At 69.9% G+C, this 57,671-nt stretch carries 45 protein-coding genes (2 of these 45 running past the window's edge); 22 read left to right on the plus strand and 23 right to left on the minus strand.

The window, feature by feature from the left end; translation table 11 throughout:
• From ACFYPR_RS19575 to ACFYPR_RS19615, 9 genes are all read right to left on the minus strand, one after another.
• Window positions 1-262: the 5' end (the start) of a TMEM175 family protein gene (locus tag ACFYPR_RS19575; RefSeq protein ID WP_354857739.1), read on the minus strand. The gene continues 371 nt to the left of window position 1, outside the view; 262 of the gene's 633 nt are visible here — the first part of the coding sequence; the start codon lies at window positions 260-262; its stop codon lies off the left edge, out of view.
• Window positions 263-431: 169 nt separating this feature from the next.
• Window positions 432-1,607, minus strand: coding sequence for a zinc-dependent alcohol dehydrogenase (locus ACFYPR_RS19580; protein ID WP_354857737.1), 1,176 nt, complete (start codon window positions 1,605-1,607; stop codon window positions 432-434).
• Window positions 1,604-2,602: an SRPBCC family protein gene (locus ACFYPR_RS19585; protein ID WP_387261353.1), complete on the minus strand. Its 999-nt coding sequence runs from the start codon at window positions 2,600-2,602 to the stop codon at window positions 1,604-1,606. Before ACFYPR_RS19585 ends, ACFYPR_RS19580 begins: the two co-directional genes overlap by 4 nt.
• A gap of 293 nt (window positions 2,603-2,895) precedes the next feature.
• Entirely contained in the window at window positions 2,896-4,017 is a 1,122-nt protein-coding gene (locus ACFYPR_RS19590; protein WP_354857733.1) for a hypothetical protein, read from the minus strand.
• Between the two features lie 148 nt (window positions 4,018-4,165).
• Window positions 4,166-5,323 (minus strand): glutathione-independent formaldehyde dehydrogenase, encoded by a 1,158-nt coding sequence (locus tag ACFYPR_RS19595; protein WP_354857730.1) that lies wholly within the window; start codon window positions 5,321-5,323, stop codon window positions 4,166-4,168.
• A 459-nt stretch (window positions 5,324-5,782) separates the two neighbouring features.
• Window positions 5,783-7,027 (minus strand): PQQ-dependent sugar dehydrogenase, encoded by a 1,245-nt coding sequence (locus tag ACFYPR_RS19600; protein WP_387261356.1) that lies wholly within the window; start codon window positions 7,025-7,027, stop codon window positions 5,783-5,785.
• 119 nt (window positions 7,028-7,146) lie between these two features.
• Window positions 7,147-7,749 (minus strand): lytic polysaccharide monooxygenase, encoded by a 603-nt coding sequence (locus tag ACFYPR_RS19605; RefSeq protein ID WP_354857725.1) that lies wholly within the window; start codon window positions 7,747-7,749, stop codon window positions 7,147-7,149.
• Window positions 7,750-8,004: 255 nt separating this feature from the next.
• The gene (locus ACFYPR_RS19610; RefSeq protein ID WP_354857723.1) at window positions 8,005-8,583 is read right to left on the minus strand and encodes a hypothetical protein; all 579 of its coding nucleotides are present in this window, start codon (window positions 8,581-8,583) and stop codon (window positions 8,005-8,007) included.
• 460 nt (window positions 8,584-9,043) lie between these two features.
• A complete protein-coding gene (locus tag ACFYPR_RS19615) occupies window positions 9,044-9,619 on the minus strand; it encodes an NADAR family protein (protein WP_355138376.1) in 576 nt (191 codons plus the stop codon).
• Window positions 9,620-9,866: 247 nt separating this feature from the next.
• Between ACFYPR_RS19615 and ACFYPR_RS19620 the strand changes: the two genes are divergently transcribed.
• The 4 genes from ACFYPR_RS19620 to ACFYPR_RS19635 all read left to right on the plus strand — a co-directional run bounded on the left by ACFYPR_RS19620 (window position 9,867) and on the right by ACFYPR_RS19635 (window position 15,296).
• Window positions 9,867-11,387 (plus strand): endo-1,4-beta-xylanase, encoded by a 1,521-nt coding sequence (locus ACFYPR_RS19620; protein ID WP_387261359.1) that lies wholly within the window; start codon window positions 9,867-9,869, stop codon window positions 11,385-11,387.
• 385 nt (window positions 11,388-11,772) lie between these two features.
• The gene (locus ACFYPR_RS19625) at window positions 11,773-12,546 is read left to right on the plus strand and encodes a hypothetical protein (protein WP_387261362.1); all 774 of its coding nucleotides are present in this window, start codon (window positions 11,773-11,775) and stop codon (window positions 12,544-12,546) included.
• 246 nt (window positions 12,547-12,792) lie between these two features.
• Window positions 12,793-13,686, plus strand: coding sequence for an ABC transporter ATP-binding protein (locus ACFYPR_RS19630; RefSeq protein ID WP_354857714.1), 894 nt, complete (start codon window positions 12,793-12,795; stop codon window positions 13,684-13,686).
• On the plus strand, window positions 13,683-15,296 hold the full coding sequence (locus tag ACFYPR_RS19635; protein WP_387261365.1) for an ABC transporter permease: 1,614 nt from the start codon (window positions 13,683-13,685) through the stop codon (window positions 15,294-15,296). Before ACFYPR_RS19630 ends, ACFYPR_RS19635 begins: the two co-directional genes overlap by 4 nt.
• Window positions 15,297-15,451: 155 nt before the next feature.
• Here ACFYPR_RS19635 and ACFYPR_RS19640 read toward each other — a convergent pair whose 3' ends face one another.
• On the minus strand, window positions 15,452-16,717 hold the full coding sequence (locus ACFYPR_RS19640; protein ID WP_355066575.1) for a prolyl oligopeptidase family serine peptidase: 1,266 nt from the start codon (window positions 16,715-16,717) through the stop codon (window positions 15,452-15,454).
• Between the two features lie 388 nt (window positions 16,718-17,105).
• Between ACFYPR_RS19640 and ACFYPR_RS19645 the strand changes: the two genes are divergently transcribed.
• The gene (locus tag ACFYPR_RS19645; protein ID WP_387261368.1) at window positions 17,106-20,291 is read left to right on the plus strand and encodes a penicillin acylase family protein; all 3,186 of its coding nucleotides are present in this window, start codon (window positions 17,106-17,108) and stop codon (window positions 20,289-20,291) included.
• Between the two features lie 178 nt (window positions 20,292-20,469).
• Here the strand turns inward: ACFYPR_RS19645 and ACFYPR_RS19650 are convergent, their stop codons facing one another.
• The 4 genes from ACFYPR_RS19650 to ACFYPR_RS19665 form a co-directional block, all read right to left on the minus strand.
• Complete coding sequence (locus ACFYPR_RS19650) at window positions 20,470-22,605, minus strand: ThuA domain-containing protein (protein ID WP_363937935.1); 2,136 nt, start codon at window positions 22,603-22,605, stop codon at window positions 20,470-20,472.
• A gap of 32 nt (window positions 22,606-22,637) precedes the next feature.
• Window positions 22,638-25,505, minus strand: a complete 2,868-nt coding sequence (locus tag ACFYPR_RS19655) for a ricin-type beta-trefoil lectin domain protein (protein WP_387261371.1) — start codon at window positions 25,503-25,505, stop codon at window positions 22,638-22,640.
• A 205-nt stretch (window positions 25,506-25,710) separates the two neighbouring features.
• Window positions 25,711-25,842: a hypothetical protein gene (locus tag ACFYPR_RS19660; RefSeq protein ID WP_387261374.1), complete on the minus strand. Its 132-nt coding sequence runs from the start codon at window positions 25,840-25,842 to the stop codon at window positions 25,711-25,713.
• A gap of 308 nt (window positions 25,843-26,150) precedes the next feature.
• Window positions 26,151-27,044 carry an IclR family transcriptional regulator gene (locus ACFYPR_RS19665; protein ID WP_363937930.1) on the minus strand — a complete coding sequence of 298 codons (894 nt, stop codon included), beginning with the start codon at window positions 27,042-27,044 and terminating at the stop codon, window positions 26,151-26,153.
• 106 nt (window positions 27,045-27,150) lie between these two features.
• Between ACFYPR_RS19665 and ACFYPR_RS19670 the strand changes: the two genes are divergently transcribed.
• From ACFYPR_RS19670 to ACFYPR_RS19690, 5 genes are all read left to right on the plus strand, one after another.
• Complete coding sequence (locus ACFYPR_RS19670) at window positions 27,151-28,359, plus strand: fumarylacetoacetate hydrolase family protein (protein WP_354857700.1); 1,209 nt, start codon at window positions 27,151-27,153, stop codon at window positions 28,357-28,359.
• Complete coding sequence (locus ACFYPR_RS19675) at window positions 28,356-29,873, plus strand: aldehyde dehydrogenase family protein (protein ID WP_387261377.1); 1,518 nt, start codon at window positions 28,356-28,358, stop codon at window positions 29,871-29,873. Before ACFYPR_RS19670 ends, ACFYPR_RS19675 begins: the two co-directional genes overlap by 4 nt.
• Window positions 29,874-30,006: 133 nt before the next feature.
• The gene (locus ACFYPR_RS19680) at window positions 30,007-30,174 is read left to right on the plus strand and encodes a hypothetical protein (protein ID WP_354857696.1); all 168 of its coding nucleotides are present in this window, start codon (window positions 30,007-30,009) and stop codon (window positions 30,172-30,174) included.
• 49 nt (window positions 30,175-30,223) lie between these two features.
• Window positions 30,224-31,951, plus strand: coding sequence for an IlvD/Edd family dehydratase (locus ACFYPR_RS19685; RefSeq protein ID WP_354857693.1), 1,728 nt, complete (start codon window positions 30,224-30,226; stop codon window positions 31,949-31,951).
• Between the two features lie 76 nt (window positions 31,952-32,027).
• A complete protein-coding gene (locus tag ACFYPR_RS19690) occupies window positions 32,028-33,041 on the plus strand; it encodes a LacI family DNA-binding transcriptional regulator (RefSeq protein WP_387261381.1) in 1,014 nt (337 codons plus the stop codon).
• Window positions 33,042-33,101: 60 nt separating this feature from the next.
• Here ACFYPR_RS19690 and ACFYPR_RS19695 read toward each other — a convergent pair whose 3' ends face one another.
• Together ACFYPR_RS19695 and ACFYPR_RS19700 are read right to left on the minus strand one after the other, a co-directional pair.
• On the minus strand, window positions 33,102-34,514 hold the full coding sequence (locus ACFYPR_RS19695) for a ricin-type beta-trefoil lectin domain protein (RefSeq protein ID WP_387261383.1): 1,413 nt from the start codon (window positions 34,512-34,514) through the stop codon (window positions 33,102-33,104).
• A 521-nt stretch (window positions 34,515-35,035) separates the two neighbouring features.
• Complete coding sequence (locus ACFYPR_RS19700) at window positions 35,036-36,175, minus strand: substrate-binding domain-containing protein (RefSeq protein WP_354862152.1); 1,140 nt, start codon at window positions 36,173-36,175, stop codon at window positions 35,036-35,038.
• A 468-nt stretch (window positions 36,176-36,643) separates the two neighbouring features.
• Between ACFYPR_RS19700 and ACFYPR_RS19705 the strand changes: the two genes are divergently transcribed.
• The 7 genes from ACFYPR_RS19705 to iolB all read left to right on the plus strand — a co-directional run bounded on the left by ACFYPR_RS19705 (window position 36,644) and on the right by iolB (window position 44,682).
• Window positions 36,644-38,683 carry a DUF2264 domain-containing protein gene (locus ACFYPR_RS19705; protein ID WP_387261386.1) on the plus strand — a complete coding sequence of 680 codons (2,040 nt, stop codon included), beginning with the start codon at window positions 36,644-36,646 and terminating at the stop codon, window positions 38,681-38,683.
• Window positions 38,680-39,984, plus strand: coding sequence for an ABC transporter substrate-binding protein (locus tag ACFYPR_RS19710; protein WP_387261389.1), 1,305 nt, complete (start codon window positions 38,680-38,682; stop codon window positions 39,982-39,984). Before ACFYPR_RS19705 ends, ACFYPR_RS19710 begins: the two co-directional genes overlap by 4 nt.
• 116 nt (window positions 39,985-40,100) lie before the next feature.
• Window positions 40,101-40,964, plus strand: a complete 864-nt coding sequence (locus tag ACFYPR_RS19715; protein WP_387261392.1) for a carbohydrate ABC transporter permease — start codon at window positions 40,101-40,103, stop codon at window positions 40,962-40,964.
• A complete protein-coding gene (locus ACFYPR_RS19720) occupies window positions 40,964-41,860 on the plus strand; it encodes a carbohydrate ABC transporter permease (protein WP_387261395.1) in 897 nt (298 codons plus the stop codon). The genes ACFYPR_RS19715 and ACFYPR_RS19720 overlap by 1 nt, the downstream gene beginning before the upstream one ends.
• 5 nt (window positions 41,861-41,865) lie before the next feature.
• Window positions 41,866-42,543 carry a hypothetical protein gene (locus ACFYPR_RS19725; RefSeq protein WP_354862144.1) on the plus strand — a complete coding sequence of 226 codons (678 nt, stop codon included), beginning with the start codon at window positions 41,866-41,868 and terminating at the stop codon, window positions 42,541-42,543.
• 84 nt (window positions 42,544-42,627) lie between these two features.
• A complete protein-coding gene (locus ACFYPR_RS19730; protein WP_354862142.1) occupies window positions 42,628-43,812 on the plus strand; it encodes a glycoside hydrolase family 88 protein in 1,185 nt (394 codons plus the stop codon).
• Window positions 43,813-43,857: 45 nt separating this feature from the next.
• Window positions 43,858-44,682, plus strand: coding sequence for a 5-deoxy-glucuronate isomerase (gene iolB, locus ACFYPR_RS19735; protein WP_355066604.1), 825 nt, complete (start codon window positions 43,858-43,860; stop codon window positions 44,680-44,682).
• A 107-nt stretch (window positions 44,683-44,789) separates the two neighbouring features.
• On the opposite strand, the gene ACFYPR_RS19740 is transcribed toward iolB, so the two are convergent.
• Window positions 44,790-46,142 (minus strand): ricin-type beta-trefoil lectin domain protein, encoded by a 1,353-nt coding sequence (locus ACFYPR_RS19740; protein ID WP_355066564.1) that lies wholly within the window; start codon window positions 46,140-46,142, stop codon window positions 44,790-44,792.
• A gap of 505 nt (window positions 46,143-46,647) precedes the next feature.
• Here ACFYPR_RS19740 and ACFYPR_RS19745 point away from each other — a divergent pair.
• On the plus strand, window positions 46,648-48,087 hold the full coding sequence (locus ACFYPR_RS19745) for a glycoside hydrolase family 43 protein (protein WP_387261399.1): 1,440 nt from the start codon (window positions 46,648-46,650) through the stop codon (window positions 48,085-48,087).
• 119 nt (window positions 48,088-48,206) lie between these two features.
• Entirely contained in the window at window positions 48,207-49,640 is a 1,434-nt protein-coding gene (locus ACFYPR_RS19750) for an RICIN domain-containing protein (protein ID WP_387261402.1), read from the plus strand.
• A gap of 129 nt (window positions 49,641-49,769) precedes the next feature.
• Here the strand turns inward: ACFYPR_RS19750 and ACFYPR_RS19755 are convergent, their stop codons facing one another.
• Complete coding sequence (locus ACFYPR_RS19755) at window positions 49,770-50,324, minus strand: DM13 domain-containing protein (protein ID WP_387261405.1); 555 nt, start codon at window positions 50,322-50,324, stop codon at window positions 49,770-49,772.
• Between the two features lie 253 nt (window positions 50,325-50,577).
• Between ACFYPR_RS19755 and ACFYPR_RS19760 the strand changes: the two genes are divergently transcribed.
• Window positions 50,578-51,867 carry an ArsB/NhaD family transporter gene (locus ACFYPR_RS19760; protein WP_354855531.1) on the plus strand — a complete coding sequence of 430 codons (1,290 nt, stop codon included), beginning with the start codon at window positions 50,578-50,580 and terminating at the stop codon, window positions 51,865-51,867.
• Window positions 51,868-51,870: 3 nt separating this feature from the next.
• Here ACFYPR_RS19760 and ACFYPR_RS19765 read toward each other — a convergent pair whose 3' ends face one another.
• Window positions 51,871-52,317, minus strand: a complete 447-nt coding sequence (locus ACFYPR_RS19765) for a CBS domain-containing protein (protein ID WP_354855530.1) — start codon at window positions 52,315-52,317, stop codon at window positions 51,871-51,873.
• A 71-nt stretch (window positions 52,318-52,388) separates the two neighbouring features.
• Window positions 52,389-53,675 (minus strand): Na+/H+ antiporter NhaA, encoded by a 1,287-nt coding sequence (nhaA, locus tag ACFYPR_RS19770; protein ID WP_387261408.1) that lies wholly within the window; start codon window positions 53,673-53,675, stop codon window positions 52,389-52,391.
• A gap of 213 nt (window positions 53,676-53,888) precedes the next feature.
• Here nhaA and ACFYPR_RS19775 point away from each other — a divergent pair, with 213 nt between their 5' ends.
• Window positions 53,889-54,272, plus strand: a complete 384-nt coding sequence (locus ACFYPR_RS19775; protein WP_387261877.1) for a hypothetical protein — start codon at window positions 53,889-53,891, stop codon at window positions 54,270-54,272.
• Window positions 54,273-54,378: 106 nt separating this feature from the next.
• On the plus strand, window positions 54,379-54,525 hold the full coding sequence (locus tag ACFYPR_RS19780) for a hypothetical protein (RefSeq protein WP_272616708.1): 147 nt from the start codon (window positions 54,379-54,381) through the stop codon (window positions 54,523-54,525).
• A gap of 145 nt (window positions 54,526-54,670) precedes the next feature.
• On the opposite strand, the gene ACFYPR_RS19785 is transcribed toward ACFYPR_RS19780, so the two are convergent.
• From ACFYPR_RS19785 to ACFYPR_RS19795, 3 genes are all read right to left on the minus strand, one after another.
• A complete protein-coding gene (locus tag ACFYPR_RS19785; protein WP_387261411.1) occupies window positions 54,671-56,170 on the minus strand; it encodes an FAD-dependent monooxygenase in 1,500 nt (499 codons plus the stop codon).
• A gap of 121 nt (window positions 56,171-56,291) precedes the next feature.
• Window positions 56,292-56,912 (minus strand): TetR family transcriptional regulator, encoded by a 621-nt coding sequence (locus ACFYPR_RS19790; protein ID WP_354855527.1) that lies wholly within the window; start codon window positions 56,910-56,912, stop codon window positions 56,292-56,294.
• Window positions 56,913-57,032: 120 nt separating this feature from the next.
• Window positions 57,033-57,671, minus strand: partial view of a response regulator transcription factor gene (locus tag ACFYPR_RS19795; protein WP_387261413.1) — the 3' portion only. The gene runs 21 nt beyond the window's last position; the window shows 639 of its 660 coding nt (coding positions 22-660); its start codon lies beyond the right edge, outside the window; its stop codon occupies window positions 57,033-57,035.

Here is a 57,671-nt window from a genome sequence, read left to right on the forward strand (position 1 = left end):
GAAACGGTAGCAGGGCCGTGCTGAACAGCACGAACAGGTTCACCCAGTGCAGGCCGCGATCGGTCTGCTGAATGCGGTTGAACGCCGCCTTGTGATTGAGCCAGACGACGGCCACGTACGAGTAGGACGCGAGATACGCGCCATACGACGGCCACTGGTTGAGCAGGCCGGACAGGAGGTGGCCGGGTGGTACGTCCGGTACCCGGAGGTCCAGGACCAGCAGTGTGATGATGATGGCGAAGATGGCATCGCTGAACGCCACGGCACGGCTGGTGTCCGACCGGGTGCCCAGGTCCGTGTCTGACCCGCTCACCAAGCGCGCCTACCCAGTGTCGTCCGCCGCAAACTGCCGGGCGCGGCGCTCCACACCGGGAGGACGCCGCATCCGGCCGGCCGCCGTGCGCGCGCGGCGGCCGGATGCAAGTGATCCGTCAGGGTTTGAGGACAACCTTCTCGCAGTTGTCCTGCTTGTTCTTGAACATCTCGAAGCCGCGTTCTGCCTCGTCCAGCGACAGGGTGTGGGTGATGACCCGGGTCGGATCGATCTCCCCACGCTCGATGCGCTGCAGCAGCGGCTTCATGTAGCGCTGCACGTGGCACTGGCCGGTACGCAGGGTCAGCGCGCGGTTCATCCACGCGCCGGCGGGAAACTTGTCCAGCAGACCGCCGTACACTCCGATCACCGACACGATGCCACCGCTGCGGCAGGACAGAATGGCCTGCCGCAGCGCGTGCGGACGCTCGGTCTCCGAGCGGACCGCCTGCTTGACCCGGTCATAGGCGTAGAGGGCCGCGCTGCCGTGCGTGGCCTCCAGGCCAACCGCGTCAATGCACTTGTCCGGTCCCCGCCCACCGGTCAGTTCCAGCAGCCGGGACCGCACGTCCACCTCCTCGAAGTTCACCGGCGTGTAGCCCGCCCGTTCGGCCATCTGCAGCCGGTACGGCTCCTTGTCGATGGCGATGACCTTTGCGGCGCCGAGCACCCGGGCGCTGTCCATCGCGAACTGGCCGACCGGGCCGGCGCCCCACACCGCCACCACGTCGGTGGACTGGATGTCGCACATGTCGGCACCCATGTAGCCGGTGGGAAGGATGTCCGAGAGGAACAGCACCTGCTCGTCGGTCAGGTCGGACTCGATCTTCAGCGGACCGACGTCGGCGAACGGCACCCGCGCGTACTGCGCCTGACCGCCCGCGAAGCCGCCGGTCAGATGCGAATAGCCGAAGATCCCGGCGACCGGGTGACCGAACATCTTCTCCGCGATCCCGGCGTTGGGGTTGGAGTTCTCGCAGCAGGAGTACAGCTCGGCGGCGCAGGCGCCGCACGCGCCGCAGGCGATCGGGAACGGCACCACGACCCGGTCCCCGACGCGCAGCCGACCTGGATCGACGCCCCGGCCGACCTCGATCACCTCACCCATGAACTCGTGACCCATGACGTCGCCGTTCTGCATCGTGGGCACATACCCATCGACCAGGTGCAGGTCCGAGCCACAGATAGCGGTGGACGTGATCCGTACGATGGCATCGCGCTCGTTCAGGATCCTCGGGTCCGGCACGTCACGGACCTTGACCTTGTTGCGGCCCGCCCAGGTGTTCGCCCTCATGCCGGGGCCCCCTTCGCGAACTCGGCATCCGACAGCGGCTGCGCCGGACGCTGCGGGAACTCCTTGCGGGCCCGTTTGCCCCACGGGGCGCCGTCGGACCGGACCACCTCGCCGGTCTCCAGCACCTGCTTGAGCCGACGCAGGTCGTCGTCGAGCTGCTGGTGCGGCTCCTCGCCGAAGTACCTGGCGACCGCCTTGCCGATCGCGCCGCCCGGAATGTCGTACGACAGGACGACGTGCACCTCGGTGCTCACACCATCCGGGGCGGGCACAAAGCGGACCGTACCGGCGTTCGGCACGTCGGCGTTGCCGGTCGACCGCCACGCGATCTTCTCGCCGGGCGAGTCGTCGACGATCTCCGCGTCCCACTTGACGTTCGTGCCGAACGGGGCGCTGGCGGACCAGTGGCTCGTACGGCTACCGGTGGAGCGGATCTCCTCGAGATGAGCCATGAACGTCGGGAGATTGTCCAGTTCGCGCCAGAACGCGTAGACCTTAGGCGGCGGTTTGCGAATGGTCGTCGTGGCTGTCAGCTCCATGGGTCCTCCTGTGCGGATGCCTCGTACCGCCGGCGCTGAGCCCATCTCCTTCGCCCGGGTGGCCTGTACGGCGGTCAACAGGTCCACCACCGTGATCCCGACGATGGCGCCGGTGACAACGAGGAGCCGCCGCCGGCGGCGCCCGCCCCGGTGGGCGATGGCCAGTCCGAGCGAGGCCAGGTCCATCGCGTCGCCCGCGACCCGGGTCCACGCCCACATGCTCTTGCGCCGGCTCGTCAGGAGCCCGGCCGCGTGTATCAGCTCCCGCGCCCCGACGAGTGGCACCATCGCCCGGGACGTCGAAGAGTCGTCCACGCCGCTGATCCGGCGCACCGTGTCCGGTGCCGCCAGTTGTGCCACGCCCAGGCCGAGGCTCATCCAGCCGAGCCCGCGCCCCCGCCGCTGCACCTCGTCCTGCCTGGCCTTGGCTGCCTCTCGGGTTGCCAGTCGAGTCACGGGTAGCCCTCCGTATCCGGTCGCACCCGCCCGGGCAGCCCGGCTCACGGCGACCCGGGGCACGACTCATTGGGGCCCGGTTACCCCCCGGGAACCACCTGAACCCGCTGATCGGCCGCCGCATCAAGATCGCCCTCCCGGTCCGGGCCGTCCAGACGGCGTCGGCGGACTTCGTCGCGGCAACCGGTCGGCGAGCGCCCGAAAAGCCTGCCCGGCGCGCACCGGCCCCGCTCCCACTGCGCAGCGCGACGTCACGGCCGCGGATCACCAGCGGTTCGCTCGTGCGTGCCCGCTCATCCCGCCCGCGATGGGCTAGCCGTCTCGTCCCGCGAGCCGCCGGGTTGGGGATGGTAGCCGTACGCGGCGGCCCGTACCGTTTCCTCGTTCTCCAGCCCGGAGCCGATCGCGCCGCCGACGGTGGCCAGCGAGCTGGTGATCCAGGCGAGCGTCAGGTAGTCGGTGAAACTGACCGGCCGCTGCAAGGTCTGTTCCAGCACGGATGTGTCGATCAGCAGCGCGCCAACGAGCACCGTGCCAGCAAACAGCACCAGGTAGGACACGGCCGTGGCCAGGGCGAGGGTGAGGATCGTACCCAGGTTGAACAGCCGGGCCAGCTCAGCTGGCGTCTCCCGGTCTGGCTTCTCCCACAGGTCGTGCGCGACGATCAGCCAGGTCACCAACGCGGTCAGCCCGAGCAACATGATCACGGTGAGCCGGAGTCCTCCGAGCGCATCGCCCATCTGCCAGATGGTGTCCGTGGTGAGCGCGAACGCCGCCGTGCCGAACGCGCCGACGAGCAGCTTGGACAGGCCCAGCAGGGCGCGCCCCGGGCGGTTGGCGCGGACCATTCCGGTCAACAGCCGCACCCGGCCGATCAGCCCGGAGGCGACGTAGCCCAGATCCCCGTCGGCCTCGTCGACCACCCGGTGGACGGCGGGAATCCGACGTGTCATTTCGGCTGGTGCCCAGCCTGCCGGCGGCACCCGCTCGTCGGAAGCGTCGGTCAGCAGTCGGCTCACCAGATCCGGAACGACCGCGCGGGCCGCTCGCAGCTGAGGCAGTCCCAGCGCGGGCAGGGACACCATCGCCACTGCACGGCGAGCCGAGGTCTGCGCGACCAGCGGCACCCGTTCGGCGTTCAGCGGCAGGTCGGTCAGACAGATCGCGACGTCCCACCGGTCGTCGGCACGCCGTTGGGCCAGATCCTCGAGCAGCGCCTCAACGCCACCGTCGCGGCGCGGCGCCACCTCACCCCAGCCTTCCCGGATGGTCCACCGCACGTCCGCGTTCACCCGCTCGGCGAGCCGGCCGGCCAGCTCGGTGGTGAGCCGAGCTGCCACCCGGGCCGGGTGGTCCGGCGGGGTCGCCACCAGTCCGACGACGATCTCCGGGCGGTCCTGTTCGCTGTCGGTCATCGGTGCTCCTCACCGGCCAGCCGGGCCCGCCGCCGTCCATCGGCCAGTGCCGGCTCTGGCGTAGGCAGGCGGAGCCAGGCTGCTGTCGGCCCCCGCGGTGGCGTAGGCAGCCTGGCCACGCTGAAAAACACCTGCAGGTTGCCGGTTTCTAGTGTCGACCGTCCGGGTGCAGCAGAACCTTGGTCCAGCCGTCGGTGCGGGCATCGAAGTTCTGGTACCCCGTGGGCGCCTCGTCCAGCGTGAGTTCGTGGGACACCAAGAACGACGGGTGGGCCTTGCCGGTAGCGATGAGGTTCAGCAGCTGCCGATTGTAGTTCTTCACGTTGCACTGCCCGGTTGCCATGGTCTGCCCCTTGAACCAGAACATGCCGAAGTCGAACGGCACCTTGCCCTGCTTCTGTAGCGGGTCCGGCGCTCCCGGGTCCTGAGGCACGTACACGCCGACCACGCCGATCGTGCCGCCGAACCGCACGGAGTGCACGAGGTTGTTCACCGTCAGCCCCGCCTTCTCCTGGCCACCCGGGTCGTGCGCCTGGTAACCGACGGCCTCACAGCCGCGGTCCGCGCCCATCCCGCCGGTCTGCTCCAGGATCTGGTCGACCGGTGATCCCTTCGAATCGTCGATCGGGATCGCGCCGATCTGCTCCGCCAGGCGCAGCCGGTCCGGATGGCGGTCGACCACCATCACCTTGTTGGCGCCCTTGATGATCGCGGAGTACGCGGCGAGCAGGCCGACCGGTCCGCCACCGTAGACCGCCACACTGTCGCCGGGCCGTACACAGGCGAGCTCGGTGGCGTGCCAGCCGGTCGGGAAGATGTCCGACAGCATGACGTAGTCCTTCTGCCTGCTCATGTCCCGGGCGTCCGGCGGCAGGACCAGACAGTTGAAGTCCGCCCATGGCACCCGCAACAACTCGGCCTGACCGCCGTTGTAGGGACCCATGTCGGCGAACCCGTAGGCCGCGCCGGCCATGCCCGGCGCCGGGTTGGCCACCAGACAGAACGCGGTCAGACCCTGGTTGCAGTTGGCGCAGGACCCGCACGCCACGTTGAACGGCAGGCACACCATGTCGCCGACCTTGACCAGATCGACCCCTTCGCCGACCTCGATCACCTCACCCATGTTCTCATGCCCGAGCACGCGTCCAGACTCCATGTCCGTGCGTCCTTCGTACATGTGCAGGTCCGAGCCGCAGATGTTCGTCGTCGTAATCCGGATCAGCGCATCAGTCGGTCTCTCGATTCTCGCGTCCGGAACCTCCTTGACGCTGACAGTCCTGGGTCCCTCGTACACGACAGCCTTCATCTGTTTCCCCCGTGAAGAATTCGCTCACCGATGAGCCATGCCAATTCTGGCGTTCACATCCTCGCAGACCGTTGCGACCCTTAAGGGCGGTTTGCGCAGGAGTCTCATGACGCCGGACTGCTGATCGCCCCGTTCTCGGCCTGCCACGACTGTTCGTCCGCGACGCGCTGCGCGATCGCCGCCCATCCGTGGGCGCCCGGGTCAGTACCGCGATCATCCTGGCGAGCGACTGCCGCTCCGGTAGCGCGCTTCTCGGGGACGTCTGCTCTGGTCGCGGAGGCTCTGCCCACGCACTCCGGTGAGAACCCAGCGCACGAGCGTTGGGCGCGCCAACGATCTCCCTGGCGGACCCGGGTGGGGCGGTAGGCGAAGCGGTGGGGGCCGAGCCCGGCGTGGACGGCCGCCCGGTAAGCGGCCGTCCACAGTGGCGTCACGAATGCGGAGGGACTGTTCCCAGGTTCAGCGGTTCGTCACCCCGGTGGCAGAGGCTGGCGGGACCCGCTCGAACCGTACCCGGCTCAGCCATCCCGGGAGGTCACTGAGCACGTACAGCTCGCCGTGCACATCGGGGCCGATCGCGGTCGGCTGGGTGGGGAAGTTGCCGATCGTGGCGGACTCGTAGCCACCCGTGGGCTTGGGGCGGACGGCGAACGCGAGGGTCGAGCAGTAGTCGCTCGCGATGTAGGTCCCGTATGCCTCCGGGGTGGCGGACCCTCGGTACACCACGCCGCCGATCACCGAGCAGTTCTCCGTCATGTAGTGGTCGTACTCGAAGACCGGGTCGGTAAGCCGCACGCCCGGCCGGCACTGCGTCTGGTCGAAGACCGGCGTGCCCTCTCGGCAGGACCACCCGAGGTTCGCTCCCCGCTGCGACGGGCGGATGTGGTCGATCTCCTCGACCAGGCCCTGGCCGACGTCGCCGATCCACAGCGAGTTGTCGACCGGGTCGATGGAGAACTTCCACGGGTTGCGCAGCCCGTAGACCCAGATCTCCGGCCGCGCGCCAGGCGTGCGGACGAACGGGTTGTCCGAGGGTACGCAGTAGGGCTTACCCGCGCAGGTGCGGTTGACGTCGATCCGCAGAATCTTGCCGAGCAGGGTGCCGAGGTTCTGACCGCTCTTGAAGGGGTCGTTCGCGTTGCCGCCGTCGCCGAGTGACCAGTACAGGTAGCCGTCGCGGCCGAAGGCCACCTGTCCGCCGTTATGGTTGCCGTACTCGGCGTGCTCCTGGGTGAGCAGCACCTGCAGCCGGTCGGGAGCGCCGAGGGGCACCCGCGCCAGGGTCAGCGTGCCGGCCGGCAGGCTCGTGTAGGCCACGTAGAGGATCCCGGTACGCGCGAAGTTCGGCGCAGGCGTAATGCCGAGGAGGCCGCGCTCGTTGTCCGACGTGTCGATCCGGGCGGTCAGGTCGAGCACCGGCTCTGCCGCCAAGCCGGTATCGGGGTGGTACGCACGGACGGTGCCGCTCTTCTCTGCAATCAGCATCCGACCGTCCGGCAGTCCGGTGAGCGCGATCGGACGCTGCAGGCCGAACGCCACCCGTTCGGATACCACGGTCAGCTCAGCGAGTGGCGCCGCACGGGTGTGCGATGGGCCGGCTGTCGCAGTGCTGGCCACCGGCGCCGGTGGCACCAGAAGCGCGGACAGGGTCAGGATGAGCAGCCCGGCCAGCATGGTGGCCGGGCGATAACGCCGTCGCTGCATGTTCAGCTCCTTGAGCAGGTGGGTGGGGGCGCGGTGTCGGCGGATACCGGAAGGACAATCCGGCCCAGGGTGCCAACGCGCCCTGGGCCGGAGTGGTGCCGTGCCGTCGGACCTGCCGATCAGGTGATGGTGATGTCGCTGCACCACATGTAGGTCTGGTCCAGGTGTGACGCCCTCCAGATCACGAACAGGATCTGGTTCCCGCTGCGTGCGGGGAGCGAGACGTTGAACGAGATGTTCTGCGCTGGCGCGTAGCGCCCGGTCGTGGCGATCAGGTCGAGGTTGCCCCACCCGAGCCGCTGGGTGGCCGGGTTGAACCCCTGTTTGGTGACGTAGACCTGGAAGTAGTCAGCGCCGTGGCTGGCCTGGTCGTACATCTGGACCGTGAGGTTGCGGCTGACGGTGGTCGTCTTCCATGCCCCGGGCTTGTTCACCGCGTCGTTCCTGGAGAGGGCGTTGCTGCACAGCTGCCCATCGGGCGTGCGGGCCTGGTACTGGCCAGCGAGGCCGTCCCGCAGTTGACTCATCCAGTTCCACATGGTGTCGGGGTTCGCCTGGAACGCTTGCCAGCACATCGGGTCCTGCTGCTGCATGGCCGGGTTCGTGTGCTGGTTGCCCCAGGTCTTCCAGCACTGGTACGCGCGAGTCGCCGGACTGATGACGGTGCCGTGGGCCTGGGCTGCGCCGGTCCAGGGCAGCGTGCCGACCACCATGGCGAACATCAGGACGAGCGCCTGGAGGGACCGCCGGACGGTTGACCGGGGTCGTCCGCCGGATTGGTCAGACCTGTGTGAACGCACTGTTCATCCTCCGTTCCTCGGTACGAGAGATCAGCATGGGAACGCTCCCAAAGCCACTGTTGCATCTATCAACTTAAATATCAATGCTGATGTATCTATAGGTGGATGTGAAGCAAGCTGTCCGGGATCGCCGGATCGGTGACGGGTCCACGGACCCTGCTCGGCGGCCCGGCGTGGTCAGAGCCCGGCTGCGGCGTCGTACCGGCGGCGCTGGTCGGCCATCTCCGTAGCGGTCAGCGCCTCCTCCTGCGCCAACGTCGCGTACTTGGCCGGGAACATCTCCCGCAGCCGATCAACGAACCTGACGTCGGCTGTCGCCTCGACGACCTGGATGCCCGGAGGGTCGGTGGACAGGTCCATGATCAGAGGGCCGGCCAGCTTGACCGCCACGTCCCAGGGACGCTTCTGCTCGGCGACTCCGCAGAGGTGAAAGCCGTAGACCTTCTGGACGTCGGCGAGGGCGGTGGCTTCTGCCGGCTCGTAGCCGTAGACGCGAACCCCGCAGATCACTGGCGGCTTCTCCGTCGTGTTCCCCTGCTGGGCGCTGTGTCCGGCGTGGTTGTGCTGCCCCGGGTCCGCCTGTTCGAGCGTGGTCCGCATCCGGGCCACAATCTGCGCTTGCAGATCCGCCGGCTCCGCCTCCGGGTCGGCCCGGTTGAGCAGTACGACCGCGCCGACCGACACCGCCAGCAGGATCACCGCCGCCCAGAGCGGGCGACGGCCGTACCGCTCCGCGAAACTCTCTCGGGAATCCATGATCGCTTCTCACCTCGTTGCCGGTTTCTGGTGCGTTGGCAGACCGATTCGGATGCCCCGGCATGTCAGCGGTCGAGCGCGTCGGCCATCGGGGCCGCGTGCCGGGGGATACGTGTGGCGGGGGAATGCCCACCCGGCGGAGTGCCCGCCGTCCTGGCGATGGCCCGGCGATGGGCCTGCGCGCGTCTGTCACGGCGACGCGCTGCTGGCCCTGCGATGCTCCCGTGCTGGCCGTTCTCAGCACGGTTGCCCCCGTGCTGCGGCGATATGAGCCATTCCAGCACGTCTGCGTCCACTCTGGCAACATTGACAAGCGTCAGTGCGGATTCGACCCCGGGCGGGCGGGGCGGCGGTGATGCGCCGACCGGGCGTCGCGGTGCGCGACGGCTCGGATGCCGGCGCCGACGCTCGGCCGCGCTGGCGCCCCGCGGCCGGTCAGGTCCGGAGCGGCGCCGAAGGCTTACCCATCGGTTGGTTCCTGCTCGCGCAGGGTCGCGCGGGTCTGCATGAGTGCGAAGCCGAGCAGGTTCAGTCCTCGCCACCGTGCGGGGTCGGCGGCGTGCGGGTGGTCGGCGGTCAGGCCGATGCCCCAGACCCGGTCGAGCGGACTGGCCTCCACGAGCACCCGCTCGCGGGTGCCCAGCAGGTAGGTGCGCAGCGCGGGATGCTGGCCGAACTTCGCCGCGCTGCCGGTCACCACGACGTCGTACCGGTGCTGCTCCCATACCTGCTGGTCGAAGCTGGCGACCTGCCGGCCGAGGGTCTTCGCCGCGTGCGGGTGCCTCACCGTCAGGATCTGGGCGGCCGTCGCCTGGTCACCGAACAGGGTCGCCTTGCGCCACATCATGTAGTGCTCGGTCGTGGGAAAGCGCAGCCCGTCGATGGTGAACGGCGCCGGCCACCACTGACTCAGGCAGCCAGCCCCGATGGCGCCGTCGCGTTGCGGCTGGTGGCCCCAGAAGAACAGGAACTTAACCCGGGCGCCCGAACGCATCTCGCCGGTCAGCTCGGCGACACTGCTCAGTGACGTGGCCATACCGGGGAGTGTGGGGCACCAGCAGGTTCCGCCGCATCGCCATTACCGCGGCGATCTCGTCACGTCACCGTCGGTGTCGCGCTCGTCGCTGGCCCAACACTATCGGCCGCCGGACGCGCAGATCGAATTGATTCGATATAGCATCGCGGCAGGGCAGGGTCACTCCGCACGGGCGTACGACGTCAATGCACTTCATCCACCGGGCGATCCGGGCAGCGGCCGGTGGTCACACCGAGGAGAAACGCAGATGAACGACCTACCCGCTCGACCGAAACACCGAACCAGAGGTGCCGCCAGGCTGCTTCTGGGTGGGGCCTGCGCCCTGGCGGTCACCGTGTCCTCGATGGCCATGGCGACCTTCGCCCAAGCCGATCTCAGCGGCCCGCCCGGGACCACACTGCAGGCCGCCGCCGAGCGCAGCGGCCGGTACTTCGGCGCTGCCATGGGGGCGGACCGTCTCAACGATTCGGGCTTCCTGGCCATCGCGGACCGCGAGTTCGACATGATGACGGCCGTCAACGAGATGAAGCCCGACGCGACCGAGCCCAACCAGGGTCAGTTCGACTTCCGTAACGGTGACGCGATCTACAACTGGGCCACCCAGCACGGCATGCGGGTCCGCGGTCACACCCTGGCCTGGCACGCTCAGCAGCCGAGGTTCTGGGGGAGCCTCAGCGGCAGCGCCCTGCGGTCCGCGATGATCAGCCACATCAACGGCGTGATGGCCCACTACAAGGGCAAGCTCGCCTACTGGGACGTGGTGAACGAGGCCTTCGCCGAGAACGGCAGCCGGCGGTCGTCGAACCTGCAGTCCACCGGGAACGACTGGATCGAGGTGGCGTTCCGGACCGCGCGCGCCGCGGACCCGAGCGTGAAGCTGTGCTACAACGACTACAACATCGAGAACTGGACGTACGCCAAGACGCAGGGCGTCTACAACATGATCAGGGACTTCAAGTCCCGGGGCGTCCCGGTCGACTGCGTCGGTCTCCAGACCCACTTCACCGGTGGCAGTTCGCTGCCGGGCAACTTCCAGCAGACGCTGTCCAGCTTCGCGGCCCTCGGGGTCGACGTGGCGTTGACCGAGGCCGACGTCACCAACGCCTCGACCAGCCAGTACCAGGGCCTGACTCAGGCCTGCATGAACGTCCCCCGCTGCGTCGGCATCACGACGTGGGGCATCCGGGACAGCGACTCCTGGCGCGGCAGCGAGAACCCGCTGCTGTTCGACCGCAACAGCAACCCCAAGGCGGCGTACACCGCCGTCCTCAATGCTCTCAACGCCGCCTCCACCACCGTGCCGGGCACGCCGCCGACCACGACCCCGCCGACCACCGCTCCGCCGACGACTGCTCCGCCGACCACCGCTCCGCCGACCACCGCTCCACCGACCACCGCTCCGCCAACGACCGCTCCGCCGACCACCGCTCCGCCGACGACTGCTCCGCCGACCACGCCGCCGCCGGGTGCCTGTACCGCGACGTACCGCATGGTCAACAGCTGGAGCGGCGGCTTCCAGGGCGAGGTCACCGTGGCCAACAACGGGTCCGCCGCCCTCAGCGGCTGGACCGTACGGCTGACGCTGGCCAGCGGGCAGACCATCGCCAACGTCTGGAACGGCATCAACACCGGCACCAGCGGCACGGTCAGCGTGCGCAACGCCGACTACAACGGGTCCCTCGGCGCGAACGCCTCGACCACCTTCGGCTTCCTGGTCAACGGCAGCAGCAACGCGGCGCCCGGCGGCCTCTCCTGCACCAGCCCCTGACCGGCGACACGCACCAACCCGCCGCCTCAGGACGCTGACCCGGCCCGGAGCCACCGGCTCCGGGCCCGGGTGCCGTCGTGGTCGGGTCGGACCCGGTCTACGCCGGTCGACCGGCTGCCGGTCGGACGGCTTGCCGATGCTCCTGCCTCGTCTCGGGACCCGCTGGTGGGAATCCACTGCCGGCCGACTGAAGCGGACCACTTCGCGTACACCGATATATATCTATCTAACCGGAGCTGATGCGGCCGTGCCGGAACAGCTCGAATCGCCGCGGCGCGGGCAACCGCGCAGCGGTGTGAGCGGAAGCACGGCAGCATCGGATGGCCGGAAAGTGCCTGCTGGCCCGGCCCGTGTGGTGGGGGACCAGCCGTCCTGGAGGATGACCATGCGCAATTTCTTCGCGGCGCTCAGCGCCGCCCTGATCCTCGGCGCCGCAGTCGGCAGCGTTCCGGCGGGCGCGTCGGGTGCCTCCCCGCCCGCGTGCCCCCGCGGCCTGCTCTTCTGTGAGGACTTCGAGCGACTGCCTCTCGGAGGGCCCAGCACGTTGAACTGGGGCGTCGACACCCGCCACGGCACGCTCACCGTCGAACGTGCCCGTCACGGCAACCAGGTGCTGCACATCCACACGGTCGACAACGGACGCGCCTTCCTGCGCGTCGACGGCTTCGCCGCGCCCGGCAACCGCTTCTACGGCCGGATGCGTCTGCGCGTCGATGCCTTCCCCACCGCCCCGGACTGGGCGCACTTCACACTTGTGGAAGCGACCGGCACCGGCAGCGCGGAGGTCGTCCGTCCGATCGGTGGCCAGTACGCGCCCACGGTCCCCGGAACCTTCTGGGGTATCGGCGCCGACGGCGGTCCGACCGGCGACTGGACCAACTGGCGGGAGTCCGCCCCGGTCGCCGAGGACACCTGGCAGTGCTTCGAGTGGAAGATCGACGCGACCGACAACCGCGTCGCGGTGTGGATCGACGGCGTGGCGAACCCGGAGCTGACCGCCTCCACGAGCGACCACGGTGGCAACGACGTTCCCTTCGTCCTGCCGACGGTCGACACGGTGAAGATCGGCTGGCAGCTCTACCAGGGCGGCACGACACCGGGCGAGTTCGACCTCTGGATCGACGACATCGCCCTTTCGAGTAAGCGGCTCGGCTGCTGAACTTCGGAGCAGGGTCTCATCCACGGGACGGGGCTGCCCGGACCTGAGCGCGACGAACCGACACGCCTGTCAGGTCGGTCGCGGTCGACGACAAACCACCGTCGGCCAGTGCCGCACGTCCGTCCGCGGCCGACCGACAGGCAACGGGCCTATCTGCACGCTGTTCGTGGGAGTATCGTGAGCCCCAGGTGTGCCGGGAAGCCTGGTCGGCGGTGATGATTCGCGCCGACCGAAAGGGCCTCTTCGATGAGTGGCTCCGCCCTGCGTACCGTCGGGCTTACCAAGCGATACGGCCGTCTGACGGCCGTCGAAGACCTGCATCTGGACGTCGTGGCTGGGGAGGTGTTCGGGTTCCTCGGCCCGAACGGCGCCGGCAAGTCCACGACCATCCGGATGGTGCTCGGTCTCGCCCGGCCCACAGCCGGGCGTGCCAGTGTTGTGGGGATCGACGCCGCCGACGTCGCCCGCGCGCATCAGGTGCTGGCGTACGTGCCCGCCGACGTCGCGTTGTGGCCGCAACTGACCGGCGCGGAAATCCTGCACCTGCTGGCGCGCACCGGCCCCGGCACCGATCTGGCCTACCGGGATGAGTTGGTTGAGCGGTTCGCGCTCGACCTGTCGAAGCCTGCTCGGACGTACTCGACGGGCAATCGGCAGAAAGTCGCGTTGATCGCGGCGTTCGCCACCCGCGCGCCCCTGTTGGTGCTGGATGAGCCGACAAGCGGCCTCGATCCGCTCATGGAACGGGAGTTCCGCGCCGCCGTCGGGCAGGCACGCGATCGCGGCCAGACGGTATTCCTCAGCTCCCACCAGCTCGCCGAGGTGGAAGCAGTGTGCGACCGCGTGGGAATCCTGCGCGCCGGCCGGCTCGTCGACGTCGCACCTGTGGAACGGCTGCGTCCGCTGCATCGCGCCGAGGTGAGCGTCGCCTTCACCGGCGCACCACCGGCACTGGCGGCCGTGCCGGGCGTCGACTCGGTTGAGGCCGTCGGCGACGGCCGCCTGCGGTTTTCGCTGAGCGGGCCGCCCGCACCCGCATTGAGGGTGCTGGCCGAGGCCGACGTCACGGCGCTCACGGTGCTGGAGCCCAGCCTGGAGGAGATCTTCCTCGGCTACTACGGTGCGGACACGGCGCGATGACCGGCTTGGCGAGTATCACGCGCTCTGCGCCGGACCATGCCGTCACCGGCCTGGCAACCCGTCAGGTCCGCCGCGGCGCCCTGCTCGTCGTGCTCTTCGCCGCGACGATGCCGGCCATCGTGGTGGCCGGCTACGACAGTGTGATGGCGGATCCGTCCGCGTCAGCAAGCCTCGATGCGCTGGCTGGCAATCCGGCCATCCGCACCCTGTTCGGCGACCCGATCGCGCTCGACGAAGCCGGTGGGTTCACCGTGTGGCGGGTCGGGACTTTCGTCGCCGTCGTCCTCGCCGTCTGGTCGATCCTGTCCACCACTCGCATCACGCGCGGGGAGGAAGACGCCGGACGGTGGGATGTGCTGTTGGCCGGCCGAGCCACGCTGCGCGGCGTCGTGGTTCGGCACGTCGCGGTCGTCGCCTTCGTGCCGGTGCTTGCCGGCCTCGCGGTCACCGCCGTGCTGTCGAACGCCGGGCCCGATCGGACCGGCGCGGTCGTGCATGGCGTGGGCCTGAGCGTCCTCGGGCTGTTCGCCGTCGCCGTCGCCGCGCTGACCGCGCAGATCTTTCCGGCCCGCGCCGTCGCCACCGGTGTCGCGATCGCCGTGCTCGGCGTCGGCCTGCTGGCGCGCATGGTCGGTGACGGTCTCAGCGCCCTGGCCTGGCTGCGTTGGCTGTCACCGTTCGGCCTACTGGAACTCAGCGCACCCTATGGGCCCAACCGCCCGCTGCCATTGATGATCTTGTTGGTGATGGCGGCCCTCGTATCCGGTGCCGCGCTGGCGGCGGCCGCGCGCCGTGATGTCGGCGGCGGTCTGGTGGCACCGGCTACCGGCCGGCCACCTCGTCTGCGGACGCTGTCGACGGTGGAGGCGTTCGCCGTGCGCCGGGTGTTGATCCCGCTGATCGCGTGGTCGACCGGCGTCATCGCCTACTTTCTGCTCATCGGCCTGACCACCACGTCGGTGACGGACTTCCTGGCCGACAACGCCGCGATCGTCGACGCCGCCGCGCAGGCGGGCTTCACCGGGCTCGACACGGTCGCGGGTCTCACCGCCACGATCTTCGCGCTACTCGCCCTCCCCGTCGGCGCCTTCACCGCGGTTCGGATGGGGGCGTTCGTTGCCGCGGAGTCCGATCGGCGCCTGACCCTGCTGGCCGCTCAGCCGCTGAGCAGGCTCCGGCTTCTCTCGGCCGAGCTCGTTACCACGATCGGCGGTGCGCTCGTCCTGCTGAGCGTTGCCGCGATTGCCACCTGGGTCGGCGTCGTGGCCGTTGGAGGCGACTTCGCCATCACCGCGGCACTTCAGGGCACGTGGAATACGCTGCCGATCGTTCTGCTCAGTGCGGGCGCGGCGGTCCTTGCCACCGGCATGACGCCCAGCGCCGTCACGGCAGTCGGCTGCCTGCCGGCTACCGGCGGCTTCCTGCTGCAGGTCACCGCGGACAGCGTCGGCGCGCCGGCCTGGGTGGCGAGTCTTTCGCCGTTCGCTCATCTCGCTCCGGTGCCGCTGGTCTCCGTCGACTGGCCCGGCGCATTCGTGATGACCGGTCTGGCAGGTGCTCTGATGGCCGCAGGCGCGGTTGCGTACCGACGGCGCGACCTGCGTGGTTGAGGTGAGCGATGGGCGACGAGCTTGCGGGCGGCGGCGGGTCGGCCGGCAGGCAGAGGTGGGCACGGCGAGGATCAGATGGTGTACGCCAGGGGGCGATCGAGGCGCCCGTGGAGCAGAACGGCGCAGAGGTGTGACACGCGACCTCGGACGGCGGATCACCGACGGCGGCGGGCCATCCACTGCCAGATGTGGGTGCCGTTGCGGCTCGGGTCGTTGCGGGCCACGTAGATCCAGGACCAGTGACCGGGGAACTGGTAGCCGTTCCAGACGACGTGGTCGTACAGGGTGATCAGTGATCCGCCGATGAGGTCGTGGGCGTGGATCGTGTTGGTCTCGGGTGGCACGGTGTCGTCGTCGCGCGAGGCGACCAGCCAGGTCGGGGTGTGGATCCTCGACAGCTCCGCGTCGGTGATCAGCGGCGGGCCCTCCCCGCCGAGCGGCTCGACGACCCCGCAGATCGGCACCGACGCGGCGAACAGGTCGGGATAGGCGACGGTCATCTCCAGGGACATGTAGCCGCCGTTGCTGCAGCCGACCACGTAGATCCGGTCGGGGTCGACCCGCTCGCGGCGTACGAGGTCCTGGACGATCTCACGGATCAGCGGGGCGAACCGGGGGCCGTCCTCCATCCAGTAGGAGGTGCTCTGCGGAGCGACGACGTACGCGCCGGAGAAGATCCGTTGAGCCTCCGGCGTGGCGAAGCCCAGCGCGCCGCGGTTGGCGCGCAGCGTGGTCTCGTTGTCGTAGTAGTCGTCGGGCAGCGAGGCGCCCTCGCCGCCGCCGTGCAGCCAGAGGATCAGTGGCAGCCGACCGTGCCGGGGCGATCGCTTGGGGGAGTACAACCGGTACTTCAGGCCCGAGCCCGAGACGTGGTGGCTGAAGGCGTCCACCTCGGGGTTCGACAGCCGCCCCTGCACGAAGCGCGTGATGGTGACCGGCGGGCCGTGTCGCCGGACGAGCGGGGTGTTCTGCGTGATGGTGTAGACGAGGTCCAGTCGGACGTTACGGCCCCTGCTCACGATGTAGCCGAGGGTGCCACCGCCGAGTTGACCTTCGGCGGTGCTGAGCTCCAGCACGACGTTCCCGTGCCGGTCGAGCCGGGCCGCGGTCACCGTGCGGTCCAGGTCGTACTCGCTGAAGATCAGGTCACCGGGAGCGATCGGGATCGGGCTGGTGGCCTTGGCATGCACGGTGAACGTGCCGGGGGTGAGCCCGGCGGGGTCGATCGGCCCGAGCCCGCTGGTGTCGAGGGTGACCGAGGTGACCTGCTCACCGCCGTCGAGCGTTCTCGCGTCGAGGGTGAAGCTCACGCTGGCGCTGGGGTGGCCACCGGCGTGGGCGGCGGGGCCGGGCAGCGCCAGGCCGATGGCCGCACCGGCGCCACCTGCCAGGACGCTGCGGCGAGTGACAGACGTGGACATGTGGCCCCCGTACCTATGTGTAGACGTTTGTCGATGAAATCCCAACGTAACGCCGCGGAGATCCGCTGGCAACCGCTGTCGCTGAGGGCGACCAGGGCGCCCGAGGTGGTTGGAGCTGCGTTCGACGTGCTCACTGGCGGTCGTGCCGCACGCCATCGACCCGCGGTGCCGCCGTGCCGGTTTCCGTCGTGATAGGCGGCGAAACGTCGGCATTGGCGCGTGGTGAACGACGGCTATCCGGAACGGGGCTCCTGCGTCGATCATTGCCCGGAGATAGACATGAGTCACTCTCACCTCCTGGTGTAACGCCCGGGCGCGGAGGGCGAGACGTCGGCACCGGAAGCCGGGCGTACCGAACGGCCCGACTCCGCGTCCCCGGAGGATCGCCATGCCTCGTCCCGCTCTCCGTAACCGGCTCGCGGCGTTCACCGCCGCCGCCCTGACCGCGAGCGTCCTGACGGTGACCCCGCCCTCACCGGCGCTCGCCGCCAGCACGTTCGCCGCCAACGACTACTGCCTCGGCCAGTGCGCCGACATCCTGCCCCCCGGGCAGAACGGCAACGCCACGCTGGTCGCCATCCTGGCGCACCAGGCGCTCGGCACCCGCCCGGCGCACTCCAGCGACCAGCTCGACGAGTACGCGAACCTGGTCTACAACTACGCCGGGCTGACCGACGAGCAGATCGCCCACTTCTACAACGACGCCTCGTTCGGCGTCCCGGCCGCGCAGGTGGAGAGCACCGTCTCGCCGCGCGCGGACGTCACCATCGTGCGGGACAAGGCCACCGGCGTCCCGCACGTCACCGGCACCACCCGCGCCGGCACGATGTTCGGCGCGGGCTACGCCGGGGCCCAGGACCGGCTCTGGGTGATGGATCTGCTGCGCCACGCCGGTCGCGGCACGCTCACCTCGTTCGCCGGCGGCGCGCCCGGCAACCGGGAACTGGAGCAGAGCATCTGGGCCAACTCGCCCTACTCCGAGGCGGACCTCCAGGCCCAGGTGGACGCGCTGCGCACCAAGGGCGCCCGGGGTCAGCAGCTCTACACCGACGTGGTCGACTACATCGCCGGTATCAACGCCTACATCGACAAGTCGATCGCCGACGACAACTACCCGGGCGAGTACGTGCTCGCGGGCGCCGGCAAGCCGACGCACTTCACCATGACCGACCTGATCGCCACCGCCGGTGTGGTCGGCGGGCTCTTCGGCGGGGGAGGGGGCAGCGAGATCCAGTCCGCGCTGGTCCGGGTGGCCGCCCGGGCGAAGTACGGCACCACCGAGGGGGACCGGGTCTGGGCGGCGTTCCGGTCGCAGAACGACCCGGAGACCGTACTCACCCTGCACGACGGGCAGAGCTTCCCGTACGGGGCGACGCCGCCGGGCGCGACCAGCGCGGTGCTCCCCGACGCCGGCACGGTGGTCGCCGAGCCCCTCGCCTACGACGCCAGCGGCGGGGCCGCCGCCCGCACCGGCGCCAGCACCGCCACCCAGGGGCTGCTCGGCGGCGTGTCCAACCTGCGGGCGCACGGCATGTCCAACGCGGTAGTGGTCTCCGGGCGGCACACCACCACCGGCAACCCGGTCGCCGTGTTCGGGCCGCAGACCGGCTACTTCGCGCCGCAGTTGCTGATGCTCCAGGAGCTGCAGGGCCCGGGAATCAGCGCGCGCGGCGCCGCGTTCGCCGGGCTCAACCTCTACGTGCTGCTCGGCCGGGGCCAGGACTACGCGTGGAGCGCGACCTCCGCCGCACAGGACCTCACCGACACGTACGCGGTGCCGCTGTGCACCACCGACGGCAGCGCCCCGACGCTGCGCACCAACCGCTACCTCTACCACGGGCAGTGCCTCGCCATGGAGGCGCTGGAGAAGCGCAACTCCTGGTCCCCGACGCTTGCCGACTCCACCCCGGCCGGGTCGTACACCCTGCGCGCGCTGCGCACCAAGTACGGGCTGGTCGCGTACCGGGGGCTGGTGAACGGGCAGCCGACCGCGTTCACCAAACTGCGTTCCACCTACCGGCACGAGGCCGACTCGGCGATCGGCTTCCAGGCCTACAACGACCCGTCGGCGATGGGCAGCGCGGCGGCGTTCCAGGCGTCCGCGGCCAGCGTCGGGTACGCGTTCAACTGGTTCTACGTCAACTCGACCGAGGCGGCGTACTTCAACTCCGGCTCGAACCCGGTCCGTCCGGCCACCGCCGACCCGAACCTGCCCACCAAGGCCGAACCGGCGTACGAGTGGGCCGGCTGGAACCCGGACACCAACGACGCCAGCTACACCCCGGCGGCGGCCCACCCGCAGTCGGTCAACCAGGACTACTACGTGAGCTGGAACAACAAGCAGGCGCGGGACTTCGGGGCCGCGGACGGCAACTTCAGTTTCGGCTCCGTACACCGGGCTCAGTTGCTCGACGGTCCGGTGCGCGCCGCGATCGCCCAGCGCAAGCTCGGGCGCGCCGACGTCGTCAAGATCATGGCGGACGCGGCGGTGACCGACCTGCGGGGCCAGCAGGTTCTCGGCGACCTGCTGCGGGTGCTGGACAGCACGCCGGTCACGGATCCGGCGCTTGCCGACGCGGTGGGCAAGCTGCGGGCCTGGCAGCAGGCCGGCACCCGGCGGGTGGAGACGTCCCCCGGCTCCAAGGTCTACCAGCACGCCGACGCGATCCGGATCTTCGACGCCTGGTGGCCGCTGCTGGCCTCGGCGGAGTTCCGCCCCGGCCTCGGGCCGGACCTCTACGCCGCGCTTGTCGACGCCATCGAGGTGAACGAGGCGCCGTCGGGCGGCCAGAATGGCGCGCGCGACGGCACGGCGAGCTGGGCCCTGCAGGGGCAGGCGCACAAGGGCTCGTCGTTCCAGTACGGCTGGTGGGGCTACGTCGACAAGGACCTGCGCACCGTCCTCGGCGAGCCGGTGGCCGGTGGGCTGGGCCGCACGTACTGCGGCAACGGCAACCTCGGCACGTGCCGGCAGGCCCTGCTCGACGCGCTCGGCCAGGCCGCCGCGGTGCCGGCCACCACCGTCTACCCCGGAGACAAGTCCTGTGGGGCCGGCGACCAGTGGTGCGCCGACTCGATCGCCCAGTCCGGGCTCGGCGGCATCACCCACCCCCTGATCGCCTGGCAGAACCGTCCCACCTACCAGCAGGTCGTCTCGTTCCCGGCACGTCGGGGCGACGACGTCGCGAACCTGGCGCAGGGTCGTCCGGCCACCGCGTCGAGCACCCAGTTCCTGACCAGCTACACCCCGGACAAGGCGGTCGACGGCAGCCTCGGCAGCCGGTGGGCCAGCAGTTACAACGACAACCAGTGGCTGCGGGTCGACCTCGGCGCGGCCCGCACCGTCAGCCGGACGGTGCTGCGGTGGGAGTCCGCGTACGCCACCTCGTACCGGATCGAGGTCTCCGGCGACGGCAGTTCCTGGACGCCGGTGTTCGCCACCACCACCGGCAACGGCGGCGTCGACAACGTCACCTTCGCCCCGGTCACCGCCCGCTACGTGCGGGTGTACGGGGTAAAGCGGGCCACCTCGTACGGCTTCTCGCTCTACGAATTCGAGCTGTACGGGAAGTGATGTCGCCCGGAGGGGCGGCGGGGATCACCCGCCGCTCCTCCGGACGTGCCCGTCGACGAACTGGTTGCACCAGCGGGCGGCTCATCGCCGGCCGCTCGTGCTGGTGGCGCCGGAGGAGTGGCTGCCGCGCCGGCAGGTCACCTCGAGCGAGCTGCCGAGGTGACCTGCCGCGCGCGGGTCAGGCGACAGTGCCGTGGACCTCCAGCTCCCACAGCGAGTAGCCGTACGCGGGCAGGGCCCGTTGGGTGCCCTGGACACGCAGGTAACGACCGGTGGCCGAGATGGCGATGTCATCCACGCCGCCGTCGCCGGTGGTCGTGGTGTGCACCGGTGACCAGGTGACGTTGTCCGGGGAGACCTGGACCTGGTACGCCCGCGCGTACGCCGCCTCCCAGGTCAGCCGTACCCGGTTGATGGCGGACGTGGCCCCGAGGTCGACGGTGATCCACTGCGGGTCGGCGTACGCGCTGCCCCAGCGGGTGGTGGCGTTGCCGTCCACGGCGTTGGCCGCCACGTGCGTGCTGCCCGGCTCCACGCTGGACGCGGTGACCGGCCGGCCCCGGGACAGCAGGGTGCCACCGGCGGCGGTGCCGTAGACGTTGACGTCCCACAGCGAGTAGCCCCACTGGGTGGCCCGCTGGGTGCCGTACACCCGCAGGTAGCGGCCGGTGCCGGTGACCGTGAGGTCGTCGACGCCGCCATCTCCGGTGGTCGTGGTGTGCACCGGTGACCAGGTGACGTTGTCCGGGGAGACCTGGACCTGGTACGCCCGCGCGTGGGCGGTCTCCCAGGCCAGCCGCACCCGGTTGATCGCGTACGTGGCCCCCAGGTCGACGGTGATCCACTGTGGGTCGGCGTACGCGCTGCCCCAGCGGGTGGTGGCGTTGCCGTCCACGGCGTTGGCCGCCACGTGCGCGCTGCCCGGCTCGACACTGGACGCCGTCACCGGCCGGCCCCGGGCCAGGTCGGTGACGGGTGGCTCGCTCGGCCCGTCCGTCCTGATCCGCACGTTGCGGTAGTTGATGTCCATGCCGGCGCCGTCGTTCTGCACCCCGAGGTAGCCGTTGGCGATGGCCCGGCTGCTGACGTAATCATTGATCTTGATTCCGTTGAGCCAGATCTCGACCCGCTGACCGTGCACGCCGATCTCGTAGGTGTTCCAGGAGCCGGGTGGGTTGAGCGCCGCCGCACGGGCGGCCTGGTTGGGTGCCTGGAGGCTGTAGACGCTGCCGGTGGTGCGCGTCGGGTCGCCGTCGGTGGCGTCGATCTGGATCTCGTGACCGGCGTTGACCGGGCCCCACGGGTCGCCCTGCGGATCGGGGAATCCGATGAAGACCCCGCCGTTGTCGTCGCCCGGCATCATCCAGTCGACCTTGAGCGAGTAGTTGGCGAACGTGCGCACCGGGTACCAGAGCAACCCCATTCCGCCGTTCGACGTGAGGGTGCCGTCGGCCAGGGTGAAGCCGCCCGGCCCGGCCTGCCGCCACTGCCCGAGGCTGGCCTGGGTGCCGTCGAACAGCGGGGTGTAGCCGGGCTCCGGCCGGCAGTCCGCCGCCACGGCGCCGGCCGCCACCTGAATGCCGCCGAGCAGCATGCGGGTGAAGTTCGGATCGGTGTAGCTCTGCTCGGTGTGGCCGAGGCCCGTGTACCAGGAGCGTCCGCCGCCGTAGCTGTGGCACCAGGTGATCGGGTGGTCGCCACCCATCGACCCACCGGAGTACGACGACTCGTCGAGGCTGGCCAGCACCTTGACCGCCGAGCGGGGGTTGGCCCGGTAGTTGTACCACTCGTCGGTGCGGGTCCAGGTCGGCGGCAGGTGTGCGGTGGAGGCGTTGGCCCGGTCCTCGACCCGGACGGTCGCCTGCTGGTTGGCCGGGTGCGAGGCGAAGTACGCCCCGACCAGGCCGCCGTACCACGGCCAGTCGTACTCGGTGTCGGCGGCGGCGTGCACCCCGACGAAGCCACCGCCAGCGGCGATGTACGCCTCGAACGCGCCCTGCTGGGTGGCGTCGAGCACGTCGCCGGTGGTGCTGAGGAAGACCACCGCCTGGTACTGGGCGAGGTTGGCCGTGGTGAAGGTGGCCGCGTCCTCGGTGGCGGTGACGGTGAAGCCGTTCGCCGTACCGAGCTGTTGGATGGCGGCGATGCCGTTCGGGATGGAGGAGTGCCGGAAGCCGGCGGTCTTGGAGAAGACCAGGACCTTGCTCAGCGGTGCGGCCTCGGCCGGGGTCGGTGCCACGGCCGTCGCGCCGGTGGCGACGGTGAGCCCGGCGACCACGGCGGCGGCAACGGCGGCGATGAGGCGTCTGCGCATGGGGGCTCCTTGCGGGAGAGCGGGCGGACGGGTCACGGCAGGGTCCAGTTCTGCGCGGAGGTGCCGTTGCAGTCGTAGATCTGCAGCTGCCGCCCGTTGGTGGGGGTGGAGGCGGGGATGTCGAGGCACCGGTTGGCCTGCGGATTGCGCAGACTGCCCGCGGTGCCGGTCACCCACTGCTGGGCCCCGGTGCCGTTGCAGGTCCACAGGTGGATCGGGGTGCCGTTGGTGGTGCCGCTGGACTTCACGTCCAGGCACTTGTCCAGGCTGCGGATGGTGCCGTCGCCGGGCAGCGTCCACTGCTGGTTGGTCGCGCCGGCGATGCAGTCCCACATCTGGACGCTGGTGCCGTCGGCGGTCGCGCCGGCGTTGACGTCGACGCACTTGCCCATTCCCCGGATCGGGCCGGTGCGGGGGCCGCTCGCCGGGGTGCTCACCCCGGCTCCGGTGAACGTGTAGCTGTCCAGGTCGAGTAGGGCTCCTCCGATGCCGCCGGTGAACACGACGTACAGGTCGTGGGTGTTGTCGTCGGGCCTGGTGACCGGCGCGCTGATCTCGGTGTAGTTGTCCCAGCCGCCGGTGTTGGGCACGGTGACCCGGGCGATCTCGGGACCGGTCGGCGAGTCGTACCGGAAGGAGGCGACGTTGCCGGCCTTGTCCGAGGAGACCCGGGCCCGGATGCCGGTGATGCCCTTGAGGCTCACCGCGTGGTGCCGGACGTACTCGCCGTTCTGGATGTCACCGAGCCGCCGGCCGCCCTCGGCGCCTCCCGCGTTGATGACCTGGGGCCCGTGCAACGAGACGTAGTGCTCGGCCTGCCACTGCTTGGGCCAGAGGGTGACGTCCTTCTCGGCGGTGAGCGGCACGGTGCCGGCCGCGCCCCGGTCGGTGTAACCGGCCCGCAGCAGGAAGAAGAGCACCGAGTCCGGCCCGGCGTGCACCGGTCCGGTGTTGACGGTGAAGCCGCAGCCGGTGCCCTGGCCCTCCTCGTGCGCGTGCTCCTGGTGGCCGAGTGCCGCCCGGATCGTCACGTTCGCGCAGGGGATCGTGCCGTCCTGGGCGTCGGCGGCGGTGGCGGTGGCGGTCAGGTTCTCGTCCCAGGAGAACAGTCCGCCGTTGGGAATGCCGTTGAGGGCGACGGTGGGCCGGGTGTTGCCCACGACGACGGTCACCTGGGTGGTGCCGGACCGGCCGGTGCCGTCGGAGACCGTGAGCCGGGCGCGCTTGTCGCCGTTGCTGGCGTACGTGTAGGTCGGGTTCGCGGCGGTGGAGTCGACGGTGCCGTTGCTGTCGAAGTCCCACGCGTAGGTCAGCGGGTCGCCGTCCGGGTCGGTGCTGCCGGCGCTGGAGAAGCTGACCGTCAGCGGGCTCAGGCCGTTGTCCGGGGTGGCCGACGCGACAGCGGTCGGAGACCGGCCACCGGCGACGTAGTTGATTTTGTAGAGGCCGGCGGCGGCATCGCCGGAGAAGTAGCCGTTGCCGTACTCCAGCAGGTAGAGAGACCCGTCCGGCCCGAACTCCATGTCGATCGGGTGGACGAACGACATGCCGGCCAGCACCGGCTCGATGACGGTCGGGTTGCCGGTACGCGCGTTGCCGTTGTCGAACTGGACCTCCTTGATCCAGTTACGGCAGTACTCGGTGATGACCAGCTTGTTGTCGTAGTACTGCGGCCACTTCACGTCCGAGGCCAGGTTGGGGTCGTAGTGGTAGACCTCGGCGTGGTTGGGCGAGCCGCAGCCGCCCGGGCTGTCCAGGGCCGGCCACTCCCGGCTGCCGCCGTGCTGCTCCCAGACCAGCGCGCCCCGGGTCGGCGGCAACTGCGCAAGGCCTGTGTTGCGCGGCGAGTTGTTCACCGGGCCGGTGCTGCCACCGCACGGGAACCAGCCGCGCGGTGAGTTGGTGGCGAAGTCCCAGTCGTTGTAGGCGACGTTGGGGCCGCCGCAGTACGGCCATCCGTGGTTGCCCGGCGCGGTGGCCCGGTTCCACTCGTCGTACGCCGCCGGCCCGCGGTTGGCGATCGTCGCTCCGGCGTCCGGCCCGACCTCGCCCCAGTAGAGCGTGTTGCTGCTCTTGCGGTCCACCCACAGGCGGTACGGGTTGCGCACCCCCATCACGTAGATTTCCGCACGGGTGCCGCTGGTGCCCGCGGCGAAGAGGTTGCCCGTCGGAACGGTGTACGTGCCGTTGTCCTCCGGGTGGATGCGGTTGATCTTGCCGCGGAGGTCGTTGGTGTTGCCCGAGGTCCGCTGCGCGTCGTACTGGGCGTCGCGGCTCGTCCGCTCGTCGATCGGCGCCATGCCCGCCGAGTCTCCACCGGAGTTGGTGTTGTCGCCGACGGCGAAGTAGAGGTTCTCGTTGCTGTCCCACGTCATCGAGCCCGCCGAGTGGCAGCAGAGCCGGCGCTCGGTCGGCCACTCGATCAGCCGGGTCTCACTCGCCGGGTCGAGCACCAGCGTGCTCGGGTTGAAGGTGAACCGCGAGATGCGGTTGACCAGCGGCGTCGTGGCCGGCGAGTAGAACAGGTACACCCAGCGGTTCGTGGCGAACCTCGGGTGCGCGGTGATGCCGATCAGGCCGTCCTCGAATCGGGCGTCCAGTTGCAGGGTCAGCGCGACAGTCGTGGTGCGGGTGGCCGGGTTGTAGAGACGTACCTGCCCACCGCCGGAACTGGTGCCCCGGTTGATGTAGAGCACCTTGGCGTCGGGCAGGACGGACAGTTCGATCGGCTCTCCCATGGAGAGCCCACCGTCGAGCTTGACCTTCTCGAACTGGGTGGTCGCGGGTGGCGCCGCGGCCGCTGGCGGTGCGGCGACGGTGACCGCCACCAGGATCGGCAGGAGGCTGGCGAGAATGGCCAGGACAACGGCCGCGGTGAGGCGCGGACGTGGTGTGAGCATGGCGTACTCCGGGGTCGGGGTGGGCTGGACGGTCGGGCACGCGCGCACCGGTGGGTGCGCGTACGCCAGGGCGGATGGACAAAGCCGGGCCGCCGACGCCAGGCTCGATGGGGCGACGCCGGCCGGCGGGCCCATCGCGGACCCGCCAGCTCGCCGTCAGAGGGCGATCAGGTCGAACGTTCCCGGGGGCCGGTCGCGTGCCGGTTCACGTCCCGGTGCTGGTGCCGAAAGCGGCGTCCGTGGTTGCCGTGGCGGCTGGTCCGGCCGGTTCGACGGCGACGACACCAGCGGCGAACGGGACAGCGAGCGCGATTCGTAGCGGCGTCGTCATCGTCATCGACACGATCTCCTCTGGATCGTCGTGCGGATGTCTCGCACCCCGGGGAGAGCCCCGGTCTGCCCACGTCCGCCGAAACGGGGGCGATGTGAGATGACGCGGATCGCTGTCACGCACCGGTTCGGGCGAGATGAACATCGATTCGCATCGTTGACTTGCAGTTAACATCGGCCATCTTCGAGGGTCAATCCCGCGGAGGGAGGATTGAAACACCGCCGATGGGTCCGGCAAGCGCGGTCATCATGGTTGACGCCGGCTGGGCATCCTCGCCCGCCGGCTCACCGGCGGCTCGGTGCGTGCCCGCCCGGTCAGGTCGTGGACCGGCCGTCACCGTCCGGGTTCGCGGAGGGCCGCGGGTAGCCGAGTTCGTACGAGATCTGGTTGGCGGTCTCCAGAAGGAGCGGAACGTTGCTCTTCAGCTGGTCGAGGCTTGCGATCACCTCGATCGCCGTGATCGAGGCGGCGGCGATGACCTGACCGCGCGAATCCCTGATCGGCGCGGCCACGCACATCACGTAGGCGTCGTGCTCGCCGTTGTCCACGGCCCAGCCGCGTTCGTGGATGCGGGCGAGTTCAGCTTCGAGGGCGTCGTGGTCGGTGAATGTGGTCGCGGTGAATCTCTCGAAGACGACGTGGGAGAGGAGACGGTCGCGTTCCTCCCGAGGTAGGTAGGCCAGGATCGTCTTTCCCACCGCGCTCGCATAGATGGACACCGCGCGCCCGATCCGCGAGGGCAGCTTGACGGCGTCGAACGCCGGACTGTCCACCTTGTCGATGTAGATGATCTCGTCGCCGGTCAGCTGTGCCAGGTGCACGGTGTGGCCGGTCTCGCGTTGCAGCGCCCGGAGGTGCGCGGCGGCGGGCTGGCGCAGGTCCATCGAGCCCAGCGCGAGTTCGGACAACTCGATGAGTCCACTGCCGAGCACGTAGGTGCCCGCCCCGGTCCGGCGGACGAAGCGCGCCGATTCCAGTGTCTGCAGGATCCGCAGGGCCGTGGACTTGTGGACGCCGAGCACGTCCGCAGCCTCGGTAAGGGACAGCGGGTGCTCGGCCGACCGACGGATGAGGTCGATCGCGCGGCGAATCGATTGCGCCAAGGCTCTGTCTCCCCTCGGGGCGACGGTACGACACCGTCGCTGCCATTGCACAATACGCAATGAAGTTGGCGTCATGCGCAACCGCCTCTTGACACCGTTGCACATGTCGCTACGATCGTTGCAATTTAATTCCCTCGATGCCAACTCGTACCACTGGAGTAGCGATGGGTAAGCAGCGCGCGTACGCCGGCGGGATCGCGGAGAGCGGCTCATGACGGTCCCACGGCCCCGCGCAGGCGCCGCCGGCGCGGACTGGGTCGGGTCCGCCGCCGAGGCGTTGCCGGACGATGCGGACGCTGTTCTGATCGGCCGGATCTGGGACCCGTCCGTCGACGGCCCCACGCCCGTGGCCGTCCGCAACGGCGAGGTCATCGACCTCAGCCACCGGTTCCCGACCGTACGGGACATCTGCGAGCTGCCCGACCCCGCCGCGACCGTGGCCGGGCTCGACGGGGCGCGGGTGGGCGACTTCGGGGAGATCCTGGCTAACACGGCGGCCGCGACCCGGGACCCTGGCCGGCCCTGGCTGCTCGCCCCGGTGGACCTCCAGGCGCTCAAGGCCGCGGGCGTGACCTTCCCCATCTCGATGATCGAACGCGTCATCGAGGAGCGGGCACGGGGAGACCTGGCGCTCGCGGCGGACATCCGGCAACGGATGTTCGCCGACATCGGTGTCGACCTGCACAACCTGGAGGCGGGCTCGGCCGAGGCGGACCGGCTCAAGAGCCTGCTGGTCGCCGAGGGCATGTGGAGCCAGTACCTGGAGGTGGGGATCGGCCCGGACGCCGAGATCTTCACCAAGGGGCAGATCCTCTCCGCCGTCGGCACCGGCGTTCCGGTCGGCGTGCTCGCCGCGTCGACCTGGAACAACCCGGAACCCGAGATCACCCTCATCGTCCAGTCCAGCGGCCGGATCGTCGGCGCCACCCTCGGCAACGACGTGAACCTGCGCGACATCGAGGGCCGCTCGGCGCTCCTGCTTCCCCTGGCGAAGGACAACAACGCCTCCTGCGCGCTCGGCCCCCTGATCCGGCTCTTCGACGACCGGTTCGGGATGGAGCGGGTACGCGAACTCGAGGTGCGCCTGGAGGTCCACGGTGGGGACGGCTTCCTGCTGGAGGCGGTCTCGGAGATGACCCGGATGTCGCGCGCCCCGGAGGAGTTGGTGCGGCAGTTGATCGGCCCGCACCACCACTATCCCGATGGGGCCGCCCTGATGCTCGGCACCATGTTCGCGCCCATTCAGGACCGGGACCGCCCCGGTGAGGGCTTCACCCACAAGGTCGACGACGTGGTACGGATCAGCTGTCCGGCACTCGGCACCCTGGTCAACCGGGTGCGGCACGCCCAGGAGTGCGAACCCTGGCACTTCGGCGTCCGCGATCTGATGGGCAATCTGGTAAGGAGAGGACTGCTGTGAACGTGGTCATCACGGTCGATCCGCGCGACGGCAAGCGTCGCGCGACGGATCTCACCGAGACCGACGAGTCTCGGCTGGAGACGATCGCCGGTCAGACGTCCCCGGCGACGCGCTGGTTGGCCGACCTCGGGAGGCGTGGCCGGGCCGAGCTGCTGGACGCGATCGCCGCATCCCTCCAGGCCCACCGGGTGGATCTGGTCGCGGCTGCCGAGGCAGAGACCGGGCTGAGCCACGCGCGCCTCGACGGGGAACTCACCCGGGCCGCGGTCCAGTTCCGGATGTTCGGCGATGTGCTGCGCGACGGGGCGTACGTCGAGGCGGCCATCGACCACGCCGCCGACACACCCCTCGGACGCGGCCCGGACGTGCGGCGGATGCTCGTACCCCTCGGGCCGGTCGCCGTCTTCGGCGCCAGCAACTTCCCGTTCGCCTTCTCGGTCGCCGGCGGTGACACGGCCGCCGCGCTGGCCGCCGGCTGCCCCGCGGTCCTGAAGGCCCACCCGTCGCACCCGTTGACGTCGCACGCCTCCGCCGCCGCGATCTCCTCGGCCGTCCGCGAGCTGGGCGGGCCCGAGGGTGTCATCGCGACCGTGTACGGGGAGCAGGCGGGCCGCTCGCTGGTGCGTCACCCCGCGATCCGCGCGGCCGCCCTGACCGGCTCGGTCAACGCCGCCCGCGCCATCCAGGCGGCCATCGACGAACGGCCCGACCCCATTCCCCTGTACGCCGAACTGAGCAGCGTGAACCCGATCGTCGTCCTGCCCGCCGCGGCCGCCGACCGGGGTGACCAGATCGCCGAGGGTCTGTTCGCCTCCTTCACCGCCTCGGGCGGTCAACTGTGCACCAAGCCCGGCCTGGCGTTCATCCCGGCGGACCGGGGTGGTGACCAGCTGGTCGACGTCCTGCGGGAGAAGGTCGCCAACTCGGGCGACACGGTCCTGCTCAACGAGCGCATCCGGGACGCGTACGAGAGTCGGGCCACGGAGTTCGAGCGGGCCGGTGCTCGGGTCTCGGCACGGGCCCAGGTCGACCCCGGCGCGGGCTTCACCGCCGCGCCGAGGCTCCTGGAGGTGGATCTGCCGGGGCTGACCGCCGAGATCGCCGACGAGTGCTTCGGTCCGCTCATGGTCGTGGTCCGGTATCACGACGCTGCCGAACTCGACGCCGCGCTGGACGCCGTACCCCCGTCGCTGACTGGCTCCGTCCACCGTGGCTCGGGTGACGACGTCGACGTCGTACGCCGGCTGGTCGACGCGCTCGCCGCCCGCGCGGGTCGCATCGTCTTCGACGGCTATCCCACCGGCGTCCGGGTGTCGTGGGCCCAGCACCACGGTGGACCCTGGCCGTCGACGAACGCCGTGCACACGTCGGTGGGCGCCACCTCGATCCGACGCTTCCTGCGCCCGCTGGCGTGGCAGGACGCCCCGGACTGGGTCCTTCCCGAGGAGCTGCGCGACGAGTGCACCGCCATTCCCCGGCGAGTCGACGGGAGGTTGGTGCCAGCGGCCGATTAACGGCGTCTGCCGGTCTCCTTCGGGTGCCTTTGTGGGTCACCCGCGGCCGGCACGCGAATTCCTTGACGGCGCGGGGGAGGTGCGGACGTTCATTTAGATCGCTGTTCCCCTGATGCGCCCCGCGGTGGTCACTGTGCTGCTCCGGTCGGCCGTGGCGTCCTGGAACACCTACTTCCTGCCCCTGGCCATGCTCTCGGACAACCGGCTCTTCCCGGTGACCGTCGGCCTCGGCCTCTGGCAGGGGATCTTCAGTCTGCAACGACACTGGCGCGGCGGACTGTCCGTCGGCGGCCTCCGGTAAGCCGCCCTTCCCACCAGCTATCCGGGCGGATGAACAGAAAGGTGTGCTGATGTCGACGACGAATCGATCGCTGCGCAGCGGGCAGTGGTTCGGCGCGGAAGGCCGTAACGGGTTCATCCATCGGTCCTGGATGCGCAACCAGGGTTTCGCGGACGACGTCTTCGACGGCCGCCCGGTGATCGGCATCGCCACCACCTGGTCGGAGCTGACGCCCTGCAACGCTCACCTGCGCGACCTGGCCGAATCGGTGAAGCGGGGCGTGTGGGAGAGCGGCGGTCTGCCGCTGGAGTTCCCGGCGATGAGCCTGGGCGAGCCGCTCATGCGACCCACCACCATGCTCTACCGCAACCTGCTGGCGATGGAGTTGGAGGAGTCGGTCCGCGCCAACCCGCTCGACGGGGTGGTCCTGCTCTCCGGCTGCGACAAGACCACTCCCGGCCTGCTGATGGGGGCGGCGAGCGTCGACCTGCCGACGCTGATGATGACCGGCGGCCCGATGCTCAACGGCAAGTTCCGCGGCCAGGACATCGGCTCGGGCACCGTCGTCTGGCGCTTCACCGAGGAGATGCGGGCCGGCCGGATGACCGCGGCCGACTGCGCCGAGGCGGAGGTCGGCATGTCCCGCAGCCGGGGCCACTGTATGACGATGGGCACCGCCTCCACCATGGCGTGCGTGACCGAGGCGCTGGGCGTACAACTGCCGGGGGCCGCCGCCGTGCCGGCGGTCGACTCCCGGCGGTACGCGCTCGCGCAGGCCGCCGGGCGCCGGATCGTCGCCATGGTCGGCGAGGACCAGCGGCTGTCCTCGGTGCTCACCCGGGAGGCGTTCGAGAACGCGATCCGGGTCAACGCCGCGATCGGTGGCTCCACCAACGCCGTCGTGCACCTGCTCGCGATCGCCGGACGCCTCGGCGTGCCCCTGTCGTTGGAGGACTTCGACACCCTCACCGCCGACGTGCCCCTGCTCGTCAACCTCATGCCGTCCGGGGCGTACCTGATGGAGGACTTCGCCTACGCGGGCGGTCTTCCGGTGGTGATGAAGGAGCTCGCCCCGCTGCTGCACACGGACCACATCACCGTCAGCGGCAGGAGCGTGGCGGAGAACGTCGACGGCGCCCAGTGCTGGAACCGGGACGTCATCGCCACGCTGGAGGAGCCGTTCCAGCCCGCCGGCTCGGGCACCGTCGTGCTGCGCGGGTCGCTCGCGCCGTCCGGGGCGGTGCTGAAGGTCTCCGCCGCCTCCCCCCACCTCCTCACGCACACCGGCCCGGCGCTCGTCTTCGACCGGATCGAGGAGTACGTCGTCGCCGCCGACGACCCGGACCTCGATGTCACAGCCGACACGGTGATCGTCGTCCGCAATGCCGGACCACGCGGCTACCCCGGCTTCCCGGAGGTGGGCAACGTGCCCATGCCCCGCCGGTTGCTCGCCGACGGCATCACGGACATGGTGCGGATCTCGGACGCCCGCATGAGCGGCACCGGCTACGGCACGTGCGTCCTGCACGTGGCGCCGGAGGCGTCCGTGGGCGGACCTCTCGCGCTGGTGCGCACCGGCGACCTGGTCCGCGTCGACGTCACCACGCGCCGCCTGGACCTCCTGGTCGACGACGCGGAACTCGCCGAGCGCCGTTCCGCCTGGGAACCACCACAACCGGTGGCCGACCGAGGTTGGACGCGGCTGTACAGCGAGCATGTTCTCCAGGCCGACAGCGGCGCGGACCTCGACTTCCTCGTCGGTGGCAGTGGCAGCGGAGTGCCCCGTCACTCACACTGACGGCCCCGGAACGTACGAGGAAGCGACTCATGGAAGAACGGACGGCCCGCCAGTGCGAGTTCACGCGGAAAAAGCGGTGACCGCCGCCCATCGGCTACCGGTGATGGCGGACGTCGCCCGCCTGGCGGGCGTGTCGCACCAGACGGTGTCCCGGGTCATCAACGGGGCGCCCGCCATCAGGCGCGAGACGCGGGAGCGGGTTCTCGAGGCCATCCGACGGCTCGACTACCGCCCCAACACCGCCGCCCGCGCGCTGGTGCGCGGACGCTCCGGGATGATCGGCATCATCGGCACGGCCAGGACGCTGTTCGGTCCGACGAGCATCCACCGCAGCGTCGAGGATGCCGCCCGAGCTGCCGGCTACTTCGCCACCTCGGTGAGCCTTTCGGAGGTGACGGTACGGGCGCTCAGCGACGCCACCGAACACCTCATGCGCGTCGGCGTGGAGGGCGTCGTGATGATCGCCGGCAACGACGAGGCCCTCGAAGTGGTACGGATGACCCGATCCGGCGTGCCCTTCGTGGTGGTGGAGGGCGATCTGTCCCGGGCCAGCGTCACCGTCGGCGTCGACCAGGTGCTCGGCGCCCGGATGGCGACCGACCACCTGCTCGGCCTCGGGCACACCGAGATCGTGCATGTGTCCGGTCCGCTCAACTGGGCGGAGGCCCGCGCCCGCCGCGACGGCTGGCGTGCGGCGATGAGTGCGGCGGGCCTACGCCCGCCCGAGCCGGTCAAGGGTGACTGGATGGCCCACAGCGGCTATGTCGCCGGGCTGCGGATCTGCGAGATGCCCGGGACCACAGCGGTCTTCGCCGCCAACGACCAGATGGCCATCGGTGTGCTGCGCGCGCTGCACGAGCGTGGACGGCGAGTGCCACAGGACATCTCCGTCGTCGGATTCGATGACGTCCCCGAGGCGGCGTACCTGATTCCGCCGTTGACCACGATCCAGCAGGATTTCGGCGCGGTCGGTCGACGGGCCATCACGGCCGTCACCCAGGCCATCGACGACACGGCGCCGCAGCCCCTGCCGTTGGTCGTCCCGACGCTCGTGGTGCGTGAGAGCACGGCGCCGCTGACCGGTACGTGAGCCACGGACGCCGCATGGCCGGGGCGGGCCCGGCGTGACGCCGAGCCCGCCCGGTGCGGGTTACGCCAGGGCGACGAGCCGGAACTGCTGGTTGGTCTGTCCGTGGCAGTCGTAGAGCTGGAGCTGGGCGCCGTTGGCGGTGCTCCAGACGTCGAGGCAGCGTCCGGACTGGACGTTGCTGATGGTGCCGTTGGAGTTGATGTTCCACTGCTGGTTGGTCTGGCTGTGGCAGGTGTAGATCTGCACGGCCGCGCCGTTGCCGGTGCCCGCCGCGTCGAGGCACATGCTGCCGTACACCTGGAGTTGTTTGCCCGACGTGTAGGTCCAGGACTGGTTGGTCTGCCGGTTGCAGTCGTAGAGCTGCACCCGGGTGCCGTTGGTGCGGGAGGCGTTCGGTACGTCGACGCACCGACCGGACTGCGCGCCGATGATCTGGCTGGCCGAGCCCGGCGGCGGAGTGGTGGGCGGAGTGGTGGGGGTCGGTGTCGGGGTGCTCGTCGGGGTGGTGGTCGGCGTCGGGCTGGTCGGCGTCGACGGCAGCAGCGGGCAGGTGCTGCGGTAGGTGACCACGCCGCTGGAGTCCAGCAGCGGGCAGAGGAACTGGCTGTACCGGGCGTCGTTGTCGAGGAACATCTTGACGAACGGCAGCATGGTCCGGACCATCACCGGGTTCGACCGTCCGACCATGAACCCATGGTCCGCGCCGGCGACCTCCACGTAGACGCTCTCCGTCGTGCTCGGGAGGCTGTTGTAGAGGCCGGTGGCGTAGGACGGGGTGACCACCGTGTCCGCCTGCCCAGCGAAGATCATGGTAGGCACCCGGTCGTTGGCCAGGTTCGACGACGGCGAGTAGGGCGCGATGCCGACCACGGCCTTCAACGACGGGCGCCGGCTGGCCGCGCTCAGCGCGCCACCGCCGCCCATGGAGTGACCGGCGACCGCCAACCGGTTGGGGTCGACCCGGTCGCGTACCGGGCTCTGCTGCGTCAGGTAGTCCAGCGCGGCGAGCAACTGGGTGCCGCGGGCCGTGTCGAAGTCGTTGCGGCTGTTGGTCTCGATGCCGATCACGACGAAGCCGTGGGAGGCCAGCCACGGTCCCATCCAGGCCAGCTCGGCGGAGAACAACGCGGTGTAACCCGGCGAGATCGCGATGGCCCCGAAGGTGCCCTGGCTCGTGTCGGTCGGGTAGTAGATCCGGCCGCCGTTGAAGCCGTACCCGGTCGGGACGCTTACCGAGGTGTTGGCGAAGGGGCCGTTCACGGCGGTGACGCTGGCCGCCGTGGGGTCCGGGCCCCGCTGGTACGGGTTGTCGGCGGCCGACGCCGACCCGGTCGCCACAGTCATGGTGAACAAACCGACCGCGGCGGCGATCCCGGCCGCGGCGAGCTTGAGCAGCCGTCCGCGAGACCGGAAGGACACTCGGTCGGCATGGGTGTCGCCCGAGGGCGGGGGGTGGTCTGCGAGTCCTCGCACTGTCGGTACCTCCTGGTGGTGGATGAGTGCGGGGCGGGCGGGTTCGGTCGGGGGCCGAACCTGCCCGCCCCGGCGCTGTCCGATCGTCAGCGTTGCAGCGTCAGCAGACCCGGCCGGTACGGCAGCAGACCGTAGTCGCCGCCGGAGCTGAGATTGGGCAGCAGCGACACAACCAGAGCCGCAACTATCGCGGCTGTTCCGGAAGTAGTGGGTGTTCGGAATCGGGTACGCCCGGCGGGACGGTTCCGGGAAATCCTGCTGATTTTCTGGGGGTGGGCCTGACGGTCGCGTGCGGCGCCTCCAGAGCTGAGTGGATCATGTTAACGTTCACAGCGATCGATGGTTCTCAGGCTCGCAGAATGTTCCAGGATTCTCAACCGGTAGTTTCGGGCCTGTTACGGATCAGCCGAGCAGCGGCCGTCTCCTACCGCGACCGCACAGCGACGCGCCGCTCGGGACCTGACCCGAGCGGCGCGTCTTCGACTGGCTGAACGTTCCCGAGGCGGGGACTGGAAGCCCCCTTACGCGGGTGGCCGCGCGGTCGACCCCCGGACCCGCAGCGATGGGCTGATGACGATCCGGTGGGTGGGGCGGTCGGGGTCGGCGAGCCGGTCGGCGACGAGACGCACGGCAGCCCGTCCGATCGAGCGTCGCGGCGGTCGGACCGCGGTCAGCGGCGGGCTGAAGAGCCCGGCGACCTCGTCGTCGTACGCCACGATGGAGAGGTCGCCGGGAACGGACAGGTGCCGCTCCTCGCAGTGTTGCACCAGCGCGATCGCCTCGGCGTCGGCGTGCACCAGCAGGGCCGTCGTCCCGGTCGCCTGGCACCGGTCGAGCACGTTGTCGAGCACCGTGTCCCGCTCCGGTGACCGTGTGTCGGGTACCACGGCCACCACTGTCGCGTTCGAGTCGAGGTCGCACTCGGTCGTGGCGTCGAGCCAGCCACGCCGCACGTGCTGGCTGGTGGGGCTGTTGGCGTCGAGTACCAGGCCGACCTTGCGGTGTCCGAGCGAGGTGAGGTGGCGTACGGCCATGGCGGCACCGAGCGCATGGTCGGTGACCACCGACTCCATGACAGCATGATGGCTGCCTACCGTGGCGGTGCGTTCCAGCAGGACGACCGGGACGCCGACCTGGTCGAGCCACTCGATGGTGCGCTCGGCGGTCGGCGCGTCCATGCTCGGCGCGATGATCAGCGCGTCCACGTCCATCCGCCCCACCAGGCGTGCCAGTTGCGGCTGGTCGTCCTCGGTGTCGTACGAGGAGCCGCGCAGTACCACACGCATGTCCAGCTCGCGGGCGGCGCCCTCGACACCGCGCGCCACGTCCGGCCAGTAGTAGTCCAATGAGGGCACGAGCATGCCGACCGCGCGCCCGACGAGCGGGTTCAGGCCAGCGTCGGGCGGCTCCTCGGCTGCCGGGACGTCGTCCGGCAGGATCAGAGCGACTCCACCGTGGACCCGGCGAACCAACCCTTCGGCGGCGAGCTCCGCGATGTCGCGCCGGATGGTGACCGGCGCGGCGCCCAGCACGTGCGACAGGTCGGAGATGCGCATCGAGCCGTCGCGTTGCAGGGCTGCCAACAGTTGCTGGCGGCGGGCGACCTGAAGCGGCGCGCGGGAAGTCTCCGCCGTGGCGACGACAGGACTGTCCTTGGTCATGGGGACCTCCGAGGAACGCTTCGTGCGGCGAAAGGTATCGCGCCGTGACGACGAGCTTGCCGACCGGGTTGAACGCGGCTGCGCGCGACGGCTATGGCCCTCGGGCCGACCGAGCAGCTGTGAGCGATTCTGATCGTATCAGATCAGTTGTGGCGTTGCTGGCGTCGCTGAGTCCGCTGTGCGGCGGGGGTCGACCGGGTCACGGGCCGGAGGTCCGGTCTTCGACCGGATGATTAGGGGGTGTGAGACCGTTTTGTGGGCAGGCATCGGTAGCTCCGGCCGCCGTCGATCCCGGTGACGGCGTGTGTCCTTTTGATCGTATGTGTTCGTCTGGTTTGAGAACAGCATTGACTTGCTCTGATGTGAGCGTTTTACTTCGGAAACACTGCGGATGCCGGAGCGTCACATTCCGGGCAACGCGCCGCTCGCCACATTCCATGGAGACGGATCGATGCGACAGGATCTGGGATGACGTCCAGGACGGCCGGCCGGTCAACGCCGGGGACGGCCTCGGATGCCGCGACCTGGAGCCGGCACGACTGGCTGGCCCTCGCCGACCGGATGCTCGCCGCGGTCCGGCCGTTCGCGTCCCCCGGTCACGCTCTCGTCAGTCTTCCCGGGCGAAAGGGCGGTTACGGGCGGGCCGTCGACGGCCTCGAGGGTTTCGCCCGCACTTTCCTCCTGGCCGGCTTCCGCATCGCGGGGGCCAGGGGAGTGGGCATGGACGAGCTCGTCGACCGGTACGCGGCCGGCATCGCCGCCGGCACCGATCCGAGCTCCCCCGACCGCTGGGTGCGCTTGGACGAACACCCCCAGGCGAAGGTGGAAGCCGCCTCCATCGCGCTGGTCCTGGACATGACCCGCCCGTGGATCTGGGACCGGATGCCGTCCGCGGTGCACGAGCGGGTAGTCGACTACCTGCGCCCGGCGGTCGGCGACGACACGTATCCACAGATCAACTGGGTGTGGTTCCGGCTGGTCGTACAGACATTCCTGCGTTCGGTGGGTGGGCCGTACTCGATCGACGAGATGGCCGCGGACCTGAGCACGCACGACGGCTTCGCCCGCGGGGACGGCTGGATGTCCGACGGGCCGCACCGCGCGTACGACCACTATGTGGGCTGGGCCCTGCACCTGTATCCGACGCTGTGGGCCCGAATGGCCGGCGCCGCGGACCTGGCCGAGCAGCGCCGCGATCGGGACCTGGCCAGCCTCGACCGCTTCCTGGGCGACGCGGTCACGCTCGTGGGCGCCGACGGGTCACCGTTGATCCAGGGGCGAAGCCTGATCTACCGCTTCGCCGCGGCGGCGCCGTTCTGGGTCGGCGCGATCGCCGGCGTGCCCTCGGTCAGCCTCGGCCAGTTGCGTCGCGCGGCCACCCGCATCGTGCGCCACTTCGTCGCCAACGGGGCCCTGGACGAACGAGGTCTGCTCACCCTCGGCTGGCACCGGTCGTGGCCGCGACTGGCGCAGTCGTACTCCGGACCGGGCTCGCCCTACTGGGCCAGCAAGGGCCTGCTCGGCATCGCGCTACCCGCCGAACATCCGGTGTGGACGGCCTCCGAGGAGCCGCTGCCAGTCGAGGAGCGGGACGCGGTGCGGGCGGTGCACGCGCCAGGCTGGCTGGTTTCCGGCACCCGTGCCGACGGCATCGTCCGGGTCATCAATCACGGCACCGACCACGCCGTAGAGGGCGCCACCGTCTCAGATTCCCCGCTCTACGCGCGACTGGGCTACTCCACCGCCACCAGCCCCGTCCTCGACGACAGCGGCTGGGCCAGCCCGCTCGACCAGTCCGTCACTCTCGTCGACCACGCGGGCCAGGTCACCCACCGCGCCGGCATGCGCCTGCTGACCGTGCACGTCGACACCGACGGCGTGGGCGTGGCCGGGTCACGTGCCCTCGCCCACTGGGTCGACCCGGATCCGGGTCAGCGCGATCACGGCGGCGGCCGCGTGGGCCGGTCCCGACCGGCCGGGCACCTCACTGTGTATTCGCTGGTCCGTGGCCCCTGGGAACTACGTCTGACCCGCGTCGACGACCTCGCCGACGGCGTCGAAGCGGCTGCGCTGCGGCTGCGGATCGGCGGCTGGGCCATTGCCGGGGATGCGACGGCAACCGTTGGCGAACGGGCGGTGGCCCTGACCGGGGCCGGCCTGACCAGCAGGCTCGACAGCGTTCGCGGGGACGGAACGGCCGGTGCCACCGCCCTTGCGCACGGCGGGCCCCTGGCCGGCGGGCTGGTAGTGCCCTGGCTGGACCACCCCGTCCGGCCGGGCGACTGGGTCGCCGCCTTCATCGAGCTGTCCGCGGTGCCGGCAGCCACGGTGGGGCAGGTAGGCCAGGCCGTGGCCGACGAGGACGGCCGCGGTCTCCACCTGGCGGTCGACTGGCCCGACGGGATCGGCACGTCGACCCGTCTGGACACCGAGCATGCCAGGCCCACCAGGCGTCCTGGTAGCAGTGCGGGCCCGTCCGGGCCCCTTGACCTAAGGAGAGAGGGATGAAGCGTGCGATACCGGCCGTCATCAGCGCTGCGACGGCCCTGACGCTTGTTCTCGCCGGTTGCGGCGGCGGAGACGAGCCAGTCGACCCCAATGCCCCGGTGACGATCACCCTGGCTGGCTGGAGTCTGTCGTCCACGCCCGAGTTCAAGACGCTCGCCGACGGCTTCAAGGCGACCCACCCGAACGTGACGGTGGAGCTCAAGGAGTACGCCCCAGGCAACGACTACGACACCCAGATGATCACGGACCTGGCCGCCGGCACCGCCCCGGACGTCTACGTGATGAAGAACCTCAAGAACTTCTACACGTACCAGAGCGGTGGACAGCTGCTCGATGTCTCCGACGTCACCGCCGGTCTCGACTCGGTGCCGGCGCTCTCGTCGTACCAGGTGGACGGCAAGGCGTACGCGGTGCCGTACCGGCAGGACTCGTGGGTGCTGTTCTACAACAAGGACCTGTTCGCAAAGGCGAAGGTGGCGCCGCCGGACGGCAGCTGGACCTGGGACGACTACACCGACGCGGCGAAGCGGCTGCACACCGGGCTGAAGGGGGCCGGCTCGAACGCGACCGGCGCGTACCAGCACACCTTCCAGTCGACAGTGCAGGGATTCGCGCTCGCCCAGACCCCCAACGCGGACCTGCTCTCCGGGGACTTCGGCTACCTGAAGCCGTACTACGAGCGGTCACTGGACCTGCAGGCGGCCGGCGCGCAGCCGACCTTCGGCACCGCGAAGACCAACAAACTCACCTACCAGGCGCAGTTCGGCAAGCAGCAGTCGGCGATGCTGCTGATGGGCACCTGGTACGTGGCCACGCTGCTCAACCAGCGACAGAGCGGTGACGCCGACACGTTCCAGTGGGGGATTGCTCCGGCGCCGCAGTTCGACAAGTCCACCACCGGCACCTCCGCCACGCCTGTCACCTTCGGTGACCCGACCGGCCTGGGGATCAACCCGAAGATCAGCAAGTCCAAGACCGCCGCGGCCAAGGCCTTCCTCCAGTACGCGGCCGGCCCGGATGCCGGCAAGGCGCTGGCCGCGATCGGCATCACCCCGGCCCAGGTCACCGACGCGGTCACCGCGACGCTGTTCGGGCTGGACGGCGTACCGCAGGACGACCTGTCGAAGTTCGCCTACACCAAGCACACCGTCAAGCCGGAGAACCCGGTGTCGAAGCACACCGCCGGCCTGCAGAACCTCCTCAACGAGACGCACTCGGCGATCCTCTCCGACAGCAAGGGCGTCGACGCGGAGCTGAGCAAGGCGCAGACCCGTGCCAAGAACGAGGTCCTCAACCAGTGAGCTGTTGGCGGGTCCGGCGCGCCTCCGTCGAACGCCGGTCCCGCCACCATGCCGAACGCTTCCGGAGACTCCCTATGGCAACATTGCCGCGCACGAGACCCAGGAACCGGCGGCTGGTGTCGCGCAACACTGTCGCCGGCTGGTCGTTCATCCTGCCCAACTTCGTCGGCTTCGCCGTGCTCACCCTGCTCCCCGTCGTCGTGCTGTTCTACGTGGCGTTCACCAACTGGAACGTCTTCGGGATGGCCGAGTGGACCGGCACCGCCAACTTCCGGCGGATGTGGGACGACGCGAGCTTCTGGGCCGCGCTGCGCAACACCGTCTACTACGCCGTCTTCCACATCCCGCTGACCCTCGCGGCGGCACTCGGGCTGGCGCTGCTGCTCAACCGCAAACTGCGCGGCGTGCGGTTCTTCCGCACCGTCGCCTTCTTCCCGTACATCACCTCGATCGTGGCGATCGCCGTCGTCTGGAACCAGCTGTTCAGCCCCGAGTACGGCCCGATCAACGCTCTCCTCGGCGCCGTCGGGGTGGACAATCCGCCGGGCTGGACCGCGTCGGCGACCTGGTCGATGCCGGCGGTCATCATCGTCGGCACCTGGCGGTACATGGGTTACTACATGCTGCTGTTCCTGGCCGGCCTGCAGACCATCCCGGCCCAGCTCTACGAAGCGGCCGAGACCGACGGCGCCTCACCGTGGCAGCGGTTCGTGCACGTGACCCTCCCCGGGTTACGACACACCACCTTCTTCGTCACAGTGCTGCTCACCATCGAAAGTTTCAAGGTCTTCGACCTCATCCTCGTGATGACCGGCGGCGGGCCGGGTCAGTCCACGCTGGTGCTCTCGCAGTACATCTACCAGAAGGGCTTCGAGGAGAACCAGTTCGGTTACGCCTCGGCGGTCTCCATCGTCCTGTTCGCCATCTGCTTCGGCATCACGATCATCCAGTTCTTGGTCAACAGGCGGGGGAACAGCTGATGACCGCGACCGACCTCTCCACACCCGCCCCGGCCATCGCCGCGCCCGGCAACCGCAGACCGTCCGCCCGACCTGTCCGGCTCCGGGTCTGGCGGCTCGTCGGGTACGCCGCTCTCGTGCTCGTGGCGGCCGGGTTGCTGCTGCCGTTCTTCTGGATGGTGGTGGCGTCGTTGAAGACCAACAACGACGTCTTCACCATCCCGATCACCTGGCTCCCCGATCCCGTGGTGTGGCGGAACTACGTCGACATCTGGCAGCGCTCGGACATGACGACGTGGCTGCGAAACACCCTGCTGCTGTCGGTGACCGTCACCGTCCTGCAGGTGTTCACGGGGAGCTTCGCCGCCTACGGCTTCGCGCGCATCCGCTTCCCTGGCCGCAACGCGCTCTTCCTGGCGTACGTCGGGACGATCGCGGTGCCCTGGCAGTCGTACATGATCCCGCAGTTCATCCTCATGTCGAAGCTGCACCTGTCGAACACGCTGTGGTCGATCGTCGCGGTGCAGGCGTTCGGCGCGATCGGCGTGTTCCTGATGAAGCAGTTCTACGAGACGATCCCCGAGGAGCTCAGCGAAGCGGCGCGGGTCGACGGGCTCAGTGAGTTCGGCATCTACCGACGGGTCATTCTGCCGTTGTCCCGGCCGGCGCTTGCCAGCCTGGCCCTGCTGATGTTCACGACCACCTGGAACGACTACCTCGGCCCGCTTATCTACCTGCGCAGTCCGGAGCTGCGCACCATCCAGTTGGGGCTGAACACCTTCATCTCCCAGTACAACGCCGAGTACGCACTGATCATGACGGGCTCCGTGCTGTCCGTGCTGCCCGTCGCTGTCATCTTCCTGCTCGGCCAGCGCTACTTCATCGAGGGCATCGCCACGACCGGACTGAAGGGTTGAGGCCCATGCGTTCGCGCCACAACACCATCGCCGCCGTCTTCGACGGGATCTACGTCGCGCTCGTCAGCAACCTGCTGCTGGTGCTCGGTTGCCTGCCACTGGTGACGCTCGCGTTCACCACCGAGGCGGCGCGCTCCTGGCCGCTGTACGCGCTGACCGCCCCGCTCTGCGCGCCCGGGCTCTGTGCGGTCTTCGCGGTCATGTCGGCCTATTCGGCCGGCGACACCGGCGGCGTGCTGCGCACCTACGGCCGCGCCTGGCGAGCCACCGCCCGGCCGGCGATGCTCTGGACGGCGGCAGCCGTGGCTGCCCTGGTCGTGCTCGCCGTCGACGCCCGCGCCGCGTGGGGCCACCGGGTCGGGGCACTCGCCCTGCCGGTGCTGGCGACCCTGATCGTCCTCACCGTCGCTACCACGTTGCTGGGGTTGGTGACCGTCGCCGAGCGACCCACCGCGCGGTTGCGTGAGGTGGCCCGCGCCTGCGTGTATCTGGCGGTGCGCCGGTGGTACCTCACCGCCGTTTCTCTCCTCGTCCTCGTGCTGCTCGCACAGATCCTGGCGGCCCGTCCCGCGATCGCGCTCGGCCTCGCCGCCGCGCCACTGCTCTACGTCGTATGGGCCAACAGCCGCTTCACCCTGCGCGCTGCCCTCGACCCACCGGCGACCGCACCGCAGAGCACCTGAGCACCGCGTTCCGGCCACCGATCCGGGACGCCGACAACGCACCTGCCCGGCACCGGACCGTACCCACGAGGGAGAACAGCATCCATGACGGCGACCGACGTCCGTCCCAGCTCCGACGCAGAAGCCACGGCGGCCGCGGTGGCCGCCGCGATACGCACGGTCGACGCGAACATCGTCACCTTCGGCGACCGGTACCCCGCGGACACCACCGCCGCCAACCGCTACCCACTCCGGCCAGCGAGCGGAGGCCAGCCCGAGGGCGCCAACGTCGGCTGGACCACCAGCTTCTGGCCCGGGATGCTCTGGCTGGCACATGATCTGACCGGTGCGGAGCGCCACCGGCGGGCCGCGCTCTCCCACGTGGACAGTTTCGCGGCCCGGATGACCCGCGGCATCGACCTGGACACCCACGACCTCGGGTTCCTCTACACCCTCGCCTGCGTCACCGCGGCCCGCCGTACCGGCGACGCGCGGGCCCGAGGCGCCGCTCTCGCCGCCGCCGACCACCTGATGACGCGCGTCCTCGAACCCGCCGGAATCATCCAGGCCTGGGGCGACCTGAACGACCCCCGCCAACGTGGCCGCACGATCATCGACAGCCTCATGAACACGCCGCTGCTCTTCTGGGCCAGCCAGACCACCGGCGACGACCGCTACGCCGCCGCGGCCCGCCGGCACACCGCTCAGCTTCGCCAGCACATCCTGCGTCCGGACGGCACCACCTTCCACACCTTCTACTGGGACCCGGACAGCGGTGCGCCGCTACGCGGGGAGACTGAACAGGGCCACTCCGACCACTCCTGCTGGGCGCGTGGGCAGGCATGGGGCATCTACGGGTTCAGCCTCAACCACCGGCACGTCGGCGACCCGGCGCTGCTTGCCGCCGCGAGGACCTGCGCCGACCGCTTCCTCGCCCACCTGCCCGAGGACCACGTCGCGTACTGGGATCTGGAGTTCGGCGACGGCAGCGGCCAGGAGCGGGACAGCTCAGCCGCGGCCATCGCCGCCTGCGGCCTGGTCGAACTGGCAGACGGCCTTACCGACACGGCCAGCGCCGACCGGTACCGGACAGCCGCCGCGGAGATCCTGCGCTCGCTCATCGTCCACTACTCCACCGGTGGCCATCCGGTCTCGAACGCGCTGATCCTGCACGGCGTCTACGACAAACCCAAGGGCATCGGCGTCGACGAGGGAACCCTGTGGGGCGACTACTTCTATCTGGAAGCCCTCACCCGCGCCACGATCCCTGGCTGGGCCAGCCCCTGGTGACCACCGCGATCGACCCGCACCGTCCGCATCCTCCGAAAGGTGACCATGGACTACCGCTACCACTGCGCGATTCCCGCCGTCGACGGCCGGAACACGCTGCCCTTCAATCCCTGCCGTCTGCTGGACTTCACCCTGCTGCGGCTGTCGGCCGGCGAGTCCTGGACCGGCGAGTCCGGTGACCGGGAGATCCTGGCCGTCATCCTCGGTGGCACGGCCAGCTTCACCGTCGCCGGCCGCCACTTCCCGCAGGTCGGCCAGCGACCGGACGTTTTCTCCGGCAAGCCGCACTCGGTCTACATCCCGGCCGGCTCCTCGGTGACCGTCGAGGCGGTCACCGCCGTGGAGATCGCCCTCCCCAGCGCCCCCAGCGAGCTGACCACCGACCCCTATGTCATCGCACCGGAGCAGGTCGTGACAGGCCGCTGGGGAGCGGCCAACTTCGGCCGTACCTACCACCAGATCCTCACCGAAGTCTCGCAACCGGACCTGCCCGCCCGCCGGCTCATCGTCGGCGAGACCTACACGCCCTCGGGTAACTGGAGCACCTACCCGCCACACCGGCACAAGGTCGACGACCTGCCCGCCGAGGCTGCGCACGAGGAGATGTACTACTACCGCGTCAACCCGGCGGACGGGTTCGGCATCAGCCGGGTCTACACCGACGACGGGTACGAGGAGAACGTCACCATCCGCGAGCATGTGATGCAGATGATGCCCGAGGGGTACCACACAGTGGTCAGCGCGCCCGGCTACACCACCTATTTCCTGTGGTTCCTGGCCGGCACACAACGCACCCAGGGCGCCCGCGAGGACGCCGCGCTCGCCTGGGTGGGTCAGACCGTACCGACCCTGCGCAGTGTGGGCCTGTAGCGATGGCTGCCCCACTCGGCCACCCGGACAGCCGGACGGCCACGCGCCGCCCGGGAAAGGACCCGAGCGGCGCGTCTCCGACAGGCTCAGCGTTGCCTGAGGCGGCACTAGGCGCGCGTGCTCCACTGCTGGTTGGCGCCCCCGTGGCAGGCCCAGAGGTGCAGTTGCGTCCCATTGGCGGTGCCGGAACTGACGGCGTCGAGGCAGAGCCCCGACTGGGCTCCGGTGATGGTGCCGTTGGCGTTCAGGTTCCACTGCTGGTTGGGTTGGCCGTTGCAGTCCCAGATGATGACCGCGGTGCCGTTGCTGCTTCCCGCTCCGCTGGCGTCGAGGCACTTGTTGCCGTAGACGGTCAGGGTGCGGCTCGCGGTGTGGGTCCAGCGCTGGTTGGTGCGACCGTGACAGTCCCACAGTTGCGCGCGGGTTCCGTTGGTGGTGCTGGAGTTGGGGATGTCGATGCACCGGCCGGACTGGCTACCCGCGATCAGCACGTTCTGCTGGCCGGGCGGTGGGCTCGACGGCGGGGGCGTGGTGGGCGGGGGAGTGGTGGGCGGCACGGTCGAGCCGAACTGGGTGAAGAACCTCCACACCTCCTGCTTGACCCAGCTCCGCGCGCCGCTCTCACAGCCGGCACAGCCGTCCACCGGACCTTGCTGGTGGCCGCCGTCGAACGCGGCCCAGACCACCGGATATCCGGCCGGACACGAGTAGGCGGTGGTGATGTGGGTCCGGCTACCCGGCGCCGGCTCGGGCGGGTTCTGCGCGGCGCAACCGTTGTTCCGGACGAACCTGTCGCGCAGCGCCCGTCCGTTCGGGATGTTGTCGTTGACGCCGTGGATCCCCAGGTACGCCACTGGCTGGGTGCCGCCGCTGCAGCCGCTGATCGCCCCGGGCGCCGCGATCGCCGCGACCGCACGGAACACGGTGGGCCGGGAACACGCCAACGAGTAGCTCATCGCGCCGCCGTAGCTGAATCCCACCGAGAAGAGTTGCGTCGTGTCGACACAGAGGGCGTTCTCGATGACGCGGACCATGTCGTCGGTGAAGGTCACATCCTCACCGTTGGAATTGCCCCAGCCGTTGTTGATGCCCTGCGGGGCAACGAAGATCGTGGTGTTGTTCGACTGGGAGAGCATGCCGTAGTAGGCCCACGCCGCTCCGTCGGTGCCGCCCGACGCCACCTGATCGGCGGTGCCACCCAGCCAGTGGAACCCGAACGCCAGTCGGTGGGCATAGGTGTTGTTGTAGCTGTCGGGCAGCCGAAGGATGAAGCTGCGGCTCTTTCCGCTGCTCTGGATCGTGTGGGTGCCGCTGTTCAGTCCGGGCGCCTTGCCGCAGCCGGCGGTGGTGGCGGCGGCCGCCGATCCGCCAGCCACGATGATGTACGCCCCGACGGCGACGAGAACCAGGACAGCCATGGCGGCCCCGATCCAGGGGCCGGAGAGTTTGCGAAGTGGCACAGCTGCGCCTCCTTGTGGTGGACGAACTTCCATTGGTGGTGTGGGCGTGGGGCGTCACCGGTCGGCGAGGAACCCGCGCGGCGGCCCTTCGTAGACCGTCGAGGGCCGTGCCGACGCCGCGGCGGCCGGTTCTGGTCGCCGAACCGACGGCCGGCGGTGAGCCACGCAACACATAGACTAGCATAATGATGTGACGTATGACGTCCGCGATCGATGCGGCGTCGGCCCGCCGGGTGGATCCACCCCTCGGGGCGCTCTGTTCGGTCAAGTCGAACGAGCATCTTCGATGCCTTGACACTCCAGTTGCGATCGCTAACACTTGTCCGCAACACGTACTTAATGATCTGGACACATGGCGTCTGCCTCGCCGGCGACACCGGCACGGCACGCCACCCACCGCTCCCCACCGCGCGGCCCTGGGTCGCGTCCCCTCGGAGCTGTTAACGCTCACATGTAGGTCGGCTCGGGGTGTTGTCGCCCGCCCCTCCGCGAAGGAGAAGGACCCATGTCGAGAGTCCTCGCCCGGCTCTACGCGGTGTCGCTCGCCGCGTGCCTGCTCTTCACCACCTGGTCGGTGGCGACGCCGAAGGCAGCGGTCGCGCTCGACCCGGCCGTCGGTTACCTGATGGCGCACTTCACCGGCGAGTCCTCGACCGGTCAACAGATCTACCTCGCCCACAGCGCCGACGGCCTGCGTTGGACGGACCTCAACAACGGCGGGCTCGTGCTGCGATCCACAGTCGGCACCCGCGGCGTCCGCGACCCCGCCCTGGTTCGCTCGCCCGCCGGTGACAGGTACTGGATCATCGCCACCGACCTGTGCATCGGCTGCGGCCAGGACTGGTCGACCGCGGTCAACAACGGCAGCCGCAACTTCGTCGTGTGGGAGTCCACCGACCTGGTCACCTGGTCCGCGCCGTGGCTGCTGAACGTCGCCGGCCCGATTCCGGACGGACGCAACGCCTGGGCTCCGGAGGCGATCTGGAACCCGGCCACCGGCGACTACGTCCTCTACTGGGCGACGAACGTCCCGCTCAACGGGGTGACCAAGCACCGCATCTACTACGCGCGCACGGCGGACTTCCGCAGCATCACCACGCCGCAGGTCTACCTCAGCCGGTCTGGCAGCCAGGAGATCATCGACACCCAGATCGTCGAGGTGCCGGCCGGCGTCGGCGCCTACCGCTACGTCCGGGCCTCCCGCGACGGCCAGATCACCCTCGAAGGCAGCAACTCCATCCTCGGCACCTGGACGACCCTCGGGAACCTGTCGGGCATCGGGCTGACGGGCTCCCAGGTCGAGGGCCCGATGTGGATGCGGTTCAACGCCCGTAACGAGTGGGTTCTCTACCTCGACCAGTACGCCAGCGGGCGCGGCTACCTGCCCGTCCTGACCACCAATCCGTCGAGCCCGGCCAGCTTCCGGCTGCCGGCGTCCGGCTCGTACGACATGGGCGGCACCAGGAAACGGCACGGTTCGATCCTCAACCTGACCGCCGCCGAGCAGAACCGCGTGCTCGCCCGCTGGCCCACCACGGCGGTCAACCGGCTCCAGTCGTACAACCTCCAGGACCGGTTCGTACGGCACTACGACTACGACGTCCGCATCGATCCGAACGTCAGCCCCGCGCAGGACGGCCAGTGGCGGCTGGTGCCCGGTCTGGCCGGCTCCGGCACGGTCTCCATCCAGTCGGTCAACTACCCGGGCTACTACCTGCGCCACTACGGGTTCGACTTCCGGCTGGAAGCCAACGACGGCACCGCCACCTTCGCCGCCGACGCCACCTTCCGGCAGGTCGCCGGCGTCGCCAACTCCTCGTGGACGTCCTTCCAGGCATACAGCCACCCGGACCGCTACATCCGGCACTACAACTACCTGCTCCGGCTCGACCCGCTCTCCGATGCGCAGAGCCGTGCCGACGCCACCTTCCGCGTGACCACCTGAACGCCGACCGTCTCCCCACACTGATTGGACCTGTCATGAAACGCAAAAGGCTGTCGCACGGACACGCGTCGCGGAGCACCCGGTCGTTGCGCCGACTTCTGATCGCTCTGGTGAGCGCGATGACCGCGCTGGTTGGCATCGTCGTCGTCACGTCGTCGCCGGCCACCGCCGCCACCAGCCAGTTTCGCGGCATGAACTGGGCCGTGTTGGGTGACAACTTCAGCACCGGCCCGCTCGTCGTGCAGGGCCTCAGCTCGTCCGACAGCAACGCGACGGTGCGGGCCAAGGCCAATGCCCTCTACGACAGCATGGCTTCCACCATGGGGGTCAACACCGTCCGGCTGCCCATCAACACCCACACGGTGGGAACGGCGTGGTGGGAGGCGTACCGCGGCGCCATCGACGCCGCGACCGCCCGCGGGTTCAAAGTCATCCTCGCCTACTGGGAGGACGGCGCGGCCTCCGGCGGTAGGATCACGAACCTCGCCGCGTGGAACGCGATGTGGTCCACGGTGACCAACACGTACGGCTCGAACACCAACGTCTACTTCGAGCCGATGAACGAGCCGCACGGCTACAGCTCGGCGGAGTGGCGCGACGTCGCGGCGAACTGGCTGAGCTACCACTACTCGGCGGTGCCCGGCCGGGTGCTCATCGGTGGCACCGGCTTCAGCCAGGATCTGCGCGACATCTGCAACGACACCCGCTTCAACTCGACCCTGCTGTCCTTCCACTACTACGCGTTCTTCTACGGCGCGATGACCTACGACGCCTTCCGCAGCCACATCCAGACCCGCCTGGGCAATTGCGCCTCCCGCGCGGTAGCGACCGAGTTCGGCGCTCCCATGAACGACGGCCGCAACTACGCCGACGCGGGCAGCACCGACAACTTCGTGCGCTACATCCGCGCGCTGGCCCAGGTCATGCGCGACAACCAGATGGGCGGCACCTACTGGCCCGCCCTCGGCGGCAAGCCGGGCACCATCGGATACGACTGGTACTCGATGTTCGCCCTCGGCGGCAGCGGCACCAACCTCAGCCTGACCGTCCGCAACACCTCCGGCGCCGACCGGATCCGGTACGCCTGGGGCGACACCATCGACGGTGGTCCGACGACGCCTCCGCCCACGACGGGAACGTTCTACCGGATCACCGTGCGGCACAGTGGCAAGGCGATGGACGTCCAGCAACCGAACACCGACAACGGCGCGCGGGTCGGCCAGTACACGTACGGCGGCAACGCGTGGCAGCAGTGGCAGTTCCAGGACGCCGGCAGTGGCTACTGGCGCATCATCAGCCGACACAGCGGAAAGTGCCTCGATGTGGTGAGCGCTTCGACCGCCGACGGCGCCGAACTCGTCCAGTACACCTGTGGCACCGGCACCAACCAGCAGTTCCAGATGGTCGCCAACGGCAGCTACTTCCAACTCCGCGCCCGGCACAGCGGCAAGTGCGTGGACGTACCGGCCGCGTCGACGGCGGACGGCGTGATCCTCAAGCAGTATCCGTGCAACACCGGCGCCAACCAGCAGTGGTCGCGTACGGCCGTTTGACGCTCGTCTCGCCGCGACGACCGATTGACGGTGGCCCGCACCCCCGGTACCGAGCTGGTGACCGGCGCCGGGGGTGTGCGCCGTTGCGACGCCGCATATGCCGGCGTCGCAACGGGCAGCCCGGCGACGTCAGACGGCCTTGAGGTCGGCCGCGCCGAAGGAGACGGCGAATCGCTTGCACCAGATGGAGACGCTCCGGAAGTCGCGGGGGTCAACCGATGCCGGTATCTCGTACACCTGGTTGCCCTGATTGCCCTTGAGCCTGGCCAGTTCGACCCATTCGCCGTCATCGAACACCCGCCACCCGGCCTTGCCGAGGGTGACCGGTTGGTCGGTCAGCCACACTCGCAGGTCCGGCCCGCTCGACGTATTCAGGTTCCGGATGACGAGCTGGTGGCGCCCGTCGGCGAGCCGGTGGATCTCGGCACTGCCGGTCGTCCGGTGCTCGTGGGTGACGAACTCGCCGGCGGTCAGGATCGCGTTCCCGGCTGGTGTCGCCGCCGGCGCCGCGGACGCGGGAGTGGGCGCGGTCGACGTGGTCCCCACGGGGGGAACCGCCTCGTCGACGTACGTGTCGGTGAACAGCTTCCACGGTTGGAACCAGTAGAGGGCCAGAGCCGCCACGAGGACAGCGGAGGCGAGACCGGCCCAGGCCACTCGCGACCGGAAGATCCATTTCCCCACCCCCGCAGCGTACGACCCCCGCAGCCGTCGAACTGGTCGCGAACCCTTTCGGAACCCTTACGACGCTCCGGGTCGCCCACTCCAGCCCACCTCGGTTGTCGTCGATGAACAGGTGGTGCGGTGCGGTTGCGGGCCGGCCGGGCCGGCACACCACACCGTTGCCGATCGCCCAGGCTGATAGGTTGATCTCAGGTGTGCCGGGAAGCCTGGTCGGCGTTGCGATAACGGCTGACCAGAACCGGAGAAGCGCCGAATGAGCATCCTGGCCTGGATCGCGGTGGCCGTGTTCGCCGCCGCCTACGTCCTGATCGCCACCGAGAAGATCAACCGGGTGGCGGTGGCCCTGGGCGGCGCGTCGATCATGTTGGCGATCGGGGCGACCGATGCCGAGCATGCGTTCTTCTCCGAAGAGGCGGGCATCGACTGGAACGTCATTTTCCTGTTGCTGGGGATGATGCTGATCGTCGGTGTGCTGAAACGCACCGGCCTGTTCGAGTACTTGGCGATCTGGAGCGCGAAGAAGGCTCGGGGCCGTCCGTTCCCGATCATGGTGATCCTGGTGGTGGTGACCGCCGTGGTGTCGGCGGCGCTGGACAATGTCACGACCGTGCTGCTGGTGGCGCCGGTGACGCTGCTGGTGTGCGAGCGGCTCGGCGTGCCGCCGATCCCGTTTCTGATCGCCGAGGTCATGGCGTCCAACATCGGTGGCGCGGCAACCCTGGTCGGCGACCCGCCGAACATCATCATCGCCAGCCGGTCGGGGTTGAGTTTCACCGACTTCCTGAACGTCATGGCCCCGCTGGTGCTGATCGTGCTCGTCGTGTTCGTCGGCCTGTGTCGGATCATGTTCCGCACGGCGTTCCGCTACGACGCCGAGCGCGTGGCCCGGGTGATGGCGCTGCGGGAGGCGGACGCGATTCGCGACCGCCGCCTCGTGGTGATCAGCCTGGTGGTGCTCGGCACGGTGCTGCTCGCGTTCAGCCTGCACACGGTGCTGGACCTGGAGCCCTCGGTGGTGGCCGTGCTCGGTGGCCTGCTGTTGCTGGCGTTGTCGCGGCTGGACACGGAAGACGTGGTCAAGGACGTCGAGTGGCCGACGCTGGTGTTCTTCGCCGGCCTGTTCGTCATGGTCGGAGCCCTGGTCGCCACCGGAGTGATCGACAGCGTCGCCCGGTCGGCGACCGAGGCCGTCGGGGGCAAGCTGTGGCCAGCCACCATGTTGATGCTGTGGGCGTCGGCGGGGCTGTCGGCGATCGTGGACAACATCCCGTACGTGGCGACGTTGAGCCCGATCGTGAGCGAGCTGGTGAACGCCGAAGGTGGGCTCGGTAAGGCTCAGGTGCTGTGGTGGGCGCTCGCCATCGGGGCTGACTTCGGCGGCAACGCCACCGCCGTCGGCGCTTCGGCAAACGTGGTGGTGCTCGGCATCGCCGAACGTGCCGGGCACAAGATCACGTTCTGGGGGTTCACCAAGTACGGTCTGATCGTCACCGTGATCTCGGTGGCGATCGCGGTGCCGTATCTGTGGCTGCGATTCTTCTGACGCTCAGGTGCCGAGCATCCGGTCGAGCAGCCCGTCCAGGGTGATCGCGCCGGTCATCACCCGGTCGTGGTCGACGACCGCGACCAGCGGCACATTCGATCGCGCCATCACCGAGGCGACCTCGAGCAGGGTGGCGTCAGCGTTGACCGCCGGCAGGCCCGGACGGTTGCGGGGCAGCAGGTCCGCGACGGTGCGGTCGCCTATCCCCTCCAGGATCACGTCGGCAGCGGCCTCGTCGATCACCCGGGCCAGCGCCGGATCGTCCTGGCAGTAGGACGGCAGTGCCATCCGCAGCACCTGCGTGCCAGCCAGCACCGTCGACGGGCGGCCCTTGGCGTCCACCACGATCAGGCCGGGCAGGTCCTGCGCCGCCAGGATCCGCGCGGCCTCCCGGGCCGGCATGTCCTCGGTGACGGTGTCCATCGGGATGGCCACATCGCTCGCGCGCATGCACCGACGATACGCCCGGACGCCGCGTTGACCGCGCTGACGCCGCCTGGCAGCCCCCACTCGCAGTGGACCTATTTCTGGTAGACGTCCGGAACGTCGTCATGGTCATGGTCGACCTGCTCGGCCTCGTAGATCTGCCGGTACACGCGATTACGCAACCGCAAGATGACCGTGGCGAGCGCGGCGGCAATCAGGGAGCCTCCCAGCACAGCGATCTTGACCCGGCCGTCGGCGTCGCTGCCGACACCGAAGGCGAGTTCGCCGATCAGCAGCGAGACGGTGAACCCGATGCCGGACAGCACGGCCAGGCCGACCACGTCGATCCAGGCCAGCCCCGAGTCCAGTCGGGCCCGGGTGAACCGCGCGACGAGCCAGGTTGCCAGCAGGATGCCGATCGGCTTGCCGACGACCAGACCGAGCATGATGCCCACGGCGATCGGGTCGGTGAGCGCCTGCGTCAGGCCGTCCAGCCCGCCGACGGCCACCCCGGCGGCCATCAGCGCGAACAGCGGCACCGCAACACCGGCGGAGATCGGCCGGAATCGGTGCTCGAAGTGCTCGGCCAGGCCGGGTCCGGGGCCGGCCCCTGTGGAGCGCGGCACCGGGACGGCGAAGGCGAGCAGCACCCCGGCGACGGTGGCGTGCACGCCGGAGGCGTGCACCAGCGCCCAGGTCGCGAACGCCAGCGGCAGGAGCAGCCACCATGAGCGCACCCGACGCTGCACCAGCAGCGTGAACAGGCCCAGCGGCACCACCGCGGCCAGCAGTGGCAGCAGCGACAGGTGGGCGGTGTAGAAGACCGCGATGATGACGATCGCCAGCAGGTCGTCCACCACCGCCAGGGTCAGCAGGAAGGTGCGCAGCGCGCTCGGCAGATGCCGGCCGATCACCGCCAGCACGGCGAGGGCGAACGCGATGTCGGTGGCGGTCGGAACCGCCCAGCCCTTCACCGCGCCGCCCCAGTTCACCACCGCGTACAGCAGGGCCGGCACGAGTACGCCGCCGACCGCGGCGGCGACCGGGACCGCGGCCCGGCGGGGATCACGCAGATCACCGGCGACGAACTCGCGCTTGAGTTCGAGACCGGCGACGAAGAAGAAGATCGCCAGCAGCCCGTCAGCCGCCCACGTCGCCAGCGACAGGTCAAGGTGCAGCGCGTGGGGCCCGACGGTGAGCGCCGTCATCGCCTGGTAGCGGTGCGCCCACGGCGAGTTCGCCCAGATCAGCGCCACGACGGCACCGACCAGCAGCAACGCGCCGCCGATCGTCTCCTTGCGCAGTACGTCGGCGATGCGACGTGCCTCAGCCCAGGAACCACGGCCGAGAACACGAGGAGGCGACTGAGGGTTCGACGTCACAAGCAGGCCAACTTTCGAAAGACGGGTCGGAACATCTGCCGACCAGACTTCCCGGCGCACCGGAACCCATCGTACCGGGGCCTTTCGCCGCGGATCCCTCGACCGCAGACAGCCGACGGCGCGCCATCGGCCGCCAGATCTCGTTTCAACCGACCGGCTCCGTGGGTACGCTCCCACCGGCTGATCATCCGATCGACGGAGACCCTCGTGATCATGGCTCTGCTGCTCGACCTCGCCAACATCGTCGGTGGTTTCCTGCTCGCCGTCTCGGTGCTGCGGCTGTTGCCACGCGTCGGTGACGACCTGGGCCGCCTCGCCGGTCGGGCGGCCCCGTTCGCGTGGGTGGTCGGCCTCGTGGCGCTCGTGACCGGCGGCTACCACCTCATCGTCCACCTGGTGTCCGGCCCCCGGGTGTTCCACTTCGAGGTGGTGGGGATCGGTGTGGGGCTCGCCCTGTTGTGGAGCCGGCTGACCGGTCGGCCGGCGTCGCGCGAGGAGCGGTCGGACCGCGCGACCGGAGTCCGCCTGTTGCTCGCGATCTTCGGTCTCATCGCGATCGTCGTCGGTATTCAGGGGCTCTTCACGCCGGACGGCTGATCAAGCCCGCGCGCCCGACCCGCGCGTGCGGCGTTCGCGCATGAGCGGGGTGTCACCCCGGCGGTCAACGTCGGTTCCCATCAATTCCCTGATTGAGGAGAGTCCCATGTCGGTCCAGGCATTTCTCTACGTCATCGCGGTCATCCTGATCGTGCTCGCCGCACTGCCACTGCCCACTCGGGGTGTCTCGTTCGCGCTGCTGGGCGCCGCCTGCGCCCTGCTCGCCTACGCCTGGCCGGTGATCACCGACTGATTCTTCGTCGGTGTGGTCGGTGGCCGGCAACCAGCGCCCGACAGTGTTGCCGGCACCCGGCCATGTCCCACCTTGCGGGGTCCGACAGGGACTCGTCGATGGACGGACGCGACGGACGCCAGCGGCGTCCACGAGACGCTTCCGGTCACCGGGGCAGGCCGAAGTGGTGGGTGAGCGAGGCGCGCAGGGTGTCCGCATCCCCGGCGGACCAGGCGACGAAGCAGTCGGGGCGTACGAGCAACGCGGTCGCGGCCGTGCCCCGCAACGCGCCGCTGACGACGTCGACCCGGTCTCGCCAGGGCGCGGCCACCTCGGCGTAGACACCAGTGGAATCCAGTAGCAACGGCCGGGCGGTGCGGGTCAGCTCGGCGAGGCGTACCGCGGCGTGGTCGGCGTGCACGACCACGTCGGGGGCGCACCGGCCGGCCAACGGGTCGGCGGGGTCGGCGGGGTAGTGAATGTCCGCGCCGGACATCAGCGCCGCGATGTGCCCGGTCACCTCCGGGATGCGCAGCAGTTCGGCGAAGAGTTCCCGCAGGCCGGTGATCTCGTCGCCGGGCTCGATGAGCGCCGACTGCGCCTGGGTGGACATGACGACCCGTTCGGCTACGGGACGGCGCTCGGTCTCGTATGTGTCGAGCAGGCCCTGCGGCGCCCACCCGCGCACCGTGGCGGCCAGCTTCCAACCCAGGTTGACGGCGTCCTGCAGGCCGAGGTTGAGGCCGGGGCCGCCGATCGCGGGGTGCACGTGCGCGGCGTCGCCGACCAGCAGCACCCGGTCGGCGCGGTAGCGGGCGGCGATGCGGGTGTTGCCGCCGGTCAGCCGCCGCAGCAGGCCGGGGCCGTCGGGTGGGCCGAAGGGGACGTCGACGCCGAGCACCCGGGCGACGCTGGCGCGTAGCTCCGCCAGGGTCATGGGGGTCTCGTCGCTCGTCGGCGCGTCGGGCCACTCCGTCGTGCTCAGGATCGCCGGGCGGCCGGGGAAGGGCGCCCAGGCGATCATGCCGCGCGGGGTGCGGGTGTGCTGGAACGGCGGGACGACGCCGTAGCCGGGGGCGCACAGCCCGCCGGTCGCCGGGTCGAGGGATGACGCGGGGACGGTCACGGTGGCGGTGCGGGAGACCGACCGGTCGAACGTGGCGCCGGGAAAGTCGATGCCGGCGAGGCGGCGCACCGCGCTGCGACCGCCGTCGGCGCCGACGAGGAAACGGGACGTGAGCTGCGTACCGTCGGCGAGGTGAACCTCGACCGCGTCGGGGCGTTGGCGGAGGTCGACGACCTCGTGGCCGCGGCGCAGGTCGACGCCGAGCTCGACGGCGCGGGCGGCGAGGGTGGCCTCCAGCTGGGCCTGCGGCACGCCGAGCACGTAGTGCGGATTCTCCGCGAGCACCGTGAGATCCAGCGGGAACGCGCCGAAGGTGAAGGCTGGTTGGGGGGACGGCGGGGTGCTCTCGCCGCTGAGCCGCGCGTAGAGGCCGCGCCGGTCGAGCAGGCGGACGACCTGGCCGACGAGGCCGTTGGCGCGGGGCTCGCCTCCGGGCGTGGCGTGGCGTTCGAGGACGACAGGGTGGACGCCGGCCAGAGCGAGTTCGCAGGCGAGCATGAGGCCGTTGGGGCCGGCTCCGACGATGAGCACATCGATCACGATCGTGATCCCTTCGGGGTGTGCGTCATCGCCGCGGCAGGCGCGGAACGCGACCGGCCCGCCGTGGGGTGTGACGCGGACAAGAAGTGGCTGGGGTGGTGCCGTGAGCGAGGGGCGGGCCTCAGCGGGGCGGCGCGGGGAGGCCGGCGGCGACCTGGGTGAACGCGTCGGTGATGAGGCGCTCGATCGGGGTGGGCGGGTCGGGGCTGTCGAGATAGTGCTGCATGGCGACGGCGACCGCGGCGCTGGCGGCGGCCGCGACGAGCCTCGGATACATGTCGGTGGCGAGGTCGGTGCCCGTGCGCTCGGCGACCGCGGCGGCCAACTCGGCCTCGGCGATCGCGACGGCGCGCAGCCGTTCGCCCTGCAGGGCAGGCTCGGCGAGCATGGTGCGTACGCCGGCCACCCACTGGGCGTGCGCGGGGGACGGCATGGCGTCGACCTCGGGGCCGCGGGTGAACTGCTCCAGCGAGGCCTGGGTGAGTGCCGCCCAGAGCGGCTCGTCGGCGGGGCGTTCCCGCAGCGCGGCGGCGGTGCGCAGGCTGCGGTCGAGGTGGCGGGAGGCGATCGCCTCGGCCTTGCTGGAGAAGTAGTTGTTGAAGGTGCGCGGGGAGACGCCGGCAGCCTCGGCGATGTCCTCGACGCGGACGTTGTCGTAGCCGCGCTCCGCGGTGAGGTGGATCGCGGCCCAGCCGAGCGCCGCCCGCGTCTCGGCCTTCTTGCGCTCCCGCAACCCCGTCATGCCACCACCCTAGCACTAATTGCGCGCCCCGCAAATATGCGTGCCACGCAAACTGATGGTCGCCGGTGCCCAGCTCACCCGACGATCGGGTAACTCCCGATCCTCGGTGACCGGGCGGCCTCACTCGGCGGGGAGGCGGTAGCCGAGTCCCCGTACCGTCTGAATCAACTCGGGCCGACCCAGTTTGGCGCGCAGCGCCGCCACGTGGACCGCCAGGGTGTGCCGGCCCGACCAGGTGGTCTGCCACACGTCCAGCATGATGCGCTCGCGCGTGAGCGCGAGGCCGGGTCGACGGGCGAGCGAGGCCAGGATGTCGAATTCCTTGCGGGTCAACGACACCGGCTGGGCGTCCACGTGGACCGTGCGGGCCGAGAGGTCGATCCGCAACCCTCCGACGTCGATGACGTCGGACGGTCGCGGACCCTGCCGTGCTGTTCGCCGCAGCAACGCCTCGATGCGCGCCTGAAGCTCGTCCATCGCGAACGGCCTGACGACGTAGTCGTCGGCGCCCATCCGCAGGCCGACGATGCCGCCGCGCTCCTCGCCCCGTTCGGTGACCGCGATGATGCCCAGTTCGGCGCTGCGTTCCCGCAGCGCCCGGCACACGGCGAATCCGTCGCCGTCCGGCAGACAGAGATCCAGCAGGACCAGGTCGCAGGGGGCCGCCACGAGCGCCGCGGCACCGGTCGACGCGTGTTCCACCTGATAACCGCACCGGCGCAGCGTCGAACCCAGGACCGCAGAGATCCGCCGGTCGTC

Source organism: Micromonospora sp. NPDC005254, from assembly GCF_042872525.1.
Lineage (GTDB): Bacteria > Actinomycetota > Actinomycetes > Mycobacteriales > Micromonosporaceae > Micromonospora.

What these genes read in the sequence shown, in the direction of transcription:
- ACFYPR_RS19580 (WP_354857737.1), bottom strand. Translation starts at nt 1,607, where the DNA reads ATGAGGGCGAACACCTGGGCGGGCCGCAACAAGGTCAAGGTCCGTGAC.
- ACFYPR_RS19590 (WP_354857733.1), bottom strand. Translation starts at nt 4,017, where the DNA reads ATGACCGACAGCGAACAGGACCGCCCGGAGATCGTCGTCGGACTGGTG.
- ACFYPR_RS19595 (WP_354857730.1), bottom strand. Translation starts at nt 5,323, where the DNA reads ATGAAGGCTGTCGTGTACGAGGGACCCAGGACTGTCAGCGTCAAGGAG.
- ACFYPR_RS19600 (WP_387261356.1), bottom strand. Translation starts at nt 7,027, where the DNA reads ATGCAGCGACGGCGTTATCGCCCGGCCACCATGCTGGCCGGGCTGCTC.
- ACFYPR_RS19605 (WP_354857725.1), bottom strand. Translation starts at nt 7,749, where the DNA reads ATGTTCGCCATGGTGGTCGGCACGCTGCCCTGGACCGGCGCAGCCCAG.
- ACFYPR_RS19610 (WP_354857723.1), bottom strand. Translation starts at nt 8,583, where the DNA reads ATGGATTCCCGAGAGAGTTTCGCGGAGCGGTACGGCCGTCGCCCGCTC.
- ACFYPR_RS19615 (WP_355138376.1), bottom strand. Translation starts at nt 9,619, where the DNA reads ATGGCCACGTCACTGAGCAGTGTCGCCGAGCTGACCGGCGAGATGCGT.
- ACFYPR_RS19620 (WP_387261359.1), top strand. Translation starts at nt 9,867, where the DNA reads ATGAACGACCTACCCGCTCGACCGAAACACCGAACCAGAGGTGCCGCC.
- ACFYPR_RS19625 (WP_387261362.1), top strand. Translation starts at nt 11,773, where the DNA reads ATGCGCAATTTCTTCGCGGCGCTCAGCGCCGCCCTGATCCTCGGCGCC.
- ACFYPR_RS19630 (WP_354857714.1), top strand. Translation starts at nt 12,793, where the DNA reads ATGAGTGGCTCCGCCCTGCGTACCGTCGGGCTTACCAAGCGATACGGC.
- ACFYPR_RS19635 (WP_387261365.1), top strand. Translation starts at nt 13,683, where the DNA reads ATGACCGGCTTGGCGAGTATCACGCGCTCTGCGCCGGACCATGCCGTC.
- ACFYPR_RS19640 (WP_355066575.1), bottom strand. Translation starts at nt 16,717, where the DNA reads ATGTCCACGTCTGTCACTCGCCGCAGCGTCCTGGCAGGTGGCGCCGGT.
- ACFYPR_RS19645 (WP_387261368.1), top strand. Translation starts at nt 17,106, where the DNA reads ATGCCTCGTCCCGCTCTCCGTAACCGGCTCGCGGCGTTCACCGCCGCC.
- ACFYPR_RS19650 (WP_363937935.1), bottom strand. Translation starts at nt 22,605, where the DNA reads ATGCGCAGACGCCTCATCGCCGCCGTTGCCGCCGCCGTGGTCGCCGGG.
- ACFYPR_RS19655 (WP_387261371.1), bottom strand. Translation starts at nt 25,505, where the DNA reads ATGCTCACACCACGTCCGCGCCTCACCGCGGCCGTTGTCCTGGCCATT.
- ACFYPR_RS19660 (WP_387261374.1), bottom strand. Translation starts at nt 25,842, where the DNA reads ATGACGATGACGACGCCGCTACGAATCGCGCTCGCTGTCCCGTTCGCC.
- ACFYPR_RS19665 (WP_363937930.1), bottom strand. Translation starts at nt 27,044, where the DNA reads ATGTGCAACGGTGTCAAGAGGCGGTTGCGCATGACGCCAACTTCATTG.
- ACFYPR_RS19670 (WP_354857700.1), top strand. Translation starts at nt 27,151, where the DNA reads ATGACGGTCCCACGGCCCCGCGCAGGCGCCGCCGGCGCGGACTGGGTC.
- ACFYPR_RS19685 (WP_354857693.1), top strand. Translation starts at nt 30,224, where the DNA reads ATGTCGACGACGAATCGATCGCTGCGCAGCGGGCAGTGGTTCGGCGCG.
- ACFYPR_RS19700 (WP_354862152.1), bottom strand. Translation starts at nt 36,175, where the DNA reads ATGACCAAGGACAGTCCTGTCGTCGCCACGGCGGAGACTTCCCGCGCG.
- ACFYPR_RS19705 (WP_387261386.1), top strand. Translation starts at nt 36,644, where the DNA reads ATGACGTCCAGGACGGCCGGCCGGTCAACGCCGGGGACGGCCTCGGAT.
- ACFYPR_RS19710 (WP_387261389.1), top strand. Translation starts at nt 38,680, where the DNA reads ATGAAGCGTGCGATACCGGCCGTCATCAGCGCTGCGACGGCCCTGACG.
- ACFYPR_RS19720 (WP_387261395.1), top strand. Translation starts at nt 40,964, where the DNA reads ATGACCGCGACCGACCTCTCCACACCCGCCCCGGCCATCGCCGCGCCC.
- ACFYPR_RS19725 (WP_354862144.1), top strand. Translation starts at nt 41,866, where the DNA reads ATGCGTTCGCGCCACAACACCATCGCCGCCGTCTTCGACGGGATCTAC.
- ACFYPR_RS19730 (WP_354862142.1), top strand. Translation starts at nt 42,628, where the DNA reads ATGACGGCGACCGACGTCCGTCCCAGCTCCGACGCAGAAGCCACGGCG.
- iolB (WP_355066604.1), top strand. Translation starts at nt 43,858, where the DNA reads ATGGACTACCGCTACCACTGCGCGATTCCCGCCGTCGACGGCCGGAAC.
- ACFYPR_RS19745 (WP_387261399.1), top strand. Translation starts at nt 46,648, where the DNA reads ATGTCGAGAGTCCTCGCCCGGCTCTACGCGGTGTCGCTCGCCGCGTGC.
- ACFYPR_RS19750 (WP_387261402.1), top strand. Translation starts at nt 48,207, where the DNA reads ATGACCGCGCTGGTTGGCATCGTCGTCGTCACGTCGTCGCCGGCCACC.
- ACFYPR_RS19760 (WP_354855531.1), top strand. Translation starts at nt 50,578, where the DNA reads ATGAGCATCCTGGCCTGGATCGCGGTGGCCGTGTTCGCCGCCGCCTAC.
- ACFYPR_RS19765 (WP_354855530.1), bottom strand. Translation starts at nt 52,317, where the DNA reads ATGCGCGCGAGCGATGTGGCCATCCCGATGGACACCGTCACCGAGGAC.
- ACFYPR_RS19775 (WP_387261877.1), top strand. Translation starts at nt 53,889, where the DNA reads ATGGCTCTGCTGCTCGACCTCGCCAACATCGTCGGTGGTTTCCTGCTC.
- ACFYPR_RS19780 (WP_272616708.1), top strand. Translation starts at nt 54,379, where the DNA reads ATGTCGGTCCAGGCATTTCTCTACGTCATCGCGGTCATCCTGATCGTG.
- ACFYPR_RS19790 (WP_354855527.1), bottom strand. Translation starts at nt 56,912, where the DNA reads ATGACGGGGTTGCGGGAGCGCAAGAAGGCCGAGACGCGGGCGGCGCTC.